Genomic DNA, 57,671 nt, shown 5'->3' with positions numbered 1-57,671 from the left:
GAGGGCCAGCCGAGGGCCGCAAGCTTTTCGATTCGTCTTGCTTCTTCGGCGGAGAATGACAATTGCAATTCTCCACATTCACTTCGCATGACGCCGTCAACCGGTAGTTTTTCGTCAAGCAAGGCGAGCGCATGTCCGTAGGATGCCAGCACAAAGCGGTGCAGGGCATTCATTCCTGCGCTCAGGCGGGCATGCAGTATACCAATCGGGTTGCCTGATGCGCCCGCGCCCAGGGTCTGTGATTCCAGAAGTTCAACTGCAAGCCCACGGCTGGCCAGCGCTGAAGCAGCGGCACATCCCGCTATTCCCCCTCCGATAACGATCGCGGTAGAGGGAGCAGGTCGAACGGGAGGTGGGCCAGGAAGGTCACCTTGCAGCATTTCACGCTTACGGCCAAAGCCGGATATTTTTTTGACCTGAAACCCTGCTTGTTCCAAACCGCGACGAACAACGCCGGCACTGGTATAGGTCGCAAAGGTTGCGCCTGCTCGCGACGCGCGCGCAATCCAGTGGAAAATCTGCTGTGTCCACATTTCTGGATTTCGCGCGGGTGAAAAGCCATCAAGAAACCATGCATCGATACCATGCGTTTCGGGCAGCGCCTCGGCCACGTCCTCTATTGCCAGCGTGAGACGTACTCTTCCCCCGGCAAAACTCCACCGATTCCATCCGGGTACACGCCGCTGCCAGCGCAGCGTAAGTTCATCGGCGTATGGGCGCAGTTCGGGCCAAAGCGCGAGCGCTGTGCTCAGTTCTTTTTCATCGAGCGGATATTTTTCAACACTAAAGAAATCAAGGCCGGTCCGAAGGGATGCAACCTGGTCGAATAGCCGCCAAGTGCATAAAAAGCTCAATCCCGTACCGAATCCCGTTTCTCCAATGGAAAACGCGCTATCAGGCTGCAAAGAGCCAAAACGGTCCGCCAGCCGGTTGCCTTGCAGGAAGACGTACTGTTTTTCTTCCAGTCCCGAGTCTTTTGAGAAATAGACGTCGCCGAAGCGAGCGGAATACAGGTGTCCGTTTTGCCAGTCAAGCATGCGAGAAGATTCACCGGTATGCTGGCGGAAAGCCAGATCCATCAATCAATCGACGTTGTCTATGTGCCGATGCAACCTGACCGGTTCCACTGCTTTCTTGCGTAATCGAAGGTTGAGAAATTCCACAGTGACCGAGAATGCCATGGCGAAGTAGATGTAGCCTTTCGGAACGTGAACGTCGAAGCCTTCGACGATGAGGGTAACGCCGACCAGTATCAGGAAGGAAAGGGCAAGGATTTTGATTGTCGGATGCTTCTCTACAAAATCTCCTATTGGTTTAGCCGCCAGTAGCATGACCAGAACTGCGAGAATGATGGCAATAGCCATCAACGTAATGTGCTCGACCAGACCGACAGCCGTTATGACGGAATCCAGCGAGAACACAATATCGAGGATTGCTATCTGTAGCAGAACCATGCCCATGCTCGTGACTGCGATGTTCCTACTGCTGTTATCCGTCCCTTCCAGACTGTTATGTATTTCATGGGTTGCCTTGAACAGGAGAAAGAGTCCTCCCCCGATCAATACGATGTCGCGCCCCGAAATGGAATTGCCGAAAATTGCAAACCAGGGTTTGGTCAAGCTCATTACCCAGGAGATCGAAAACAACAGCGCAAGCCGGGTCAGCATCGCGAGACCAAGACCCATCCTTCTGGCAAAATTTCGCTGGGCTTCGGGAAGGCGTCCTACCAGTATTGAGATGAAGATAATATTGTCGATACCTAAAACGATTTCCAACGTCGTCAGCGTCAGCAGTGCAACCCATGCTTCCGGGCTTGTCAGCCACTCAAACATCCTTACTCCTCATTCTCAATTCCCGTCGCAGACTTTTTATTTGAACGAACTATCCGTGATTTTGCTATTTATATTTAGCAAGTATTGATACTGATACAGCGAATGGCCGAATGCCGATGTGTCGTAGGTGCCGGAAATCGTACAATCGGATCAGAAACCTGAGCAGTTCTTCATGTTATCACGCCAAGGCTGACCGCAAACCAGGAATCAGGATCTGTCCAGGTATGCTCGACCTGGAAGCCTCCGGATCGGAGTAGGTTTTCGAGATGCTCAACAGTGTATTTGTAACTGTTTTCCGTATGAATCCGTTCACCCTGATCAAAGTGGAATGTCATATCAAGTGTATCTATCCTGATCGCTTGCCGGTAAGCGCTTTCGAGATGCAGTTCAATGCGCGATTCTGCCTCATTCCAGAATGAGATATGGCAAAACGATTCGGGATCGAAGTGCCCGCTCAGTTCCCGGTTGATCCTGACAAGAAGATTTTTATTGAACAAAGCAGTCACGCCCGCGTCGTCGTTATACGCAGCATGCATGACGTTGATATCTTTCACGAGATCTGCTCCGAGCAGCAGTTTATCTCCGGTTGACAGGTTCCGCGCAATGTTCTGCAGCAAGGTGATCGCAGCGTCGTTTTCCAGATTTCCGATACTGGAACCGATATAAAGAACGAGGCGCGGCGGAGTCTGATGTTCAAGAAATGTCAGGTTGTCGAAATCGCCCACCTGAGGGTGAACTTTCACCTTGCTCAATTCACTTTCCACTTCATCCTTGGCCAACTGCAAGGCAGTATCGGAAACATCAAGCGGAAAGTAGTTCACGCCGAATTGCCGCTGCACAAGAGAACGCAGCAGAATGCGGGTCTTGGTTGCAGTTCCCGCGCCGAGTTCGCTGACCGAGACATTGCGGCGCAGATGGCTGCATATCTCCTCCGCATGGACCGTCAGTATGCCCGCCTCCGTCCGAGTGGGATAATATTCCGGCAGACAGGTGATCTGTTCAAACAAGGCGGAGCCGGCAGCATCATAAAGCAATTTCGGTGGTAGGCTTTTGGGAGTGCGAGACAAGCCTTCCAGCACATCTTGGGCGATGGAAGGAAGCGGAGTAGGGGTGGGTTTCCGGTTGATGTGTTTCGATCCAATCATCATGCAACTCCGTCATGAGCCAAACGTATTCCGGAGAATTGCCAACGCTTCTGCGGCAGAAAGAAATTGCGGTATGACTCTCGTATATGAGAGCGCGGTGTAACGCAGGATCCGCCGCGCAGGACCATCTGGTTACACATGAATTTCCCGTTATATTCCCCTTCCGCTCCTGCTGGCGGACGGTAACCAGGATAGGCGGAATAAGGGCTTGAGGTCCATTCCCACACATCGCCCAGCATCTGTTGCATGCTCGGTTGTTGCGATTTGGAATGAACAGCCGGCGCGGGATGATAAATTTCGTTTTCAAACAGGTTTGCAGAAATGGTCGAGCATCCACTGGATCTCGCAGCAACTTCCCATTCAGATTCCGTTGGCAGCCGGGCCCCCGCCCAACGCGCAAACGCGTCCGCTTCGTAAAAGCTTACGTGGCATACCGGTTCGCTCGGATCGAGCGGCACGGTGCCGCGGCAGGTATATTGGCTCCAGCTATCGTCCATCTGTTCCCAGTAGAGCGGCGCTGTCCATTGATTCTCGCATACATGGTCCCAGGCATCCGACAGCCATAATTCCGGTCGCGTATAACCATCATCGGCCATGAATTCCAGGTACTCCTCGTTCGTTACAAGGCGGGAGGCAATGCGGAAGGGACTGAGATAAGTGGGATGCCGCGGTAATTCGTTGTCAAATGCAAAATGGGACGTATCGTCGTCCCCTATCTGGTAGATGCCTTCGTCAAAACAATACCATTTTAACGGTGGAGCAGCCGTTGCGGATGCTGCAACAACGCGTACTCGTTCCGGCTGATAACTGGGCCGCAGGGGATTGGTCCAGAACGCATGTTTGATATCCGTAACGATCAATTCCTGATGTTGCTGCTCGTGATTCAATCCCAGTTCGACCAATCGTAAAATTTCGGCTGAAGCTTCACGCACGAGCAACTCCTCCATGGCATCGTCTACGTAGACACGATAAAGACGAACCTGATCGAGAGTGGGGCGGGAAAACGTACCCCGAATAGAGCGATGCGGATGCTTTCCCAGCCGTTTGTAGTACGAGTTGAAGAGAAAGCTGAATCGCTCATCGAAACGGGCATAACCGTGAAAATGCTGCGCGAGGATGAATTCCTCGAAGAACCATGTGGTATGGGCGAGATGCCATTTGGACGGGCTCGCGTCGGGCATAGACTGGACCATCTGATCATCGGGCCCAAGCGTTTCAACGAGTTTCAACGTCTGCCTGCGAATTTCACGATATCGTTGAAGCCATGTCGGCAATGGTGATAATTCGACAGGCCGGTTGAGTGTTTTCCGCATAATTATTTATCTATGTGACATTTATCTATCGTGACGATACTCATTTCGGTTGGAAGGGTTATCTTTCCTTTCGTGTAAACAGGCCGATTCCTGCCTTCTTCATTTCTTATCCCTTAGCAACGAGAAGTTCTTGTTGCAATTTTCCTCAAAGAGAAAGGATGTACTCTGTACGCTTTCAGACATATAAGTTTTGATATCGTGAATTGCGTGCGATATGCGGGAAAAGTCAATTTTTGTTCGATACCGCACTGACCCTCTTTCCCGGTTGAAGCATTCTGTATGTATCTAAGGCGCTTCGAGGAAGAGAAGGACCGGCACATTGGCAGGAAGCAGCAGAAGCCGGATCGAAGCGGTGAGGGTGAAATGCAGAAAAGTTCTTACAGGAAGTCCAAGCAGTAACCTTTAAGAATTTACTAATTTCATACTTTCATAGGAGATAATCATGGCTTATACAGATCGCGATACCTACGGTATGTACAAGAAGTATGGCAAGGAGGAAGGGAAGGGACCCGGGCCCCGTCTGATGGGTGCGGACACTCTTATTGGCGAGGATGTATACAACACTAAGGACGAAGATCTTGGCGACATCAAGGAAATCATGCTCGATATGAACAACGGCAAAATCGCTTATGCCGTGCTGTCTTTCGGCGGATTTCTGGGAATGGGGGATAAGCTCTTCGCCGTGCCCTGGAGCGCGCTGACACTCGATACAGAGAATAAGCGCTTCATCCTCAACGTGGATAAGGAACGCCTCGACTCCGCACCGGGATTCGATAAGGATGACTGGCCGGATATGGCGGATCCATCCTGGCAGAACACCATCAATTCCTACTATGGAACGAAGTCTTACATGGATACAAGCTACGAAACCACATCCAAGAAAGACTATACGACCTCTGCCCATCGAAACAATGAAAGGATCATTCCGGTTGCACCGGTCGGCGCTGATCACGTGCAAGACAAAACCGACGATACCTTTCACACGCACAAGTAAAGACTATTAGGTAGTGTCAGGTGAACAAGGGGTGCAGGATAATCCTGCACCCCTTGTTTTATGGGTTGCAAAACTGCTCGACCTTCCACCACGCGGGCAACAGGCGCAGAACATCGTGCTTTAAACCGCATACGCGTTACAGGCTGGTTAAATGATCTGTCAAATAGCCTGTAAACTCGCATAAATGCAATCCATCCCCTATTGGCGTCTTTCCGGCTTCTATTTCTTCCATTTTGCCTTTATTGGCGCCTTTGCTCCTTACTGGACTCTTTACCTCAAATCCCTTTCCTTCGCTTCCTTTCAGATCGGCGTGCTCATGTCTCTGCTGCATGTCACCCGCATCTTTGCCCCGGCTGCCTGGGGCTGGCTTGCAGATCACATCGGCAAGCGCATGTTCATTGTACGATCGGCTGCAATTGCAGGCTTGGTCAGCTACTGCGGCGTTTTTCTCGGCGAGTCCTATGGCTGGCTGTTTGCGGTCATGGCGCTGATGAGTTTTTTCTGGAGCGCTTCGCTGCCGTTGATCGAGGCAACGACGCTTTCATATCTTGGAGAAAGCATCACAAAATACGGACTCATCCGGGTCTGGGGGTCGGTAGGATTCATTTTGGCGGTAACCGGCGTTGGTTATCTGCTGGATGCAACCAGCATCAGCTCGCTGCTATGGGCCATCCTTGGCTTCAAGCTCGGTATTGTCTTTTTTTCACGCCTCATTCCTGAAGTCGGGACAGTAACGCATCCCGCCACCGGGCATTCCATTCCACAAATATTCCGACGGCCAGAAGTACTGGCCTTTTTTGCAGCGTGCCTGTTGATGGTGTTTGCGCATGGCCCCTACTACACCTTTTACTCGATTTATCTTGTCGAGTACGGATACAGCAAAAGTCTCATAGGCTGGCTGTGGGCCACAGGGGTTATCTGCGAGATCGGCATATTTTTCCTGATGCCGCAGTTGATGCGCCGATTCCGCATGAAACAGATCATGGTGTTCAGTTTCGGCTGTGCCGTAGCACGCTTCCTGATGATAGGCTGGGGCGTGGAATGGCCGTTTGTCATATTGTCCGCACAGGTGCTGCATGCCGCAACCTACGGGGCGCATCACGCCACGGCCATGATGGTTGTGCACCGGCTCTTCGGTGGGCGCCACCAGGCGAAGGGGCAAGCCCTCTACACCAGCCTTACATTCGGGCTCGGTGGCACCATTGGCGGCATATTCAGCGGTTACTCGTGGGATTGGCTGGGGGCAGGGCTTACCTTTACGATCAGTGCGATGGCCGTGTTGCTCGGCCTGGGGCTGGTAGTCTGGAAGATGGACATCGACCGGTCCGGGTGACAATTGCCTCACTCTTATTGTTCCTTGATATTTCATTATGGGATAATGAAATATTGAGATTTGAAGCCGTTATTCCCATTTTCCATGAAAATGCAAACGTTATACGACAAACTCTGGCAAAGCCATGTGGTGCATGAAGAATCCGATGATCCGGAAGGCATGGCGCTGCTCTATATCGATCGCCACCTCGTACACGAGGTGACCAGCCCCCAGGCGTTCGAAGGGTTGAAGCTGGCCGGACGCAAGCCGTGGCGCCTCAATTCCATTCTGGCGGTAGCAGACCACAACGTGCCAACCACCGGGCGAGATCATGGCATTAGCGACCCGGTATCTCGCCTGCAAGTGGAAACGCTCGATCAGAATTGTGAGGAATTGGGTATCACCGAATTCAGGATGAACGATCGGCGCCAGGGCATCGTGCATGTCATCGGACCGGAGCAGGGTGCCACCCTACCAGGGATGACAGTGGTTTGCGGCGACTCGCATACCAGCACGCATGGCGCTTTTGCCTGCCTTGCTTTTGGCATAGGTACTTCGGAGGTGGAGCATGTGCTGGCGACACAGTGCTTGGTGGCAAAGAAATCAAAAACAATGCAGATCGTGGTAGAGGGCAATCTGGGTCATGGCATTACCGCCAAGGACGTGGCGCTTGCCGTTGTCGGCAGGATCGGTACTGCCGGAGGTACAGGCTATGCGATCGAGTTTGCCGGCAGCGCGATTCGTGGGCTATCGATGGAAGGGCGCATGACATTATGCAATATGGCGATCGAAGCGGGTGCGCGTGCGGGAATGGTGGCAGTGGATGATGTCACCATTGAATATCTCCGGGGCCGTCCCTTTGCACCTAAAGGCGATCCATGGGAAAAAGCGGTTACCTACTGGCGTACCCTGAAGAGTGACGAGGGTGCGAGCTTTGGCAAGGTGGTTCAACTGGACGCAGTCTCGATCAAGCCGCAGGTAACCTGGGGAACTTCTCCGGAAATGGTTACGACAGTGGATGGAAAGGTGCCTGATCCGACAGAAATCGCAGACGCGGTGAAGCGTCATGACATGGAGCGGGCGCTCAAATACATGGCGCTGGCTCCCAACACCCCGATCAGTGAAATTCGCCCCGACAAGATATTCATCGGCTCCTGCACGAATGCGCGCATAGAGGATTTGCGCGCTGCCGCCGAGGTGGTGAGGGGCCGCCGTATTGCGAAGAGCATCAAGCTTGCGATGGTCGTGCCGGGATCCGGCCTGGTCAAGCATCAGGCAGAGCAGGAGGGGCTAGACAGGATATTTCGCGAGGCGGGGTTTGAATGGCGCGAACCGGGTTGCTCGATGTGCCTTGCAATGAATGACGACAGGCTGGAGCCCGGCGAACGATGCGCTTCCACTTCCAATCGTAACTTTGAGGGCAGGCAGGGTCCCGCGGGACGTACTCACTTGGTGAGTCCTGCAATGGCCGCTGCCGCTGCGGTTGCCGGACATTTTGTGGATGTAAGGGAAATATATTAGAATTCCGGTACAACCATACCGGTTTTTTTACACTACAGGGAGTTGTGATGAGAATGCTGACAGTAATGGTTGCCTTGATCACTGCCTTTGGTCTGTCTGCCTGCCACACCATTCAGGGCGTGGGCAAAGACGTTCAAAGCGGCGGAGAAGCGCTGGAAAAATCTGCAAAATAATTGCAAAACGGTAATCAGCAGTGAAAAAGTTTCATTCATGTGAGGGATTGGTGGCGCCGCTGGATCGTGCCAACGTCGACACCGACGCCATCATTCCCAAACAGTTCCTGAAATCCATCAAGAGGTCCGGTTTCGGGCAAAATCTCTTCGATGAATGGCGATACCTGGATCATGGCGAGCCAGGCATCGACCCTGCCACTCGTAAACTCAACCCTGAATTTGTGCTTAACCTGCCGCGTTACCGCGATGCCCGGATACTCCTTGCCCGCGCCAATTTCGGTTGCGGATCCAGCCGGGAACATGCTCCCTGGGCATTGCAGGATTACGGCTTTGAGGTAATTATTGCCCCCAGTTTTGCCGATATTTTTTTCAACAACTGCTTCAAAATAGGTTTGCTTCCCATCGTGCTCGACACCTCACAGGTGGATCAACTGTTCCGCGAGGTCGAGGCTACCGAAGGGTACCGATTGCTCGTCAATCTGGAGCAGCAATCGGCGACCACCCCTGCCGGAGAATCTTTCCCTTTCGAGATCGATCCTTTCCGCAAGCATAGTCTGCTGAATGGTTTGGACGAAATCGGCCTCACGTTGCAGCATGCGGACAAAATCCGGGCGTTCGAAGAAAAACGCCGCGTAGAACAGCCGTGGCTGTTCGGCTGACAGACTTTCCCCTTTAAAAGGACTTTATGAAAATAGCAATTCTGGCCGGAGATGGTATCGGTCCGGAAATTGTCGCACAGGCAGTGCGCGTGCTGGAAACGCTGAGAAGCGAGGGATTGAAGCTGGAACTGGAACAGGGGTTGCTGGGCGGATGTGCGGTAGATGTAGCGGGCGAGCCTTTTCCCGAGGCAACGCGCACGCTGGTGGCTGAGGCGGATGCCGTAATCCTGGGGGCAGTGGGCGGACCCCGCTATGACGCGCTGCCCCGCCAGCTCAGGCCGGAGCAAGGCCTTCTAGGCATACGGAAGGCCCTGAACCTGTTTGCCAATCTCCGGCCTGCAGTACTTTATCCTGAACTTGCCGACGCTTCCACGCTGAAGCCCGAGGTGGTATCCGGACTCGATATCCTGATCGTGCGCGAGTTGACCGGGGATATTTACTTTGGCGAGCCGCGTGGTATTGAATTACGGAATGGCCAGCGCATCGGCTACAATACCATGATTTACAGCGAAGCCGAGATCCGGAGAATAGCGCGGGTGGCTTTCCAGGCGGCGCGCAAGCGCAGTTGCAGGCTCTGTTCTGTCGACAAGATGAACGTACTGGAATCAACCCAGCTGTGGCGCGACGTGGTGACCGAAACGGCAGGTGAATATCCGGACGTAGAGCTTTCGCACATGCTGGTGGACAATGCGGCCATGCAGCTTGTACGCAATCCCCGGCAGTTCGATGTGGTTGTGACAGGCAACATGTTCGGGGACATCCTGTCGGATGAGGCATCCATGCTGACCGGTTCGATCGGCATGCTGCCTTCGGCATCGCTCGATGAGCGGAACAAGGGACTTTACGAACCCATACACGGTTCTGCTCCCGATATCGCCGGCAAGGACGTGGCGAATCCTCTGGCCACCGTGCTCTCGGTTGCGATGATGCTGCGCTATACCTTCGATCTAGAGGAGGAGGCATCCCGAATCGAACGGGCAGTGAAAAAGGCGCTGGCTGATGGATACCGGACGGCGGATATTTACGAGCCAGGAAAGATGAAAATCGGAACCGCAGCAATGGGTGATGCGGTTCTGGCAAGTTTGTAGCTGCGGCACTTCATATCCTGTGGTTGAATCAAACCACGATTTCTTCCAAAAGAGAGATATCAATGAAACGAGTCGGTTTTATCGGTTGGCGTGGCATGGTAGGGTCGGTTCTCATGCAACGCATGCGGGAAGAAAATGATTTTGCATTGGTTGAGCCAACTTTCTTTTCCACTTCGCAGAAGGGCGGCAAAGCACCGGACATCGGCCAGGAGGCCCCGCCGCTGAAGGACGCGAATGATATAGACGAGCTCAAGTCCATGGATATCCTGATTTCCTGCCAGGGAGGGGATTATACCGGCACGATTTTTCCCCGGCTGCGGGAAGCAGGCTGGCAGGGTTACTGGATCGATGCAGCCTCCACGCTGCGGATGAAAGATGATGCTGTCATCATACTGGACCCGGTCAACATGCCCGTTATCGAACAGGCTCTGCACGATGGGATAAAAAATTATATCGGAGGCAATTGCACTGTCAGCCTGATGCTGATGGCCATGAACGGGCTCTTCAAAGAAGAACTGGTGGAATGGATGAGCGCCATGACTTATCAGGCAGCTTCCGGCGCCGGGGCCCAGAACATGCGGGAATTGCTTCTGCAAATGGGCGAAGCGCATCGCGTGGCAAAAAATCTGCTGGATGACCCTGCGGCCGGGATACTCGATATCGACCGTGAAGTGGCGGGAACACTTCGTGATGAAAATTTTCCAACCGAGAATTTCGGTGTGCCGCTTGCAGGCAGTCTCATCCCCTGGATAGACAGGGATCTGGGCAACGGGCAGACACGGGAAGAATGGAAGGGGCAATCCGAGACAAACAAGATACTGGGGCGTGGTGAACGAACGGTTCCCGTGGATGGTATCTGTGTTCGTGTAGGGGCCATGCGTTGCCACAGCCAGGCGCTGACTGTGAAGTTGAAGAAGGATGTTCCGCTGGATGAGGTAGAAGACGTGCTTGCCGCTTCGAACAGTTGGGTAAGGGTCGTTCCCAATGAGCGGGAGCATACCTTGAAAGAGTTGACTCCTGCTGCGGTTACCGGCAAGCTGACAATACCGGTTGGCCGGTTGCGCAAGCTTGCCATGGGCGGCGAGTATCTTTCTGCATTCACTGTGGGAGACCAGTTGCTCTGGGGCGCCGCAGAGCCGCTGCGCAGAATGCTCAGAATTCTGGTGGCGGCCTGAGAACCGATAGAAGCGGAAAAGGCGCACGGTGGATCAAGACATCGTGCCGCCTGATTTCCATCTTCTGGAGCTTCCCCTGCCCCTTTTCGAGAATCCTTTTTCCCCAATCGTCCGATTGAAGATTGCCTATCCTTCGATGGTAACTCGCTTTCTTCGCGAACGGGACCCGGGTGCACGTCTTGCATGCATGCAGCCCATGTCTGATCGGGCTCCCGATCTTCGTCAAGGGATAGGACGTTATTCCTCCCTGGGAGTATACTGCCGTGCAGAAGTCGAGGTTTAAGTGCGGTCTGTTTTTTTCATTTCTGGTCGCCATAATGCCGGTGGAAGCCAGTCACGCAGCAGGCCTGGGAAGGCTCACTGTCAATTCCGTGCAAGGGCAGCCGTTCAAGGCAGAAATCGATCTGGTGGCGGTAACAACAGAAGAGAAATCTTCCCTGAATGCCCACCTTGCATCATATGATGTTTTCCGCAAGGTAAATGTCGATTATTCTCCGCTTTTATCCACGTTTAAAGCCACTATTGAAATCCGTCCGGAGGGTCAGCCTTATATCCGGATTGTATCTCCGCAACCCGTTGATGAACCGTTCCTGAATATCCTGATTGAGTTGAACTGGACGTCGGGACATTTGTTGCGTGAATATACTGCCTTGCTACCCCTTGCCGAAACGGGTGCATCGTTCCGGGAAAATGAGTCAGCTCAGCCGGCATCGCATTGCTATCCCCGGATTGACTCTGCAGAGGGTAAAACAGATCCGGCTATAGCGCACGATGGCTTCTCATCAGGACAAACCGGGCTCCTTTCAGGAGCATCCGCGTCAAACTCGTCCTATCGGATCTATGGTCCCGTAAAATCAGGCGATACCCTGTCAGGAATCGCAAAAAATATCGCGCTTCCTCCTGAAGCAAGCTTCAATCAGGTACTGGTGGCACTGTTTCGCGCAAACCGCGAGGCATTTTCTGACAACAACATGCATCAGCTCAAGACGGGACTCATCCTGAGAATACCGGACAGCAGTGAAATCAATATGATAACAATAGGGGAAGCCGATCAGGAAGTGAAGATGCATACGGCCGAGTGGCACAAAAAACGGTCTTCTGGAACAGATGAACGGGAAAAAGAAGAGGAACCGCTGCCGTGGGCACTCGTTCTGTAGCGGGAAAGCGTAAGATTCGTACAGATGCCTGTGCGAAGGCGGTGGGCGATGACGGACTAGTCAATCAGCACCCACTGTTGGGCTGGAGAGCGTCTGTTTATACGTCATTACTTCCGTTTCCCGAAACGTGTTCAAAAATTCCCTGGGCAGATCCGGTACAAGTATCACCAAGATCACGATGGTAGCTTTACCGTGAGAATCGCAATGGCGCTGGAGTATGACGGCAGCAACTTCCGCGGCTGGCAAAGCCAGCCAGGGGGAAATACCGTGCAGGATGCCGTGGAAGCGGCCTTGTCTGAAATTGCAGGCGAGGCTATTCGAGTAGTGACGGCAGGGAGAACCGATGCAGGAGTCCATGCTATCTACCAGGTGCTGCATTTTGATACTCGGGTGGAGCGACCAATGAATGCATGGGTGCGGGGTGCAAACGCGCTGCTGCCCGGCGGCATCGCCATGCTATGGGCATCCCCTACTGCAGACGATTTTCATGCCCGCTACTGTGCGATCGAGCGCTGTTACCTCTATCTGTTACTGAGCCATCCAGTGCGGCCGGGCCTTCATCAGCACAGAGTCGGCTGGTTTCACCAGCCGCTCCGTCTCGAATCCATGCAGGTGGCGGCACAGATGCTGGTGGGCGAACACGATTTCAGCGCCTTTCGGGCGGCTGAATGCCAAGCCAAATCCCCTGTGCGCACCGTGACAAAACTGGAAGTTACGCGAGTGGGAAACATTGTTGCGTTTGAGCTGCGCGCCAATGCATTTTTGCACCACATGGTACGTAATATCGTCGGTTGTCTGATTTATGTAGGTAAAGGTAAATTTCGTCCTGACTGGATAGGGAAACTGCTTGAAAACGGGAAGCGCAGCGAAGCTGCACCGACTTTTTCCGCTTCCGGGTTATACTTGGCAGGGGTTGTCTATGATGCGAGGTGGAAGCTGCCACTTTTTGTCGAGCCCCCTCTTGCCGCAATAGTACCGGGCACGAACAGGCCGCCTATCCTCACATCATGGGCGACAAGTGGCGGAAACCCGGTTTCGGGCGCAAAACCGGAAGTCAGGGATATATGTCGATTCGAGTAAAAGTTTGCGGTATAACCCGAGTGGAAGATGCGCTTGCGGCAGTGCATCTCGGAGCGAATGCCGTGGGCTTTGTCTTCTGGGAGCAGAGCGCCCGTTATATTTCACCGGCTGGAGCCCGCGGAATCGTGTCCGCATTGCCGCCATTCGTTACTTCAGTGGGTGTCTATGTAGACCCTGAGGCAGGGTGGGTGGATGAAAGCATTTCGGTTGCCGGCCTGAACCTGCTGCAATTTCACGGCAGCGAAAGCCCCGAGTTCTGCCAGCAATTTTCACTTCCCTATATAAAGGCGGTAAGAGTCAGGCCGGGGCTGGATTTGCTACAATACGCATCCCTTTATACGGGAGCCATCGGTTTGCTGCTGGATACGTATGTGGAAGGCGAACCGGGGGGAACCGGAGAAGCGTTCGACTGGAACCTGATTCCGCGCAATCTGCCGCTGCCGCTGATTCTTTCGGGGGGATTACACGCAGGCAACATTACGAGCGCGATCCAGCAGGCGCATCCTTGGGCAGTAGATGTGTCCAGCGGCGTGGAAGCCGCGAAGGGCATTAAAGATTCGGGAAAAATTGCAGCATTCATGCGAGGAGTTGGAATCAGTGAAAGTCTATGATCTTCCGGACAGTCATGGGCACTTTGGTCCGTATGGCGGCATCTTTGTCGCCGAAACGCTGATCTCGGCCCTGGAGGATTTGCGCATACAGTACGAGCGCTATCGCAGCGATGCTGACTTTCAAGCGGAATTCGCCCATGAACTCAAGCATTATGTGGGACGCCCGACTCCCATCTATCATGCAAAACGATGGTCGGCGCAGCTGGGGGGTGCCCAGATCCTGCTCAAGCGCGAGGACCTGAATCATACGGGCGCACACAAAATCAATAATGCGATGGGACAGGCGTTATTGGCCAGGCGAATGGGCAAATCGCGGGTAATAGCCGAAACCGGCGCCGGCCAGCATGGTGTTGCCACGGCTACGGTCGCAGCGCGGTATGGGATGGAGTGTGTCATCTACATGGGATCGGTCGATGTGGAGCGGCAGGCCGCCAATGTTTACCGGATGAAGCTTCTGGGTGCGGAGGTCATACCGGTCGAATCCGGTTCACGCACGCTGAAGGATGCTTTGAACGAGGCCATGCGCGACTGGGTGACCAATGTTGCGGATACTTTTTACATCATCGGTACTGTGGCCGGACCTCATCCCTATCCCATGATGGTACGGGATTTCCAGGCGATCATCGGGCGCGAGGCAATAACCCAGATGCAGGAGGATTATGGACGGCAGCCCGATGCCCTGATCGCCTGCGTGGGGGGTGGTTCAAATGCCATCGGGCTTTTTTATCCCTACCTCGACAGCAGCATCCGGATGATCGGAGTGGAAGCGGCCGGACACGGGGTGGAGACGGATCAGCATGCCGCCACCCTGACGAAGGGACGCCCCGGCGTGTTGCACGGCAATCGCACTTACCTCATCCAGGATGAGAATGGACAGATCGTTGAAACACATTCCATTTCGGCAGGCCTGGACTACCCCGGGGTAGGGCCGGAACATGCTTGGCTCAAGGACAGCGGACGGGCCGAATATTTCGGAATAACCGACGAGCAGGCTCTGGAAGCCTTCCACGCACTGTGCCATTACGAAGGGATCATTCCGGCGCTCGAATCAAGTCATGCGCTGGCTTATGCAGCCCGGCTCGCACCTGCGCTTACTTCCGACAAGTTGCTGCTGGTGAACCTGTCGGGGCGTGGCGACAAGGATATGCCCACCGTTGCGCGCGCTTCGCATATCACCTTCTAACCTGCAAAGTCCATTCATGTCCCGTATTTCCACTCTGTTTGGCAAACTGCTCCAGAATCGGAGAAAGGCGCTCATTCCTTTTATTACCGCTGGCGATCCCGAACCCGGAATGATGGTCCCACTGATGCATGAACTGGTGCAGGCTGGCGCCGACGTCATCGAGCTGGGTGTTCCATTTTCCGATCCGATGGCGGATGGGCCAACGATTCAGCGTTCTTCCGAGCGTGCGCTGAAGCATCGCGTTTCGTTGCAGGATGTGCTGGCAATGGTGGAAGAATTCAGGGAAAGTGATTCCAGCACGCCGGTTGTGCTGATGGGCTACGCCAATCCGGTCGAAGCAATGGGCTACGATGCGTTCACGGCAAGAGCAAAAGCGTGCGGCGTGGATGGCGTGCTGATTGTGGATTATCCTCCGGAGGAATCGGTGGAGTGGGTGGAATACCTGAAACGTCAGAATATCGCTCCCATTTTCCTGCTTTCTCCGACTACGCCACAGCGGCGCGTCGAGCGGGTGGCGTCCCTGGCGGAAGGATATGTGTACTACGTTTCGCTGAAAGGCGTTACCGGTTCGCTTCACCTCGATTTGCATGACGTGGCTGAGAAACTCGACGGACTACGTTCCCGTATTTCCATTCCCATTGGGGTGGGCTTTGGCATACGTGACGGCGCAACCGCCCGGGCAGTGGCGGAGCTTGCCGATGCGGTGGTGGTGGGAAGCCGCATCATCGAAGAAATTGAAAGGTCACCCAAGGCGGAGGTGTTAACAAATGTCCATCGTCTGGTAAAAAGCCTGCGAATTGCAATAGATGCAGCAAGTCCTGCACCATCAGCCGCCGTTAAACTTACACACTTATGAGCTGGTTTCAGAAACTTCTTCCGCCCAAAATCAAGCGCAAGGAAAGCGGTGAAAAGAAAGCGGTGCCTGAGGGATTGTGGAGCAAATGCGCCTCCTGCGAGGCAGTGCTTTACTATTCCGATCTGGGGAACAATCTCAATGTCTGCCCCAAATGCGGTCATCACAACCGGATTTCCGCGCGCGTGCGGCTCGACCTGTTTCTGGATCCCGAGAATCGGCGCGAAATCGGGGCGGAAATTCATCCACTCGATCCCCTTAAATTCAAGGATAGCAAGCGTTACTCCGACAGGCTGGCGGAGGCGAAAAAGGAGACTAACGAAGATGACTCCGTGGTGGTAATGCAGGGCAGCGTCAAGACAGTTCCCGTCGTTGTCGCAGCATTCGAATTCGGTTTCATGGGGGGGTCGATGGGGTCCGTCGTCGGCGAACGCTTCATACGGGGTGTGCAAACGTGTGTCGACCGGCGTCTGGCCTTTGTATGCTTCGCAGCGAGTGGCGGTGCGCGCATGCAGGAAGGCCTGCTGTCGCTCATGCAGATGGCCAAAACCACTGCTGTACTGACCCGGCTGAGCCGCGAAGGACTCCCGTTTATTTCGGTCCTGACGGACCCTACCATGGGCGGTGTGTCTGCAAGTTTTGCTTTCATCGGCGATGTAGTGATTGCTGAACCAGGGGCCCTGATCGGTTTTGCGGGACCGAGGGTGATCGAGCAGACTGTGCGGCAGACCCTGCCGGAAGGATTTCAGCGCTCCGAGTTCCTGCTGGAGCATGGAGCGATAGATATGATCGTCGATCGCCGCCGCATGCGCGACAAGGTCGCCAATTTGTGTACGTTGCTGATGCACGTTTCCCCTCCCGCACCCTGAGCATTTTCACTCGACGCGTAACCACACTTACCGTGCCATCGCGGGCATGAGCACTTTCTCCTTTGCTTCCGCAACGCTGCCAGAGTGGCTGGACTACCTGGAACGCATGCATCCCACAGCTATCGAGATGGGCCTGGAGCGGATACGGCGCGTCCAGGAGGAACTGGGGCTTGAGCCTTCATTTCCCATCATTTCCGTTGCAGGCACCAACGGGAAGGGATCGACATGCATGATGCTGGAAGCCATTCTGAGCCATGCCGGATATCGTGTCGGATGCTATACCTCGCCCCATTTGCTGCGATATAACGAACGTGTGCGAATCGACCGGAAGGAAGCAAGCGATGATGAACTGTGCGAGGTTTTCCGCGCTGTTGAAGCGGCACGGATGAATAGCGCCGTATCCCTGACCTATTTCGAGTTTGGCACACTGGCCGCCATGTACTTGTTCAGTCAGGCCGAAGTGGAAGTTGCAATTCTGGAGGTGGGATTGGGCGGGCGGCTGGATGCGGTCAATGTGTTCGAGGCCGATTGCGCGGTCCTTACCAGCGTGGATTTCGATCATATGGATTATCTGGGCAACACGCGTGAACAGATCGGATTCGAAAAGGCCGGAATTTTCAGGTCGGGGAAGGCGGCAATCTGTTCCGAACCGGACCTGCCCATAAGCGTGCGCCGTCATGCGCAATCGATCGGCGCCGACCTCATGCATATCGGGGAGCACTTCGGTTATTCAACCGCTCCACAGTCCTGGAGCTATTGGCGGAACGGCGAGAGCAGGCACGCACTCCCTTATCCGGGCTTGCGCGGCGCCTATCAGTTGAAAAATGCCAGTGCGTGCCTCGCCGCGCTGGATTCCCTGAAAGATATATTGCCGGTCACCTTGAGCGACATTCGCCATGGTTTGCTGGAAGTGGTTTGGCCAGCCCGGTTTCAGGTGTTGCCTGGACAGCCGGTCACGGTGCTCGATGTTGCCCATAATCCAGGCGCAGCGCGCGCATTGGCCGCCAGCCTCGATAGCATGGAGCGTTATCCCAGAACATACGCGGTATTTGCCATGCTCGGGGATAAGGATATCGCCGGGGTGGTACGGGAGTTAAGGTCCAGCGTGGATGTCTGGCTGGTATCGGGTATTGACGCTCCAAGAGGCGCTACGGCGGACGAAGTCGCGGCGCACGTTGCCCAGGAGCTGCAAATCGCCGAGCCGCTTGCGGGGAATGCAGGTGAAGTCGCCGCGCATACCATCCGCAAGTTCCGCAATCCATCCGAGGCATATGCCTACGCCTGTGAGCAGGCAGCGAGAAATGATAGAATTTGTGTTTTCGGCTCATTCCATACCGTGGCTGAAGTGTTAAAGAACAGAATTGAGCGCAGGTAGATTTCCCGATATCTAATGGCAAAAACCATCACCGAAGAAGAGATTCAGCTAAGAAAGCGCGCCAGACGACGTCTGGTCGGCGCAATCGTCCTGGCAACCGCGGCAGTGGTGGTATTGCCGATGATCCTTGACAGCAAGCCCGATCGGCGCGGTCATGAAATCGATATACACATTCCATCTGAGGATTCAGTGGAAGAGCTTGCCGCCGAATCTGCTTTCCCCGTAAATACGCCTCCCGCAGCCGCTTCATCCATGCCTCAGGCTGAGGGTGGGGCGGAGCAGGCAGATGGGATATCCGGCAAGAATATAATGACTGTACCCCCTCGGGAGACGCCTGCCTCCATTAACGAAAAGGCCAGTGCAAGCCCTGCGCCTGCTGCTCCGCGGAGCGGAGCGACGGCTACAAACACCGCTCCCGCCGCTTCCCGAGCGGAAATGACCAGTAAAAACGCTCCCCCGGTTGCTTCGCGGGAAGCATCATTCGTGGTGCAGTTAGGCGCTTTTTCTACGTCAGCAAAAGCGGCACGGCAATCGGAAAAGATCGCTTCACAGAATTTCTCCGCCTATACTGAAATCGTGAAATCCGGCAAGGAGGAAGTAACCCGCGTGCGTGTCGGTCCTTTCGCCACGCGCGAAGAGGCTGAGAAAACACGGGAAAAACTGAAGAACCTGGGATTCGAAGGTGTGGTTACAGAAAAGTAGGTGAGGATCATGAGGCCCTTTACATACGACACATCGTGTTTCTGCCATGTTTACCGGTGATCTGACCGGCTTCGATTACGCTGTACTGGCCATACTGATTATGTCCATCCTGCTCAGCGTATCGCGTGGTGTCGTGCGCGAAATATTATCCCTGGTCAGCTGGATAGTCGCATTCATGGTAGCGAATTCCTTTGCCGCAGGATTCGCGCCCATGGTGCCTTCAACGATCGGCGGAGAATCGCTGCGTATCCTGCTGGCTTTCATTGCATTATTCCTGATAACCCTGGTGGCGATGGGTCTCGTGACCATGCTGACTTCGGCTTTGGTCCAGACGGTAGGATTGGGTTTCACCGATAGATTTTTCGGCTCCCTGTTCGGTTTTATCCGAGGGTTGGTAGTGGTGCTGGTAATCGTGCTGGCAGCAGGTCTTACCGCGGTGCCGCAAGAGCCCTTCTGGCGAAAAGCAGTACTGAGCAAGCACCTGGAGGCTGCAGCAATGGTAGTGCTGCCATGGTTGCCGCAGGATTTGTCCAAGCGTATCCACTATGCGGAACTGAAGCGCAAGCAATAGGGCAGTAAACCGAATGCGCCGGATTCCACTCAATGAACTCGTGCAACTTTTCGTATAGCGTTGATCTAAGTCATTTTTGCGGAGTGCATTCATGTGTGGAATTCTGGGTTTAGTTTCGCATGCTCCCGTCAACCAGTTACTCTACGATGGGTTGCTGGTGCTTCAGCATCGTGGGCAGGATGCGGCCGGAATTGTTACCGCCCAGGGGAATACCTTCCACATGCACAAGAACAGCGGCCTGGTGCGCGACGTGTTCCGCACGCGGAATATGCGCGCCTTGCTTGGGAACATGGGGATCGGTCAGGTGCGTTATCCCACCGCCGGTTCCGCCGAGTCTCCTGCAGAAGCGCAGCCGTTTTATGTCAACTCGCCCTTCGGAATCGTGCTCGGGCATAACGGCAATCTGACCAATTCCGCACAGCTCAACGACGAGTTGTTCCGCGAGGATTTACGGCACGTCAATACCAATTCGGATTCGGAAGTGCTTCTTAATGTGCTGGCGCACGAGTTGCAGAGGAGCACGAAAAACCACCAGCTCGATCCCGCCGCTATTTTTGCCGCCGTATCCGGCGTGCACGAGCGTTGCAAAGGCGCCTACGCCGTCATAGCAATGATTGCAGGCTACGGATTGCTCGCATTTCGCGATCCTTATGGTATTCGTCCCCTCGTGTTCGGATGCGCGGAAACGGAGCATGGGACGGAATATCTGGTAGCGTCCGAGAGTGTGGCGCTCGATACCCTGGGATTCAAGCTGGTGAGGGATGTTGCACCGGGCGAGGCAATTTTTATTGATGACAGCGGCAATTTTTACAGTAAGCAGTGCGCGTCCAACTCCTCGCACAATCCCTGCATCTTCGAGTATGTCTATCTCGCCCGCCCGGATTCAGTCATAGACGGGATTTCAGTCTATGAAACTCGGCTCAACATGGGAGAGAGTCTGGCCGATAAAGTCAAAACCACGATGGGTCATCTCGATATCGATGTGGTCATTCCGATTCCCGATTCCAGCCGTCCCAGTGCCTTGCAGCTTGCCAATCGCCTGGGCATAAGTTTTCGTGAAGGCTTCGTAAAAAACCGCTACATCGGGCGAACCTTTATCATGCCGGGCCAGCAGTTGCGTCGTAAATCGGTCCGCCAGAAGCTCAATGCCATGGGTGTGGAGTTTCGCGGAAAAAATGTGCTGCTGGTCGATGATTCGATCGTACGCGGCACTACCAGCCGCGAAATCGTCCAGATGGCGAAGGAAGCCGGCGCGAACAAGGTATTCTTTGCTTCTGCTGCACCCCCCGTGCGGTTTCCCAACGTTTATGGCATTGATATGCCTACGCGCCACGAACTCATTGCCACGGGGCGGGACGACGAGGAAATATGCCGGGAAATTGGCGCCGATTATCTGGTGTATCAGGAACTCGATTCTCTCATTAGAGATGTACGCCGCGTCAATCCGTCGATCTCGCAGTATGAGACCTCATGTTTCGACGGACGCTACATTACCGGGGATGTAACGCCGGAATACTTGGCTGTCCTGGAGGCGCAACGCAGTGGTGGCGCTCCTCTCGCGGAGAGACGTTCCAGCACGCAACTCGACCTGAACCTCGTGACAGCGAATTAATGAAGATTTGACAAAAGTAGGTACCGAGCGTACCTTCAGGGTGGGCGCCGATTTGATCTTCAGCTTGCGGGCGCAGTATAAATTCAGCTAAAGCGGGAAAACCCGTTTTTTAGCGAAAGCTGAACGGGTTTTTTATTGGGGGAATTTGAGGGAGATGTCGGGCATGTCTGACGATTTTGAGCTGGAAACACTGGCGCTGCATACGGGCATACATCGCAGCCAATTCAATGAACACTCGGAGGCCTTATTCCTTACTTCGAGTTTCGTCTTCGACAGTGCCGCCCAGGCGGCAGCACGCTTTTCCGATGCGGAACCGGGTAATATCTATTCGCGTTTTACCAACCCCACGGTTACCGCTTTTCAGGAAAGACTGGCCGCCCTGGAGGGCGCGGAAGCCTGTGTTGCCACCTCCTCAGGCATGTCAGCCATTCTTGCCTGCACTATGGGACTCCTGCGCGCAGGAGACCATATCGTGGCTTCGCGCAGCCTGTTCGGTGCGACCGTCAGCCTGTTCAACAATATCCTCAAGCGCTTCAACATCGAAACGACATTTGTTTCCGCTACGGATGTTTCTGCCTGGGAAGCAGCGGTAAGACCTGCTACCCGGTTGTTGTTCATGGAAACGCCCTCCAATCCGCTGACCGAGATTTCCGACATTGCCGCGCTTGCAGCCGTAGCCAGGAAGGCGGGCGCGTGGCTCGCCGTGGACAATTGCTTCTGCTCCCCCGCGCTGCAACGTCCATTGGAATTGGGTGCAGACCTCGTGATTCACTCGGCGACCAAATATCTTGAGGGTCAGGGCCGGGTATTGGGCGGCGCGGTGCTGGGCAAGCGCGATCTGGTGATGGACGGGGGAATATTCGGTTTTCTGCGCACTGCCGGGCCGAGCCTGAGTCCGTTCAATGCTTGGGTGATCCTGAAAGGCATGGAAACCCTGAACCTTCGGATGGAAAGGCATTCCGAAAATGCGCTGGAAATTGCGCGCTGGCTGGAAGCGCAGCCCGGTGTAGCCAAAGTCCATTATCCCGGTTTGCCATCGCATCCGCAGTACGAGCTTGCCAGCCGTCAGCAGAAAACCGGAGGTGGAATCGTTTCATTCGAATTGAAGAATGGAAGAGAAGCGGCATGGAGGGTGGTAGATTCCGTTCGCATGATTTCCATCACCGCCAACCTGGGGGATGCCAAGAGCACCCTTACCCATCCTGCCACTACCACGCATGGGCGGATCAGCCAGGAAAACCGGGATGCAGCTGGCATTACCGAGGGCTTGCTGCGCATTGCAGTGGGACTTGAAGCGGTAAAAGACATAAAGGTCGATCTGGCAAGGGGCTTGATTCGGTAGGATAGAGCTTCGTGGAGGGAATGCTGCTGAGGTTGGGAGAAAATTTGGCTCAGATTCTGGTTTCTGCTTGTCACGGTCACGCCAGCCCCTAGGATAGCGGTCCATCAATGGGCTCACTTTCTCTCCAATTCTGTCAGTTCCTGAAAGCAGAAGTTGTCTTTCATTCCTTAGCATGAGCTTGCAGTTGTAATTATTCTGACCTATAAAGAACTTCTGGGTATCTTCCGAGGATTTTTATTACCGGAAACGGCGCGAACCTATCGCCAAAAGGTACCAGAATGGCTGGTGAGCCAATATGGCCACGACAAGACTTTACAATCATTGCAAGACCCGGCCGAAAGATAGTTCGACATTTAAGGTGAGTTATTAGAGAGACAACAAGATCAACCTGAGCAACATGCGAGTGTTCGAATCATGACCCTTGTCCGGCTAAGGCGTCAGCAATCACAAGGGGAAGAAATTGCGAACAGCATTAGCCATGGCATTGGTCTCGTCGCAGCACTCGTCGGAACTCCCTTTCTCATCACCCAAGCTGCACGGCATGGAAACGCCGGGTTTGTCATTGGTGCCAGCCTTTTCTCCGCGACGACCATATTTCTTTACCTTGCTTCTACCCTCTACCATGCGTTGCCCATAGGCAAGACCAAGCGCGTATTTCGCGTCCTTGAGCATTCCGCAATCTTTCTTCTTATCGCTGGTACATATACGCCGTTCACGCTAGGAATACTTCATGGCGTATGGGGCTGGATTCTTCTCTCAATTATATGGAGTCTTGCTGCAGCAGGAGTAGTGGTGAAGGTTTTCTATGGAACCTCCTTCCCCATTTTATCCACCAGCCTTTATCTGTTCATGGGGTGGATGATTGTGATTACCGCAGATCTATTGATTGCCAACATGCCAACACCTGGCTTGCTCTGGTTGATTGCGGGAGGATTGTCTTACACTGTCGGAGTAGTTTTTTTTGCTATCGATTCCCGCTTGCAGTACGCTCACCTAATTTGGCACCTCTTTGTTCTGACAGGCACCACATGCCATTACTTCGCCGTGCTTTGGTATGCTGCCTGATCTTCACCTCTACCCCCGCCTGTAGCTCGATCTATTAATCAATGTCTTGCTACTAAAAAATACAGCGATTGTTGTGAAATATAGTTTGAGCTCATTGCACGAACCCGCGGTCACTTTCGACTTGACAACCGGCCCTAAGGGTCAAGAGGTGTCGAATATCAAGGCTTACTAAAAGCAGTAAAACCGAAATTCCTCATCGGAAGCTTGGTTTGAGAACTGATACAGTTCCAACCCGGGGAGCCTGCGTGAAGATTCTTTATCTTTATCATAAAGTGGCGGATACAAAAATTAACCGATGTTAATGCACCAGTTGATTGATTTCCATGATGGGGAGCAGTATGGCAAGAACGATCATCAGCACCACGCCTCCCATTACCAGGATCATTATCGGTTCCAGCAGCGTTAAAAAGACGCCCAGCCGCCGCTCCAGTGCCTGGGCTTCGAGCTGGGCGGCGCGTTCCAGCATTTCTTTCAGCTTGCCGCTCATTTCCCCGCTTGCCACCAGATGCACGAGCAGTGGCGGAAACACGCGGGTTTCCCGCAGCGCTCTGGAGAGACTCGCGCCTTCGCGGACCTGTTCAATGGTATTTTCGATCGCTTTACGCATGACCATGTTGCTCATCACGCGCGCACCGGAACTGAGCGCTTTAAGAAGCGGCACCCCCCCTCCGACTAGAATGGAAAGCGTGCTGGCGAAACGGGATGTGTTGCTGCTGCGAATCAACGATCCCAGCCATGCCGTGCGCAGCATCAAAGCATGCCATCGGTATCTGGTGTCATCACGCCGTAGCGCGACGCGTGCGGAAAGTGCCCCGCCGACAATGGCGATAATCAGATAGGGCCATGACATGAGAAGGAAATCGCTCAACCCGATCAGTGCGCGAGTCAGGAGAGGCAGGCTCTGGCGAGAATGCTGGAATACCTGCACTACCTGGGGAACCACATACATGAGCAGACCGGCAACAATGATAATGGCAATGATGGTCACCAGTGCCGGGTAAAGGAGCGCAAGACTGGTTTTCTGTTTTAGTGTCTGGCGTGCGTCGAGATACTCGGCAAGATGACGCAGTACCAGCGGCAATGTGCCCGATTCTTCCCCGCCATGTACCAGCGCCCGATAGAAATCAGGAAAACTCCTGCTGTAGCTGCCCAGCGCGGCAGAGAGGGAAAGCCCGGCGATCACCTCTGTTTTGACACCGCCGAGCACTTCGCGTGTCATCGGTTCCTCGGCGGATTCGATCAGCGCAGCAAGCGACTGCTCGACTGTCAGACCGGCGGTCAGCAAGGTAGCCATCTGCCGTGTCAGTAGACTCAGCTGCTCCGGGCGTAGCCCTCGGACCCAGGGTGCCTGGTCACGCTCGCGACCGCGGACCTGATCGACGGCCGAAGGCAGCAAGCCCTGTGCGCGCAACTGCGCCCGCGCTTGGCGGGCGGTATCAGCCTGCAGCACCCCCGTTACCCTGCGGCCTTCGGAATCAAGCGCTTCGTAGCGATACGCTTCCATATGGAACTGCTATTCGCGTGTCACACGCACGACTTCCTCCAAGCTGGTGATGCCCTGGGTAGCGAGGCGCATGCCGTCATCACGTAACGAGCGCATTCCAGCGGAAATCACATACTCTCGCAGGTCTTGTTCAGACACGCGATCATGAATTCGCCGGCGCAGATCGTTGTCAACCGCGAGCAATTCATAAATCCCGGTGCGTCCCTGATAGCCGGAGTGATTGCATGCAGCACAGCCCTGTGCCTTGTATAAAATTCCGGAAGCCGAAAAAGAGCCCGGGGAAGGAGATTCTCCCATGGCCTCGTCCCAGGGCTGGCGGCATTCCAGACAGAGCCGCCGCACCAGACGCTGCGCCCCTACGCCAATCAGGCTCGATGCCAGTAGAAACGGCTCGACTCCCATGTCCACAAGCCGGGTCACGGCGCTTATCGCATCATTGGTATGCAGAGTCGCAAATACCAGATGGCCCGTAAGGCTGGCCTGTACCGCGATCTGTGCGGTTTCGAGGTCGCGAATCTCTCCAATCATAATGACATCCGGGTCTTGCCGCAGGATTGTCCGCAAGGCTCGTGCAAACGTCATTTCGATTCGTGGATTGACTTGAGTCTGACTGATGCCGTCAAGATCGTACTCGATGGGGTCCTCAACCGTCATGATGTTGAGCGACGCGGAATCCAGCCTTGACAGGGCGGCGTAAAGCGTGGTTGTTTTACCCGATCCGGTGGGGCCGGTTACGAGAATAATGCCATGGGGCTCGCGAATAAGCCTGTCCATGCAAGTCAAGGTGATTTCATCCATGCCAAGCCGAGGGAGGTCCAGGCGGCCAGCCTGCTTGTCCAGCAAACGCAATACGGCGCGTTCGCCGTGTGCGGTGGGGATGGTGGATACGCGCACGTCGACTGGCCTGCCTGCCATCCTCAATGTAATCCGGCCGTCCTGCGGAAGGCGTTTTTCCGCAATGTCGAGTTGCGCCATGATCTTGATGCGTGAGATGAGGGCGGCATGTAATGCGCGCGCCGGTTCGATCAGGTCGCGTAACGTGCCGTCCACTCGCAACCGTACAACCGAACGTGTTTCATATGGCTCAATGTGGATATCGGAAGCTGCGGTGCGTAACGCCTGTGTAAAGAGCGCGTTGATCAGCCGGATGACCGGAGCATCATCCTGGCTTTCGAGCAGGTCCTCGACCTTCGGCAGCTCCTGCAGTAATCTCGAGAGGTCTATATCCTGTGCGAGATCATCTGCGAGCGCGGCCGCGCCTTCGTTTGCGCCGTTATACAGCGCCGCAACGATCTCATTGAACTCGTCGGTAGCGAGGCGTCGTGCCCGCAGAGGCACGCCCAGAACGCGACGCACCTCCGCCAGTGCTCCGGCCTGGACTTCGCCGCGCACCACCACCTCTGCGTGATCGCTCGTGACACTCATCACGGCAACTCCATTTGTCTTGACAAAGACATAAGGAATCCTGTCAGACGCCATTATCTCGACCCGGTTTCAGGGTGTATTATCCATCACTCCCCCGGTATCCCAGTTGCCTTGAACATTGGAGATCTCGGGATTATCGGGAGTGACGCTGTCATCAAGAATGACAGGCGGCGGTTGACGCGGCGGCAAAGTAGGCGATTCCATATCCGGAAGCACAAGATTAAACCTGGGTCTCACTTTTTTCTGTTCGCCCAGCACCCGATCGTACTGTGCATCAGAAAGCGGATCGGCAGCGTCGCTCGCTCGCATCAGTGTCGGCCGCAGGAATACCATCAGATTGGTTTTGTTGCGTGAGCGCTTGTTGTAACTGAACAATTGTCCGAACAGCGGAATCGCTCCGACCAGTGGAATTCTTTCAACCGAGTCATTTACCGAATCCTGCATCAGACCGCCGAGTACGAGAATCTGCCCGTCGTCCACCAGCACTGTCGATTCTATCGAGCGTTTGTTGGTAATCAACCCGTTGGTGGCGTTGACCGTGCCAGGAACGACGCTCGAGACTTCCTGAAAAATCTGCACACGGACAGTGTTGCCTTCCGAGATAAGGGGCTTGATCTTCAATGATAGTCCCACATCCTGGCGTGAAACGGTTTGAAACGGGGAGGTAACGGCGCCGCCCACTGGCGGAATGAATTGGCCGGTGGGAATCGGAACGTTCTGCCCGATGATGATTCTGGCTTCTTCGTTATTCAGTGTCAGCAGGGTGGGAGTGGAAAGAATGTTGGCATTGGCATCCGTTTCCAGCGCGCGGATGAGCGTATGAATGTTGAGAACAGGGCCGATGCCGGGAATAGCCGTGACAAGGCCATTCATGATGCCGATAGTCAGACCGGAGGCTGCATTCGCTATCGGATTCTGGGCGGTGGAGATGATACTGCCGCCCCCGGCAGTGCCCGCATTGAAGTTGGTGCCTCCGAAAACCTGGGTGCCGCCTTGGGCAGCATTGCTCAGATTCTGCCACTGAATGCCGAATTCCGCGGCTCTGTCGGCAGTGATTTCGGCAATCAGCGCTTCAATATAAACCTGCACGCGGCGCACGTCGAGCTTCTCTACCACCGCCCGCAAATTATTATAAATAGCATCCGGAGCAGTAATAATGATCGAGTTGGTGGCTGCATCCGCCTGAATGATGCCGGGCGTGGCGGAAGTTGCGCCAGTTTGCATCGGAGCCGGGGTGACGGTGGAAGCAGCGGGAACAGTCCCCGCACCAAGGCTGGAACCGGGCATGGAAGTGCCCATCGAGCCGCCCATTGAGGTACCCGAGGCGGCACCCATCCCCCCGCTGGTGGATGTACCCAGGGAAGACGTTCCAAAAGCCGTGCCGGTTGCCTGACTCAGTCCTGAAGATGAGGAAACCGGGGACGCCATGTTGTGATAGATCGCCCTGAGGGTTTCGGCAAGCCTGACTGCATCGGCATTCTTGAGAAAAACGACGTGCATGTTGCCGGCAGCGCTGGTGGGAGAATCGAGCACTGTTACCAGTTGGCGTAGACGCGCAAGCGCTGCCCGGTTTCCGGAGCGTGCAAGGAGGGTATTCGAGCGGGCGTCGGCGACGACCGTGAAACGCTGCTGGGTGGGGTCCGCGGCGCCCTCGGCCTGGGACTGCGTCGATTCCGAAAACAGCCGGTTCACGGTTTGCGCGACATCGATCGCCGAGGCGTGCTGAAGAGGTATCGAGACAGGATCGGTTCCACTTGGCTGATCCATCGAATCAATTATTTTCGCCAGGCGTTGGAGATTGCTCGCGTAGTCTGTAATAACCAGGGTGTTACTGTTGGGATTTGCAGTGATACTGTTGTTTGGAGCGATCAATGGACGCAGGATCGGCACCATCTGCACCGCGGATTCGTACTGCAGCGTAAATACCTGTGTCTGGATACGGTCGCCCGCGAGCTGCCGCTTGTTCGTGGGACCAAGTATCGGGCCCTGGTATAGCTTGGCATCACTTTCCGGAACGATCCTGATGATGCCGTAATCCTCAACAACTGCATATCCATGCAATCGCAATGCCGACAGGAATACTTCGTAGACTGACGACCTCAGCACTGGCTTGGCTGAAACGATGTTGATCGTACCCTTGACGCGGGGGTCGAGCATGAAATTTTTCCGGGTAATTTCGCTGACTGCTTTCACTACCCCTTCAATATCGGCATTGACGAAGTTGAGTGTAACGAGATCCTGACCGGCAGAAGACCTGGGTTTACTGGCGCGCAGGGAATCCGCTTCCGGCAGGACGCTCGGCGGGACGCCAATTTCCTCGACGGGCAGGGTGGCAGAGGGATTTACGGCCCAAGCCTCGGTAACCCAGCCTGCCACTGCCATCCATAAAAAAACTGCACATAGCGAGCGATGCCGCACGATTTTACCTCTGTAGCCCATGAGATGACGACATCACTCAGTTATGACCGGCGCGTGAAGTTCGACAGGCAAGTCTGTCTCTACCGGACGAGTAGGGTCTGCAGGCGGATTCTGACGCTGCAATGCAAATGTTTCCCGCATTCCGTCACGTTCCAGGACAATATATTCGGTGTGAACCTCAGCCAGCTGGAGGCCGGGAGCGATGTTTTCACCTTCGCGCACCGCAAGCGTCTCTCTTCCATCCACTTGCAGGATCGCATAGCCCTGCCCGTGCCCGGAAGCGGCGACAACCCCGAACAGCCTGACCTCAGGTCCGACAGGAACAGCAATGGATGGCTGTTCTGGTTGTGCAATACCGAACAGGTTATTCACCATCGATACATCTTCGACTGTTTCCACGTCCGCACGCGTGCCTGACTCGAGGTTGGGTTGAGGGTGGGGGATGAACCAAAGGCGTGTCCAGTACAACAGCACCCCTCCAAGCAGCGCGAGTGCAGCGAGGATGATTAAATATACAAGGGCTGTTTGCGCACGATTCGACCGGTCGATCGAGATTTCCGGCATGCTTTAATGCTTAACTTTTCAATACGGCTGAAGTAAAAATCGGAGAGTTTCGATCAGGAATGGATTCTTATAACCCGTTCCTGAAAAAAACGATAGTTCATGGTGGAGATTGATGCATGTTCAGTGAGATTGGTGTCGTCACTTTTTATCGGTCAGATTTTGCTGAATTGCTCATGAGTGCAATTGTACCTTGTTCAAGCGTATTGAGGCCTGGCGAAGTTGTGCGAGTGTATTCCACGTTGCCTGTGGCCGCGTATGAGCTGAATAGCTGCTAACATAAACATGTTTATACTCCTTTATGAACTCTGTCCGGAACGGAATTAAACCCTGTTTTCATCTTCTTTTCGCTTGAAAGCATTTGGCGCCAATGGCATTACTCGAACAAAACAAGTGATCGGTCCTGTTTAGCCCGATCCTTCTCTTTAAAGGGAGATAATGGATATCAGAGATTGTGCTAATAAATCCTTCCCGCGGCTTTTTGCACACCTTACCCTGGCCTCTGCGGCGGTCTTCACGGCCTTTGGGGTTTTGGCAGAGCCCAAGCCTAAAGGCTACGAATATTACCTTACGGGCAACGCGGTCGATGCTGTCCTGCCGCAAAGGCCACCATCGCCATCAACTCTCCTGATGGGCGGAGGTCCCGACGTGGACGCTGCATTCAAGTGGATGATCCAGAAGGCGGGAGGCGGCGACTTTGTGGTGATCCGTGTACGGGGGGCCGACGGCTACAACCAGTATGTCTACGACATGGGCGGTATAGATTCCATCGAGACACTGGTCATAAAGACGCGTGAGGCGGCCAGCGATCCGTTCGTGCTCGATCGGATCAAAAAAGCGGAAATTTTGTTTATCGCGGGCGGCGACCAGAGTGATTACATTAATCTCTGGAAAGGAACTGCGCTCGAAACGGCGATTAATGAACTGATTGGCCGCAATGCACCTATCGGGGGCACCAGCGCGGGACTTGCAGTTCTCGGTCAGTTTGACTTCGTAGCGTTGAATGGCACGGTGTACTCTGACGATGCGCTGGCCGATCCTTATAACCGTCGCATGACTCTCGATCGAGAATTTCTGACTGCGCCGGGCTTGAATGGGGTAATTGCCGATGCGCATCTCGACACGCGTGACCGGATGGGACGCCTTCTCACCTTTCTCGCGCGCACCATCCAGGACCAATGGGTAAGCGTTGAATCCGCCCGAGGCATTGGTCTGGATGTCGAAACCGCGTTGGCGATTGACAACGGCATTGCAATCCGCCTGGGTGTCGGCTCGGCATATTTTCTAAGGCCCACAATTGCCCCAACCGTCTGTCAAAGCGGTCAGCCTCTGACTTTCCGCAATGTCATGGTAGACCGACTTTCGGGATCGGGATCATTCCATCTCGGCCGGTGGACGAGTCCGGGAAATGGCACAACCAGGTATGACCTTTCAGCTGAAACCGGTGTGTTGGTCTCGTCTCAGCCGGGGGGTGGAATCTATTGAATAATGCGCCTGCGGTTGCCCCAGAGATAACAGGATGTCGCCTGTGCGCGGCGAATGGGTGATGTGACGATGGCCGCTGCGGTCACATCCAGGCGGTACTGTCGAGGTGCTGCGGCCAATCTTGCCTAGGGCAACCCAGTTTTTAATCGGTGAGACAGTCGAGCCATCTCACCGCTTTCCATCGCCTGGAGTTTTCTACCCCAGGTAATAATCTTACAACCGCTACTGGGCCGGGTTCTGTTGAGCAGCCGTCAACTGGCTTTTCCATGTGGCGGGTAAATTCTGAACCCAGCCATTGTAGATGACGGGGACCGGGAGGACACCTTGACCTCCCATCCCCGGATTCCCGGTAATGGTAGCATCACGCTGAGTTCCCGCAGACGCGAAGAGTCCTACTTTTCCCGCAATTACAGCATCCGATGGATTGCCATCTCCATTTGGATCGGGATCGACGACGAGTAATCTATTCGAAAATTTGCTCGCAACATAGGCATAGTATCCCCCTCCCTGCTTGGCGCCATACTGCACGCCATGGCAGCCGGGATCACATGGAAGCATGGCAACAACCGTGTCTGAAGTTGGTACGCCGGGACGAGTATCGATCACTGTGATGGTCCCGGTGAGCATATTGGCGGTCACCATGTTTTTCCCATTCGGAGAGACAGGAGTTTGAATCGGCAGAGCGCCTACAGGACCGGTAATTGCGCCGGTGACCGGGTTATAGTTGGCAATCAGATCGATGGTCTTGATAACGGCATGAGTGTTCATGTTGATCACCGTCATCGTGTTGTCCAACATGTTAGCCACATAATACTTGCTGGCATCCGGCATCATTCCCGTGGCCAGCGGGTGACCAAAGGGAGTGCTCGCGGGCAGAATGGACTCGACACTGTTTGAGCCGAAGCTATACTGTGTGGTATCTCCCGTGAGGACATTCGGGGTAACCATTTTTTTTCCATCATGGCTCATCCAGTGCGCATGAGCATTTCCCCGTCCGATATCTATACGCCGCTCCACTCCGGTCGCAAGTGGCGCAAGTTCCATGACCGAGTCTGTCCGCGTATCTCCATTATTGGTGACATGAAGCTCATCGGTGTCCGTCCGCGTCATCACATGAGCCGGTGCTTCTCCTACCGACACATTGCGAATCAGCGCTCCTGTCTGTCGATCATAGACAGTCAATTTACTGTCGAACCATTGCGTCGCGTAAATGACATTCTGATTTCTATCGGTCCACATGTTGTGCGCATTATTCATGTTGATCGACGGCAATGCGACCTTTCGGGTTACCTGCCACGTTGCGCCACTTACGGCGGTGACCGTGCCTGGCTTGGATTTGCCGGAAGCGGTTTCGAACTGCGTTGCCACCCATACTTCGCCCACTGCCGGCATGACCGGATTCTGGAGAGGTTCCAGGACGCGATCATTCCCATAACGGGCATTGAGCACAGCAGGTAGATTGACTACGCCTATATCCACCCGGACATCCACATTCGGATAGGTGATGTGCCAGGGCGTATTGGAGGCATAATTCTGCCAGTTTGCCGGATTGGTCGCGACAAAGAAGGTGTGCAGCAAACGGGTGGCGAGATCACTGCTGCTTGGAACTGTGATGCCGTTGATCAAGCTGATAGAGTTCCCCAAATCCAGCCCGCTCGTATTCGGGTCATCGACAATGACGGCGCCTAGCATGTAGGGATGGATACTGCAGGTAAAGACATACAAACCAGGGGTTTTCAAGGTAACGCTGTCTCCGCCTTTTCTTGGCGAGGTGTTAAACGGCATACCCGCTGCGCCTGTTGGATAAATTACGCTGGTTCGGGTGTGAACCGTGTTTGAATTCCCTGAAAAATTTACCCGCACACCCGGTTTTGCCACCGCAAGGGAACGAGTGCCGGCAATTGTTGCGCCGGTATCAAACCAGCGGGCAGGGTTATCCGTGAGCGAGAAGTTGACTTCGTTTCCACCAGCGAGACTGACTCCCGGATGGAGCAGGGCGGTCATGGCGGCGATAGAAACATATCTGTAGATGCAGATATCCTTTAATGATGATATTGGCATGATAAGTGTATTCCCCTTTGGAAGTTTGATAATGAAAATTGCTGCGTATGAAAAATTCCATGCTTGATGCAACTGCAGACGTTTTTCCCGTCTGTCATTTGTTTTCCGGCTTTCCTGATTCTAAACATGCAAAATAAGCGTTAATTTATTCCTTTTTGGCAAATAAGGGATATGTTTTTTTTGAGATTATTGTTGACGTCAATTCCCAGTGCAGCTGAAAATTTTTATCGGTGAGGCCAATGTTGCGCTGTATCGAGACGTGATTATGAGGACAGATCGGGAGGCGCGTGCCATGGTGCAAAACCGGAATCGACAATGAACAGTTTCTTGAGTAATCTTCGTGCCATTTTGTTCGTTTTTTGATAGGTATTTACATAAAAATGATGGAGAAATCAGTTCCCAATCTGCTCTCTGAAAGACCACGCGCTCCAGGCCATTTGACCGCCCTGGAGCATGAACCGTGCGGAAGGCAGCGCGGCTTTACTTTGCTCGAGGTCATGGTGGTCGTCGTGATTCTAGGAATTCTCGCTGTAATGGTGGTGCCGAAAATCATCAGTCGTCCCGACGAAGCACGTATCATCGCAGCAAAACAGGATGTCGCAAGCTTGATGCAGATGCTCAAGCTGTACCGTCTCGACAACCATCGCTACCCCAAGACTGAACAGGGATTGCAGGCGCTGGTAACGAAGCCGACCGATCCACCGATTCCACCCAATTGGAAAGCCGGAGGATATATCGAGCGCCTTCCGAAGGATCCCTGGGGCAACCCTTATCAATACCTGAACCCTGGGGTTCACGGCGAAATCGACGTTTTCAGTTTCGGGGCAGATGGTGCCCGCGGGGGAGACGGTAACGATGCGGATATCGGCTCCTGGAATCTGTAAGGCCAACAGGATTCGTGACTGAGATAAAAGCCGGAGGCGGATTCACGCTCATTGAAGTGCTTGTCGCACTGGTGATCATCGGGCTTTTTGCCGGACTGATCAGCAGTACAATGCAACCGGACGAACGGGCTCTTCTTCGTGTCGAAGCGGAACGGCTGGCGCAACTCCTTGACCTGGCGAGGGCCGAGGCGGGTATGTCAGGAAGATCTCTCGCCTGGACGACAGACGGCGCACGTTATCGGTTCTGGGAGAATCAACGGGGTGCCGGTTGGTCGGAAATTCGTAACAGTGATCTCTTCCGTGAGCGGAAGTTTCCGCAGGGGATGAAGATCGTGGGGATGTTGATCGAGATGTCGCCAGCAGATTTCATGCGGCTGGAGTTCAATCCTCACGGTTTCATGCCGGCTTATGCCATAAAGATATCTTTTGGGACGGAGCGCTATACAGTCGCAGGATCTCCGGTCGGCGATGTGCAGGCATTGCCGGGAGAGGGAAGACTGAATGATGAAATCATATCACGGCAGCTGCGGTAGAGACCGTGGATTCACGCTGGTTGAGGTTCTGGTCGCATTGGCAATCATTGCAGTTGCTCTCATGGCCGCATTGCGGGTCGCAGGGCAGGGCACGCTCAATGTCGGCGAATTGCGCTCGCGACTGCTGGCGGGATGGGTTGCGGAAAATCTTCTGACAGAGCAGCGTATCCGCGGCGCCTGGCCATCGCCCGGCACATATCGTGGAACAGCAAAACAAGGAAATATGGACTTCACGTGGCGGGCGGATATTACGGAAACCGCAAATCCCTCATTTCGGCGAGCCAATATTTCGGTATTTGCGCCTGTTGGGGAATCGCACCTGCTTGCGCATCTGACAGGGTATCTGGCGCAACCGGCAGTCCCGGGAAATCCGTGAGCAAGCTGTCGGAACAGGGCAATGGCCGCTTATATGGAATGGAAGATTGCCGCTCAACGCTCCTATGACTTCTTGCCTTCATGTCCCCGACGAGGAAGATGTTCATAATCCATTTCCATGAAATCCATGCGTGAAATCGGATTCGGGGGATTTACCCTGATTGAGCTGCTGGTTGCGCTGACTGTTCTGTCTTTGCTGGCAGTGATGTCTTATCGTGGACTTGGAGCGATACTCGACGCGCAAGAGTATGTCAAGCGGGAAACTGAAAAATGGCGCCGCATAAATTTATTCCTGACAAGGTTTGAGCATGATGTGCAACTTGCGATACCGCGTCCGGTTCGAACCGGCTCAGGCGTCTTGCCGGCCTGGCGTGGAGTGATTAAAGCGGCGCCCGATGGAGGCTTATTGCCTTACATGGAATTCAGTCGTCTGGGTTCCATCGAAGAAACGGATGTCGCACGGCGGATCGCCTACCAGTTGAATGATAAACGGGAAATCGAGCTTTGGTTGTGGCCTGGTCTCGACATCGGTCCCCGGACAGTGGCCATGCGTTATCCGGTATTGGCTGGGGTGGCGAAAATGGAGTTGCACTATCTTACCGCAAATCGTGCATGGGTGAATGCGTGGCCAAGCGGAGCACCTGACGCGCCGGTGTCTACGATTTCTTCCATTCCCCAAGCCGTGCGCCTGCGCATTGCCCTTGCCTCGGGGGAGGAAATAGAACGTATTTTCCAATGAAACCATGAGAACAGGACAACGTGGGGTAGCAGTCGTGCTTGCCATGGGTGTCGTGGCGCTCGCGTCGATAACCGCAACAGCGATCATTACCACCCAAGGTATCTGGTCACGGCAAAGCCAGCTTGCGCAGGATTACGTTCAGGCGCAGGCGATGGTCAAGGCGGGGGTGGACTGGGTCCGGGCTGTGCTGAGCGATGATAGCCGAATGGGTAGTGTCGATCACCTGGGCGAACCATGGGCATTGCAGATTCCGGCGATGCCCGTTGAAAACGGTGAACTCACGGGCCACATCCACGATCAGCAGGGCTTGTTCAATCTGAATAACCTGGCTCCCGATGGAAAAATCAGTACGACACAGCTTGCTTACTTCAAGCGCTTGCTGGCCTTGCTCGATTTGCCGGGTGCGCTTGCCGATGCATTGGCTGACTGGATAGACGTTGACAGCGAACCTCGTCCCCAGCACGGCGCCGAGGATGAATATTACGGTGTGCTGAACCCTTCTTACCTTACTGCCAACAGGCCCTTGACCGATGTAGCGGAACTGGCCCGCATCCGCGGTTTCAACAGGGATATCCGCGCGCGTTTGCGACCCTTCGTGACGGCCCTGCCGAACTTTACCACTGTCAATGTCAACACGGCGCCCCCCGAAGTGCTTGCTGCCATTGTTGAGGGTCTGGGAATTGGAAATGCCCGCATATTGACTCTCCAGCGCGCGCGCGCCCATTTTCGTGATCATGCCGATTTTCTCAACCGTCTTCCTCAGGGCGCTGGGGTAGAGGAAAACGATATTGGCACCAGCAGCAATTATTTTCTCACGACACTCAGCGTAGTTATCGGAGAAGTCCATGCCGGGGGAGTGGTCCTCCTTAACCGTGAGGAGGGCGGCTGGCCCGCTATTGTCTGGCGTAAATATTCATGAGTCTGCTAAGAATCCGGTGTCCTCTTCCGGAGGAATCATTGAGTTCATTGAGTTGCCAGTGGATATGGATTGGCGATGATGGACTGCCCTTGACAGGAGAAGGGCAGATAGCTGATCTGCCGAAAAAAGCGAGTTCTGTCCAGTTGATCATTCCAGCTGCCCAGGTTTTGCTCACACGGGCTCGCTTACCTGACGCTGCGAGGCGGCAGACTGGATCAGTACTGGCTTTTGCGGTTGAAGAAGAGATGCTGCGTGAGCCTGACGCTAATCAGGTGAGCTGGATCGGTTCCGCTGGAGACGAGGGCATACTCGCGGCAGTGGATAAAAAAGGTTTGACATACTGTCTCGATGCGCTTCAGGCGGCTGCTATCCAAGTGGATGAAATTTACTGTGAAACACTGTTATTGCCATGGACGCCGGGAGAATGGAGTTTCGCCTGGGATGGCCAGGAAGGTTTTGTGCGCACCGGCGAGTTTGAAGGGGGAGCAACAGATTGCGGAGACGACGCATCTCCTCCGCTGTCATTGCATCTCATGCTCGAAGATGCGGAAAGGCATGGAGCGAGACCGGCATCCATCGCGCTCTATACAATTGAGCCTGAAGGCGCAATGACATTTGAGGAGAGTGCCGATGGGATCATGAAGAATCCTGCGCCAGCGCCAGATATCGAAGCGTGGCAACGGGTGCTCGGCATTCCTGTATACATTGGGGGGACCTGGGATTGGAGCAGGGCACCGCAATCCAGTATCAGCTTGCTGCAGCAACGCAAACGCTGGTCTCTTTTCAGTGGATTTCTTTCACGTCTGCGGCCAGCAGTCTGGATCGGCGCGGCAGCATTGGTGATCCACTCCCTGGCCGTTGCCGCTGACTGGGCATTGCTTGCCAATGAAGAGCGTGCCTTGCACCAGCAAATGGAAACCCGGTTTCGCGCCCTATTTCCGGCTGCGGTCGCGGTAGTGGACCCTGCGCTACAGATGCGCCGAAAGCTCGTCGAAGCGCGGCATGCGGCAGGGGTTCCCGATACCGCCGATTTCTTGCCCATGATCAAAACAGTGGGACCAGCATTGAGCGAACTGGCCTCTGGCAGTCTACATGCGATTTCCTATGATAGCGGGAGAATAACGCTTGAGCTGGCCGCCGAGGAAGGACTCGCGAACCGTATTGCCACCCGGTTGCGGGAAAACGATCTGAGTGTGGATATCAATCCGGCACCGGCAGATGCGGGAGCCGGAATCGTGGTGCTCGTAGTGAGGATTCCGTGAGGAAACGGCTGCGGAAAGCATGGGAATCACGCTCTCCCCGGGAGCGGCGGGTCATCACAATATTGGGGATGGTTTTGAGCGCGGTACTTTATCTGAGTCTGGTCAGCTTGGCAGACAGAGCGCGTACCCGGTTGCGCTCGAACCTTCCGCAACTGCGCGTCCAGGCGGAAGAGTTCGAGCAACAGGCGGCTGGGTACGAGCGTATAAAGGTTACCCCATCTCCGCCCCTGTCATCCGGCGATTTGCATGCACTCGCGCAAACCCAGGCAGACATCCTCGGCCTTTCGCATGCTTTGAATGGCATTGATGCGCTGGGGGATAATCAGGTTCAGGTCACGTTTAAGGCTGTGCCCTTCGCGGACTGGCTGAAGTGGACTGCAGCAATGCAATTACAGCGCGTGCGTTTCGAAAAGGGGCGGATTGAAGCCTTGCCCGAACCGGGAATAGTGACCGTGACGGGAACATTCGTTCGTGCCACTACAGAGTAGCGCCCGATAATAGCCGGATCCGTTATGGAGTTTTTTGTTGAGCTGTGACCGATAAGCGGTAGCAGTTACGCCTAGATAATCCTTATCCCAGGAGATGTTCCTTACCTTCGAACCTCATTCGTCATAGTCTCGTCGTTCTTCAACGACATTCACATCCCCTTATTCTCAAGAATTTATCCTCTACCGATCATTTCTGCGTCGCTGGAAGGCGACGGTCAGGTGGAACCCGCTTTTCCTCAAGTATCTGTTTTGGCTAAAAGAGCAGGGCTGGCATAGAAAATGCTTCAACGGGCTGAAGCTGATCATTTATTGGAAAAGGTAGGGGCTGGAAACAACAAAAGAAATATTTGAGAGAGCGCCGTTCTGCAGGAACCCATTCAGTTTGTTAATTTGTTTTGCGGCAACTCGATTTGCCCATGATGTCACAGAGAATTTCTTCAGCTAATTCCCTGGACCGTTCCATTGCAGGCTACGGCACGAGCCGCTAGCTCGACCGATATTCCGGCAGGCGTCTCAGAACTGCAGCTTCAGGCCAAGGCGCTGCATCTCAATCAGTAACCCCGGATTGGATAAGTATTGGCTTTGCTCATTTCCAGATTTCTATGGAAAGGCACAGGGACGCGTTATGAACGTAACGACCTACAGATTTACTGCTGCTTTTTTTGAAACTTGATTTTTCACAATCAGAAAGGAGTCGAACGTGAACGCCAACAAGAGGGAAGAGCAGGCCGGTTTCCCGGTCCGGCCTGCCGAGAGGCCCATATCAACCATACGCGCGGGTGCTGCCTCAAGCCGCCGCCGCTTTGCGGTGGCGATACTGGGAACTTTCCTGGGATTGGCTCCGGTCATTTCCAGTGCAGAGCCTCCGGAGGGCAGGGGACCTGGAGTGAACAAGCCGCTTGGCTGGGCGAAGGGCCGCATCCTGGTCATGCCGCGCGCCGGGCTGCCGGAAAAGGAACTGGCAAAGATTCTGGGCGAACATGGCGGCAAGGGCAGGAAGATCGGGCAGAGCGATCTGTACATCGTGGACTTGCCGGGCAATGCTTCCGAGAAGGCGGTGGCGGCAAGGCTGGCGCATCATCCGGCCTTCAAGTTTGCTGAGATCGACCAGGAAGTCGAACCTGCGCTCATTCCCAACGATCCCTACTATGGCAGCGCCTGGCATTTGCCCAAGATTGGTGCTCCGTCCGCTTGGGACAGTTCTCTGGGCAGCGGTGTGATCATCGCCATTCTGGATTCAGGAGTCGATAGCACCCACCCTGATCTGGCTACGGAACTGGTGCCGGGCTGGAATTTCTACGAGAACAACTCCAACACATCGGATGTTTATGGGCATGGAACCAAGGTTGCGGGTGCGGCGGCAGCGGCTGGCAATAATGCGCTGGGAGTGGCCTCGGTGGCGGCACGGGCGAAGATCATGCCGATCCGGGTAAGTGGCTCTAATGGGTATGCCACCTGGAGTGCGATTTCTCAAGGGCTTATCTATGCGGCAGACCGCGGGGTTCGCGTCGCCAATGCCAGCTTCCTCGGATTGACTGATAGTTCGAGCACCCGCAGCGCGGCGCAATACATGAAGGATAAAGGTGGTCTGGTTATCGTGAGTGGCGGAAATACGGGGGTGCTCCAGAATTATGCAGTAACGACATCGATGGTAGCTGTAGCCGCTACAGATGGGAACGACTTCAGAGCCAGTTGGTCGAGCTACGGAAACTACATCTCCCTTGCCGCGCCGGGAGCTGGGATATGGACGACGACTATGGGAGGCGGTTATGGCGCGGCTTCCGGCACGTCGTTCTCAAGCCCGGTAACGGCTGGCGTGGTGGCGCTCATGATGGCGGCAAAGCCGACATTACCCAACACCCAGATCGAAAGTCTGCTGTTTTCAACTGCCGTGGATCTGGGTACAGCTGGGCGCGATCCCTATTATGGCTATGGACGGGTTGATGCTGCACGCGCGGTGCAGGCGGCGGCCTCAGCGGTGGTCGCCGGAGACACGCAAGCGCCGGCGGTTTCCATCACTTCCCCTGCCGGCGGAGCAAGCGTGACGGGCTTGGTTGGCGTGAATGTGACAGCTACCGACAATATCGGGGTGACGCGGGTGGAACTGAGAGTTAACAGCACCACGGTTGCAGTCGACACCACGGCGCCGTTCGCCTTCACCTGGGATTCGAGGGGTGTGGCCAATGGCATGGCGAGCCTGGTTGCTTATGCATTCGATGCAGCCGGCAACTCCAAAGCTTCGACCGCCGTCTCGGTGAATGTGGCAAACGCAACGACTACGGTAATCAGGGATACTACCGCACCGCAGGTGAAGATAATCAATCCGGTGGGAGGCAATGTTTCGGGCAAGAACGTGCCAATCAGCGTGAATGCAAGTGATGATAGCGGCGCTTCCGAAATTACCCATATGCTCTACATCGACGGCGTGCTCAAGGCTACCGGAAAGGGAAGTACGCTGGGTTACAACTGGAATATACGTAACGTTGCGGCGGGCGCACATACTGTCCAGGTAGTCGCCAAGGATGCGGCAGGAAATAGCGCATCCTCATCCGTCACCGTGACGGTAGTCAAGTAACGGGAGCGGGTAGGTCGTTTTTTCCGGGTTGGCAAAGCTGGGCCAAAAGGAAGGAGGCTCGGCTTTGTTTTGTTTCACCGATGATGCTGGTGGGTTTACTGACGCAAGTAGCTTATATTGAGGACGGCTAACCTAACTTTAGCCGTCACCGGCGGGCTGCTTCATAAAGCGGCATGACGACGGGCAGCAGCGACTCGATCTGCTGCACGCGAGTGGAATCAGCAGGGTGACTGCTCAGAAACTCGGGCAGTTGTCCTCCCGCATTGGCATTGATCATTTTTTGCCACAGTGTGACCCCGGCGCGGGGATTGTAACCGGCACGAGCCGACAATTCGAGCCCGATGCGATCCGCCTCGGCCTCATCCGTGCGACTGAAGTGGGTGGCGATGAACGCCTGATATCCGATGCCGGCGATCTGGGCGGTAGTCTGGCTGAGACCGAACACTGCGGTTCCCACTCCCAGTGCCGTTTGCGCCGCAATAGCCTGCGACACCTGCTCGCGCGAGTGCTCGCGCAAGGCGTGGGCAATTTCATGCCCCATCACCACTGCAATTTCTTCATCTGTCAATTTGAGCCGATTGATCAGCCCGGAATAAAACATGATTTTTCCGCCAGGCATGCAAAAAGCATTAAGCTCATCGCTGTTGATCACATTGACTTCCCAGTTCCACCCGGGAGCGTCCTTTCGAAATATGCCTGTTTGCGGCTCGATGCGGCGAGCGATAGCGCGCACTCGTTGCAGCAGTTTTTCATTCGTGTTCAGGGCGCCTTTTTGGGTTGCTTCTGTTTTCAGCTGGCTATAGCCTTGTGCCGCCGTTTGCTCCAGCTGTTCCGAGGATATGAGCAAAAGCTGGGAACGGTTTGCGCCGACCGCACCGCCTGCCGTGGTGGTAGCGCAACCGGAAAGCATTGCCAGCCAGGCACTGATCGATAGCGCGATGAGGAGCCTGAAGGTGGACAGGATGGACATGATTTCTCCCGATAAAGTTTTTATAGACTCGATTATCTTATTCAAATCCGCACTTGCTCAGCGAGTTTTGTGGTGACTTGAATAACCATGGCCTTTATACACTTGCATTAAATGATTCAGTTTCAATGGGGTGCAGCTTCGTAGAGTGGCATGACGACTGGCAGAAGTTTTTCCACCTGTTGAATTCGGTTTGCGTCTGCTGGATGGCTGCTCAGGAACTCAGGAAGTTGTCCGCTGCTTCTGACGCTGATCATTTTTTGCCATAACGTGATTCCCGCCCGCGGGTCATACCCCGCGCGAGCGCTCAATTCGAGGCCAATTTTATCTGCATCAGCTTCGTCCGTACGGCTAAAACGAGTTTCAATAAATGCTTGGTATCCAATTCCCGCAAGATTACCCGCAGTCTCACCACCAATAAATGGAGTAATAGCATTAAGTAGGGTTTGTGTCGCAATTGCACGGGATACGTGCTCACGCGTATCTTCCCGCAAGGCATGGGCAACTTCATGTCCCATCACCACTGCAATTTCCTCATCCGTGAGTTCGAGTCGATTGATCAGACTAGAATAAAACATGATCTTCCCGCCTGGCATGCAGAAGGCATTGAGCTCATTGCTGTCGATTACATTGACTTCCCAGTTCCAGCTAGGCGCGTCCTTTCGGAATATGGACGTTTGCGGTTCGATGCGGCGAGCGATAGCGCGGACTCGCTGCAACAACTTTTCCTCCGTGTTCAGAGTGCCTTTCTGCGCCGCCTCTGTTTTTAGCTGCTCGTAACCTTGCGCAGCCTTTTGCTCCAGTTCTTTCGAAGATATAAGCACTATGTCCCGACTATTTACCCCCACCGCTCCACCCGCTGTCGTAGTAGCACATCCGGCAAGTGCCGCTAACCAGGCACTAATCGATAGCGCGATGAGGAGCCTGAAGGTGGACAGGGTGGACATGATTTTCCCCGATAAAAGATAAGCAAGATAAGACAATCTGCCGCAATCGTTCTCAGAGCGGTTCGAGTGCAATTCAATCTTTACGCCGGCGAACAAAAGCCAGACCGACGGCAGCAAGGCCGAACAATGCAAGTGTTCCGGGCTCGGGAACCGTGGTGGAACGATAGTGGAGCGCCTCCACGGCATCCAGTGTATAGGCTTCTGGAAAGCCTTGGGCGCTGTCACCCGCGGCAGTGATTCGGAGGTAGCTGAATGCATCCAGCTGGAGACCTGCAATGTCTACATCGGCGGTGCAAGGCTTCTCAGGAGAACATTTAAAATACAACAAATCTCCGGCGGAGAAAAAGGCGTTCATGAAGTGTGTCCCATCCGCGCTTATTTCCAGATTGAATCCATCCTGGAAGCTGAACGTGTCATATAGTCGCAGATCCGCGCCGGACCCATCCACCACCTCACCGTCGCTGAAGTGCAAAGTTATGTACCCGGGTGTTCCGACCGCGCCACCCAGTGCGAGCACCGCTCCATCCAGTGCCGTTACTGCACGGGCATCAAAAACGCCTTCTCCCGACAGACCCGTATAAATGCCACCGCTATCGTCCTCCACTCCGTAGCCGCTGTCATGGGAACCGTTGTCTCCCGGGGTAAAGCTGACTACCGTGTCTGTAAAAGGGAGAGCATGCAAAACCGGAGCCGACAGCCAAAGTGCGATCCCAAATCCAAGCGAGAAAAAAGCTTTAGGTGCGGACATGTTCACGATGTTAACAAACGTTATTGAATTACCTCTGCCTTTTCCAGTATCGCATTTTCTACAGGTACATCCTGATGACCACTGCGTGTACCCGTTTTAACTTTTTTGATCTTGTCCACTACATCCATGCCTTCTACCACCTTGCCGAACACACAGTAGCCATAGCCTTGCGCTGTGGGGGATGTGTAATTCAGAAAATCGTTATCCTTGACATTGATGAAAAATTGACCGGTGGCTGAATGAGGATCAGAGGTGCGCGCCATGGCAATAGTATATTTGTCGTTCTTGAGACCGTTGCCTGCTTCATTTGCAATCGGGGCGCGAGTTTTTTTCTGGATCATGCCCGGTTCGAAACCGCCTCCCTGAATCATGAACCCGTCAATCACGCGGTGAAATATCGTGTTGTCGTAATGTCCGCTATTTACATAGTCTATAAAATTCTGGACAGTTACCGGCGCTTTTTCGTGATCGAGTTCGAGCATGATGTCGCCGTAATTCGTGTGCAGTCTGATCATATCAATCCCTGTTTTGTGGGTGGGTGGGAGAGGCGAGAGACGGGTTTGCAATAAGTCTCATTTCCTCGATTACTATGGTTTCCTTCGGCACATCGCTTTGAAATGGTCCGCCGGAATCGGTGGGAACAGCGGCGATTCTGTTGACCACGTCCATTCCCTCGATGACCTTGCCGAATACGGTATAGCCATAGCCGGGCGGAGTAGACGAGGGGTGATTGAGAAATGTGTTATTGGCCACATTGATAAAAAACTGTGCGGTGGCTGAGTGAGGGTCCGTGGTACGCGCCATTGCAACCGTTCCAATCTCATTCTTGAGGCCGTTTCCGGCCTCATTCTCGACAGGTGGCCTGGTAGATTTCTGCTTGAAAGTCTTGTCGAATCCGCCACCCTGGATCATGAATCCCGGAATAACACGGTGGAATATGGTGCCGATGTAGTGCCCATCCTTCACATAGCGCAAAAAATTGTCGACGGTTTTTGGGGCCTTATCGGGATAGAGTTCCAGTACCACTTTACCGAGACTGGTTTTTATTTCAACTTGCGGGTGGCTTGTCGGGGAATTCGCGGCAAGAGCGGTGAGGCTGAAAGAGAGCGCAAAGGCTGAGAAAACTTTGAAAATATGCATTAGCTTGGCCGTAATAATAAGAGTGGAAGAATTATCCGTTCATGTACCTGGCGGATCCTGCCCGACCTATCCTCGAACAGCATGGGGTGAAGAAAGGACAGGCAGCGATGATTTCCCGATTATGCCGCACTTTCGTAAATGATCTTCCAAGATCCGCTTTTATCTTCTTTCATCCAGTACTGGCGTTTTTTCATTTTATTGGAAAGATCATTGCTGGAATATTCTTCATCGAAGTTGATTACCGCCAGATCGTCCCTTCCAGGATAAAGAAAAATTCCTACATTGCTGATACCGACTTTGGCCGGGTTTTTTTCCGCACCCGCCTGCCGTTTGTCTCGCATCCATTCCGTCAGCTTCTGCTCTCCACTGGAAAAATCGTTCCCGTAAATGGCGACATAATCATCCATATTCCCACTTTCCCAGCTTCGCCGCCATCTCTCCAGGTGCTGGGCCAGTTTTCTACGCAGGGCGGCAGCATCGTGGGGTTTGACCCACTCCATCTGATCGCTGATGATGACGGATGTGATGCCGACCTGAAGTGTCGACGCCAATGCATTCAGGTCGTCATTTGCAAGTACTACGCAGCCATCGCTCGCTCGGGGCGGACGGCTGTAGGTATCCGGAGGTGTGCCGTGCAGCCAGATGCCATAACCGCTGCGCCCGTGCCTTTTGTCCCATTCGTTCGGGTAGTTGATGGGGAACGCCATGCCCCCATAAAAATCCGAAAGCCTTTGACGCGGCAGGTTATCAGTGACGAAGTAGACGCCTATGGGTGTTTTTTTATCCCCCTCCTTCAGCTTTTGAGAACCGTTCTTGCCTGTACTGATGTAATAGTCCGCTAGATAACGCGGGCTTCCATCGACATTCTTATAGAGATATAACCGCGATCTGCCTGTGTCGGCAATGATTGCGTATTTCTGCTCCGGCGGCATTTGCAGCAGATACTTGGGGGTCATATCGAGCGGTATCGGCGCCAGGTGGCGCTGAAGCCGTGCTCTTGCCTCCTCGCGTAAATCGTCGATAGGCTGCTGTATTGCCGTGCCAGTTTCACCAATGGTGTGGATGGGACGGGCGCGTGCCAGCAGCAGGTCACCCTTGATCAGATGAGCAAGCCGGAAATTCGGATTAGTCTTGAGTAGTTGCTCGATTCCGTTTAATGCGGAATCCATGCGACTCTCGGAGATTTCCTGGAGACTCTTGACGAGCATCGATTCGGGTCCGGTCGTGGAGGCAGTGGATAGGACCAAGGCTTCCTCGGCCAGCGCGGTGGTAATCCAGAGCGAAAGCGTTGCCCCGGTTATCCCGGCAAGCATGCTTATCAACCACCGGGTGCATCCGGCAGATTGGGTTTGCACATTCATTTCCCGGAGCGCTCCTGCCGGATCTGCCACTTCCCATCCGTTTTAACCATCTCAAGTGTTTTGGACGAATCGTGTTTGAATGCGTCGGAGTGATAGAGTTGCCTGAAGCTTACCCTCGCGCGTGCTGGATTGATTAAAGTTACCTTGGGGTGAGTGATTTCCACTTGGATGGATTTTGGCTTGATGATGCGGTCACGCCGCGTTCTTTCCCACGTTGTACGCTTGACGCCACGAGGGGTTTGAAAGTCGCCCGCGTAGAATGCGAAGTATGCCGTCACGTTCTTGTCGGACCATGCCTTAGCCCACGCATTGACAGTTTTGATGATTTCGTTGGATTCATCCGGAACATCGGTTTTCTTTTCGGGTGAATGTGTTTCAATCGCCGCTATCTTTCCCGGTGCTGATTTTTCCGCCTTTTCAGTTTTTTTTTCCGCTAATTTTTGCGGTGCTTTGCCGGGTGCGGCGTGGACGGAAGCAAGCGGGATTGCGGGAGCAGCAGACGGGGCAGCAGATGGCGCCATGGGAGCAACGGATCGGGTGGGAGATGGCGTAGTGGCGGCAGCGGAGCGGGTCGCGGCTGAAGCAGGCGGTGCCGGCGCAGGGGTAGCGGCGGATGCAGTTCTTATCGCGCCAGATTTGCCGATGAATAAATCCTTGATCATCGCAAGCTTGGTCTGGGCCGCAGCGTTGCTCTGGTCCAGTTGCAAGGCCTTGCCGTAAGCCTCGCTAGCCAGTTTTGCATAGATATCGCCCAGGTTCTCGTGCGCAATGGAGTAGCTGGGGTGAGTGCGTATGGCTGCCTCCAGCGCCCCCCTCGCCTTTTCATACAGGCCCTGGCTGGCATAGAGTACCGCCAGATTATTATACGGCTCGGGCAGGTTAGGGTAATCTTCCGACAGTGAAGAAAAGACCTTGATTGCATCAGGGATTTTCTGCTGCTCGGTCAGTATCAACCCCTTGTGAAACCGCATCTGCGGATCCTTTGGCTTGAGGGCGAGGTACGCATTTGCCTGTTCCAGTGCCTTGTCCAGATTGCCCTGCTGGTAGAGTTTGGCAACCTCGTCGTTTTCATCAGCAAACGCAACCGGACAAACAGCGAACAGCACGACCAAGGCAATGCGCGCACTCGCCCGGCGAAAATCCAGCGTTTTCATTGTGCTATACTTCTCCGTCCTGTAAGTAGTGCCCTCAGCGTCCGCAAGATTCTACCAAGAAGCCTGTTCAATTCAAAATCTTCCCCAGATGCTTAAAATTCATAATTCTCTTACCAGAGAAAAACAGGAGTTTATCCCGCTAACGCCGGGCAAGGTCAAAATATATGTGTGCGGAATGACCGTCTACGATTACTGCCATCTCGGCCATGCACGCGTGATGGTGGTATTCGATATGGTGCAGCGCTGGTTTCGCGCCAATCGTTTTGATGTAACTTATGTACGTAATATTACCGATATTGATGACAAAATTATCAGGCGTGCGCAGGAGAATAACGAATCCATTGAAGCGCTGACCGCGCGTTTTATCCAGGCAATGGAGGAGGATGCCACAGCGCTTGGGGTGGAGCCGCCTTCATGGGAGCCGCGTGCTACCCGTCATGTGGAAGACATGATTGCCATGATCGGGATTCTGGTGGATAAAAAACTGGCGTATCCCGCCTCCAATGGGGACGTATATTATGCGGTTCACCGGTTTCCCGGTTATGGAAAGCTTTCCGGGAAATCCCTTGATGAGCTGCGGGCGGGGGAGCGGGTAATTGTCGATCCGCATAAAAAAGACCCGCTGGATTTCGTGCTGTGGAAAGCAGCAAAGCCCGGTGAGCCCCGGTGGGATTCACCGTGGGGACCGGGGCGGCCCGGCTGGCATATCGAATGCTCGGCCATGGGTGAGCATTATCTGGGGGAGCACTTCGACATCCATGGTGGCGGCCAGGACTTACAGTTTCCCCACCATGAAAATGAAATTGCACAAAGCGAGGGGGCGCACGGGCATCCTTTTGTCAACTACTGGATGCACAATGGTTTCGTGAGAGTCAATGACGAGAAGATGTCCAAGTCGCTCGGCAACTTTTTTACCGTACGCGAAATCCTGGCCCACTTTCAGCCGGAGGTGGTACGTTTTTTTATCCTGCGCGCGCATTACCGCAGTCCGCTTAACTATGCGGATATGCAACTGGAAGACGCCGGGCGAGCTCTTGATCGACTGTATACCGCGCTCAAGGGAATCGGAGTCCACGACGAAGTCGAGATAGACTGGGATAACCCGTATGCATCGCGTTTCCGGGAAGCGATGAACGATGACTTCAACACCCCGGATGCTCTTGCCGTGCTTTTCGACCTCGCTACCGAAGTCAATAAAACCCGACTACCCAGGGATATCGCCTTGATGAAAGCGCTGGGCGGAGTGCTGGGATTGCTCCAGCAGGATCCCCGGCAATATTTCCAGCAGGCGGGCTCCACGGAAGATTCGGCATTTGCACCCGAAAAGGTGGAGCAGTTGATTCAACAGCGGCTGGTGGCGCGCGCCAACAAGGATTACCGCGAGGCGGATCGCATTCGCAAGGAATTGATGGAGGCTTCCATCTTGCTGGAAGATGGTCCGCAAGGGACCACTTGGAGGAGGGGTTAAAACTTCTTTACATTTCGATTTAGGTTATTTTTTGAAAATCCAATAAGGCCCCTTTTTTGTATCGATTTTCAAAAGACCAAATCGACCATTCGCTCGACGGCCTTCCGTAATCATATAAAACATGTCAGCAAGAATGGATAGTCGTTCCGCATAGTATGAGTGACCTATAAAGCTGGTATCGGTATTTGTTGCGTCGATTGTTTCAATTCCTTTTGTAATGACAAGGTTTGGGCCAGCGTCCCCTGCTCGCGGAGAGCCATGAACTTTTCTAGACATCCTTAATGCAAAATCATTAGAAGATGCGTAAAGTGTAATCGGCCGATCTGATGCACTCAATGCGGGAGCAATATCTCTTTGAAACACTTCTGCATCGATATCAGGCGCGGTAAGGATTATCTCCTTGAGACGTTCTCTAACTGACGGTTTGTCAGCTACTAATGCTGAAACAGCTCGTGTCAGGGCGCGGTTTCCCATGCTGTGGGCAATCAGGTAAACGTTTTGGGCATCCGATTGGTCGAAAAAATCCTCGAGAAAGAGCTTTAGATTCGATTGTGACCACTCGATATTCTGCTCATCAGTAGTATAGGCAAAAACTGCAGGTATTCCGTGGGATGGCCAACTGTAGAAGACAGCAGCTCCGTCAAAGCCCAAGTCGTATGAAATTTGTGCCGTCCTTCTCGCAGCATCTGCAAATTTCACGTTGTAGCCATGAACAAATATGAACGCTTTCTTGCCGGCAGACACTCTTATTCGAGCCTGCAGGTCAGCGTAGAATTCGCGCTTTGTTTTTTTTTCAACCCGTTGCAATATGATGTGTCTGGCAGGATCACTCCGGAACTCCAGCTTAAGCGCTGAAGGAGTCTCCAACATCCCCATGCGATGATCACGAGGAATGCTCACTTGGCAGATACCGTATGTAATTCCCGCTGAGTTCCGCTGCGCGCCAAACATCTCGTTCGGGTCGTTGCTATTGATAATATTTCTATCTGTCCCGAAAAATACCCTTATAGTTGCGAAGGGGGCAGCACTTGGAGTTTTGGCCGCCTCGGGAGTTTTGGTAGGGGCTGCTTTTGAACCTTCGTCTTCCTTATTTTTGACCAAAGGTTCTTCATATCCTGGTTTTTCCTCTATCGTTTCACATCCGGAAACCAAGGCAGTCAGGCTAAGAAGAGCAAGCAAGCGTGCAAACTTCATGGGTCGAAATGTTAAAAAAGATTTAGAAGTGGCGTTCTTTCCTAAAGCATAGCTTTATCCTTCTTCTGTTGCTTATAAATTACTTAAATGTAGGCTTATAGCTTATGGAGAGCCAGTAGCTTGTAACCGGCCCTTGTGACGTCGCATTGAGCATGATCCCGGCCAGGCTCTTACCCAGTTTTCCTTCCACTCCGACGCCACCTCGGACCCAATCTTGCGTATAGGCTTGACCTAACCCCTGAATTCCGCCCATAACCCCCTCATTCAGACCTTGATCGTTATTGCTATTTCCTTCAAAACGATGAGCACCTTCGATACGTGTTAAGAGATTTATCTTAGGGTGAAGGCGATATACAGCATCAATACCGTACCGCACCAGATTGACATGGTCAGAATCCTTGTCCCAAAGTACCGTTTTTTCGAGGAATCTTCCTACCTTCGTATGGACATAGGTATAACTGCCATAGGGAGTGAATGAGGCTTTACCTATTTTAAAGGCATTCAACCAGTCTGCGCGCACACGCCCCCCTAGGGTGGTAACATTCGGATTGATTTCTCCCGGAAAATATAGTCCAGTAAGGGTGACGTGAAGCGGTGTGCCAGGAACTCTAGCGATGATTTCAGGCGTAACATAGGCGCCGTGAAGAGTTGTAGCAGTTTTGTATGTATTCGGAAAGGTAAGTGTTCCTCCTATGTCAGGATTAGGGTTAGTTACTCTAATACTGCTTGTTCTTAGAGCGGTATTGTCGCTCCAGATTCCGCCTGCAGCCAGGTTAAACTGCGCAAACCCCAGGTTGTAAGCGAAGCGTACTTGGCCATTACCGAAATTGCCTTTCAGGCCTTGATGGTCATTACGGCCTAAATTTCCCGTTACCTCGAAACTAGTTGCGCCAGGTTCAAGCAGCGTGCGCATAGGGTAACCATTGCTGCTTTCCAAAACGTGGTCGGCGTTAATAAGGGCGAGAATGGCATTGGGTGATGTGGTGGTAACGAGTCCTTCCACTGGTATATCACTTGGTAGCTGGGATCCACTTGGAATGAATTCAAACGCGTTGAAAGGGGGGGCAGGTTGTGCATAGAGAGGGGGCAGCATGAAGACGTTTAGCAGAAAAAATAGCGAGCATAAAAATCGGGTATTGTTCACCGCTTAATCTCCACAATTAAATATTCCAGTATGTCGATTTATAGTAATAACAAAAGCCATGCTTATTGCATCTGCGAGATCTTCCTCGAGGACGGGTTCGACAATACAAGGCGATCTGCTCGTCCATCCGTAAACCAACCTTTAATGTGAACAAGAAGCTCGATATCACTCAGGTTTTTCGGCAAACTTCCCCAGTTTATCGGACAAGGGGCGGCGCCTTGCGGAATACGATAAGGATTACTCCTGCAACCCTTTGCGAAAAAGGCATGAGGCTTCATGAGGCTTGTCCAAAAAGCAGAAATCCTTCTGCTTGCTTAGGGAAGCGGTCGGGAATTACCTACCGTTCTTTCCGGATCGGTATGGAAACGGCATAGCCTTCATCCTGGTTACCGTGCATCCGCAGCTCCCATGGAAGCGGTTGAAAAATTCCGCTCCGGTTTTAATGCGCCCCTACTTGTAAATCGAGAATGGCGGTTTGATAAGGCAACTTCTGTACGATGCCGAACATTAACAAAGAGGTAAGAAAAAAAATAACGCATGCTCTTTCAGTGAGCGGATTTGGAGCAAAGCCGACGGTTTGATGACATAAGTCCCATAGCGCAACGCGCCGGGGTGGAAGGCGCTGAGATTCATTGGGGCGATGAAACTGCTCTGGTCAATACTGACGTGCGCTGCCGCAGTTATGCGCCTGCCAGGAAGACGCCGGTGGCTTATGCGGGACACCTGCCAGAAGCTATCGATGATCACCATTGTTATCAACCAGGGCAAGGCGCGCTGGATGATCATTGAAGAGACGTTCAACTCGGACAAGCTGATTGAATTTCTTAAGGCGCAGATCAGGGATGCCAGCAGAAAAGCCTTCCTGATTCTGGACAACCTGCGAGTGCATCAGCAAACCGGTCAAAGCTTGGCATGGACAGCTCGCGTGATCATTTCTTTTCCAGTATCGGTTTTTCCTTCTTGTTCCAAGAAATTCGAATACTACAGCTATCAAACATCCTATTGATTATAGTTTGTAATTTGCGGACTCTCGTTCGTTTGATAAATTTACTACTATGTTAATTGTGAATGAGCAAAACGCATATTAAGCAGAGGAGGGCATCAGTACCACAGGGATCAATCAAAACACCTGAACACTCACCGCTGTACCTGCGTCCTTTCCGCTGATGTCGGAGGTTGTTAATGGATTCTTTCTATATTCTGGTCATGGATAAAAATAACGCAGCTACCCAATCCACCTGGTTTATTACGGAATGGGACGCAGGGTATGAGCGATTAAAGGCGCTTGCAAGCCACAATGATCAAATATGCCGTGAGCTTCCAAAAGCTTATTACCCAGGAACAGAATTTTGCAAAGTGTTACTTACAAACGCGCATAACGGTAAAGAGGAATCAGGGCGCATTTATGCGGTACAAAAAACTGGCTAAAGCACTGCTTGCTTCGGTCTTTATCGCGCTGATATCCGGCTGTGGATCAACCTCAGTGGTTGGCCGGTATAAAGAATGCCGAGATCAACGAGGAAATGCCTGCAAAAAAAAGATACCTGAGGTGGACGTCAGCGTTGTGTTTTCTCCAGCGCAAAAGCCTGCCACAAAAACAGGAGCAGACCTGACGGAACGGGCACAGGCAGCTTATATAAGTGCATTATCGCAAAAAAGCAAAACGGTTGATGATTTGCGGAAGAATTTTGATTCCAGGATTGGAAATGGAGTTGAGTCGGCGCTGCGCAACGTAGCCTCGTTTGAAGGTGCTTTAATAATTACTGTCTCGGAAGTGGGTCCATTCAATCCTGCCGACAGGCTCGAGCGCACCGAAGTCGAGATAAAACTAGATCAGGTGAGGATCCGTTCATGGAGCGCTGTGCAGACCGCATATAGCACGGTCAATGCCGGAACAATTCAGTCATCTCTCCAGAGGGGAGCCGAAGTAGGTCTAAGTGCTCCACCAAACCTGCCTGTGGGAATTACGGGTAAGACAACTATCCAAGCCGGCAGGAGTGAACAATTGGTGGCTTCCGTGCGCATCGATGATGTCACCCCGCTGTTCGATCCGATCAATGGAAGTATCAAGATTGTCAGACACGGTGGTTTCGGCCTGAACCTCACAGGGAACACCATCTTACATGCCACCTTTGAGCCAAAACCTGAGTATACAGCCTACCCGGAGTTATTCTCGGTGACCACTACCGACGAAAACGGATGGTTAGCGCCGGACAGGCTAAAGTTAAATATTCAGACCAGCAAGCTTCCAAGAGGTATGAGTGATATTACTGGTACGATTACTCTCACTTACATCATTCGGCACGTGGTTAAGGGAGATAAAACCTACCAGGAAGGGGACGATATTGTGAAAATGATCACCGATAAGAAAGTGCAGGAGGATATCATTCTCATCCCCGCGGAAAAAATCCAGCAACAAACTTTCGGGTTAAAATCAGCCGCCGGTGACTTCGTAGGACAACCGGTCTATATCAAGCGGTCGCAGCGAGTTGACGACGCGCCTCTTTGCTTTGACGATTATAGGAGTGCCCAGGACTTTCTCGATTATTTGAACCGGCCGGATGCAGTGAGCCTCGAAACAGTCGGGACTGCCAGAATTGGTTTTGTGAACTTCAAAGGCCCACATCTTCCTCTCATTCCACTTAACTTGAAGCTGGTCAAGACGCTTAGCGTTCAACCCATGTGCCAACCAGGGTGACTATCATGCCACTCTCCTCTCCAAAACCGGTTTAGAAAATACCACAGGAAGCTATGAGATAATTCCATGGATTGAGGGGATGGCAATCATGGCTCGCTCGCCTTATTTGCCGGATCAAATTTACCGGATCAAATCCTCCACATCGACTATCCTTTCCAATATAAGTATGAATATGAAGGAGAAGCGAAATGGATCTGCGTGTAAAAAGACTGGAATTTTCCGATGACAGTACGATAGGTGAATTGTCAGTCGATGGGGAGTTCGAGTGCTACACGCTGGAAGACAAGGTGAGGTCTGTGAAGATCAAGGGCAAGACCGCGATTCTCCCGGGGCAATACGAGGTTGTCATCAATTTTTCCCAAAGATTTCAAAAGCCCCTTCCGCTTCTTTTGAACGTGCCAAATTTTGAAGGGGTCAGGATACATCCCGGCAATATCTCGGCGAATACAGAAGGGTGCATATTGGTGGGCGATACTAAAGGTGTCAATTTCATCGGACAAAGCAGGGCTGCTTTCGATCGCCTGTTCGAGAAAATGAAAACCGCAGCCGAGACCCAGAAAATATTCATTGAAATCGAGTAAGTAGGGGAGGAGTGTGGCAGGCGGCAGTAATGCTCTACGCATCAATCCGACGATGTTGGGCCCCTTGAAACGCGGTGTCTTGCGCTTTACCCTCTTCTCCGTTGCGTTAATCGGTCTATCCTTTTTCACATCCGACATGGTTCTCGCGCAAAAGGAAGCGCCGCCCTTTCAGCACGAAAAAAACCATGCGCTTCCCTCCGGCAAAAAGGTAGGAGTGATTTTCCGTGAGCGCAAGTGTAAAAGCGGTGAGTGCCGTGAAACCGATGGTGGCATGTGGGGAATGGATAGCGGTGCGCCGCGGTTCGTGACTGAAACTTTTCTTGTTTTCATCGACGGGCAGCGATTCCATATCCCCGAGAAATTCTATAGAGATCTCACCAACACCCGTTCGCTGCGTGTCTCTGAGCAGAATGGCCGCGTGGTTATCGAACTGAAGGGAGGCGATGCCGCAGGTGCTTATACAGCGCATTTCCGGCTGGGGGGCATGTGCGGATTCGAGCGAAAAATCTGCGGCGAGATATGTAGTGAAATCTGGGAACATAGCACGTGGTACAACGCGTTTGCGTATGACTGGGATCCTCGATGTGAGGGCGGCATCGAATAGCTGAGTAGTAGAAAGTTTTTAATCCCCTTTCATTCCGCCGCTTCTGCTGTATTGTTCCGTCTATCATTGCTGCATGCGTCATTCCAGCCATAGCTGAACTTTTCAACTATAAATCAAGTAGAGTGCGTGCTCGGCGGGATGGGGCAAGCGTGTAATCATTCGGGGCTTGCCATGAGCTTTTTGTGATTTTTGGCCTGAGTTGAAAAGTGCGGGAGAAGTTGTGTCACAGCCAATTCGGCAGTTTGCATAATGCCAGCTCACTCGTTCATGGCCGAGTTTCGGGACTTGGAAGGGGGGATTGTGGAGTCGATATTTCGGGCGTTATCGCGGGCATTTCGCGATTTGTTTCAGTTTCAGGTGCTGTGGATCATCGTCTGGCCTATTCTTGCAGCAAGTCTGCTGTGGGTAGTGCTGGGCGTGGCCTTCTGGGGGACTTTCTCCGGCTGGATAGCCGAGGTGTTGACGGCGATCGGTATCCAGACCTGGCTTGAAGGCGTTGAACCGAGGTGGATCGCCTATGGAATCCAGGGGATCGCACATCTGATTCTGTTTGTGCCGCTGGTTTTTTTGACCGCACTCGTGATTACCGCCTTGTTCGCGATGCCTGCCTTGATCGGTTTGGTTGCGCGTCGCGACTATCCGCTACTCAAACGCGAAAAAGGCGGGACGCTCGCTGGCAGTGTGCTCAATGCGCTGGCTGCTCTTGCCATTTTCATTGCAATCTGGCTGATTACCCTCCCATTATGGCTGGCGGGGGCAGGCGTGGTTATCCCGTTTGTTGCTGCCGCCTATCTGAACCAGCGCCTGTTTCGCTACGATGCGCTGGCGGAACATGCCACACCGAAAGAAATGCGAGCTATATTTTCCAGGGACCGGCCTCTGTTGTGGGGCTTGGGGCTGCTTGCGGGTCTGGTGCAATTCGTGCCGATTTTAAACCTGTTTGCCGCTGTGCTGACAGGGCTGGCCTTCATTCATTTTTGCCTGGCTCGCTTGGCGGAACTGCGCCACGAGTTGCCGCTATGAGTCATGTTGCAAATCCTTATGTCCGCGGAAGATCGGTGGTCGGCAGCAAAATTTGACGGTGAATGTCGTGGATATTCGTTTGTAACGCTTTTTGAGTTTGGGGTTGTTTGTTGTCTCGTTATTGCTGCATATCAAAATACCAATATACGGTTTCCAGGGTTCGATCAGACGTAGTCGAATCTGTGATAACCAGTTGACAAGGAGAGATCAATGCGAGCCTACGTTCTTCATTTCATTGCCCTGGTAATAATGTCCTTAGTCGGGACAACCTCCGGCGCTTTTGCCCAGAATGGGCAAAGCAGCGAGGTCAGAGGGCCTACCGAAGACCGCGCAACTCATCGTCATCAAGAGCGACCAGGTGAGCGAATGCCCGCCGATTATGGAGCTCCCCGGTTGCTGAATCTCGGCTCGCATACGTTTCCCGTCAGCACCAGCAACCAGTTGGCGCAGCAGTATATGAATCAGGGCTTGAATCTCTCCTATGCTTTCAATCATGCGGAGGCGGGGCGTGCATTCAGGGAGGCGGCGCGGCTGGACCCCGCTCTCGCGATGGCTTACTGGGGACAGGCGCTCGTGCTTGGCCCCAATATCAACGCGCCGATGGAGGCAAAAAACGAAGTATCAGCGCTGGAACTGGTCAGAAAGGCTGCTTCTCTCGCGGGAGGCGTGTCTGACAGGGAGCGCGCGCTGATCGGGGCTCTGGAAAAGCGGTACACTGGCAATTCCGAAGATCGGAAGGCCAACGACAAGGCATATGCAAATGCTATGCGAGAGGTACATCGGCGTTTTCCCGGTGATCAGGATATCGCGATGCTTTTTGTCGAATCCGTAATGGATACCAGTCCGTGGGGTTACTGGATGCGCGATGACTATCCGATGGAACGAACAAGGGAAATCGTCGCAGTTACCGAGGGCGTGTTGCAAGGCAATCCCCGGCATCCGGGCGCGACGCACATGTATATCCATCTCATGGAACCGACCAACATGCCGGAGCGGGCTGAGCAGGCAGCAAATACGCTGCTTACACTGATGCCCGATGCCGGGCACCTGATACATATGCCATCGCACATCTACCTGCGGGTGGGCCGCTATGAAGATGCAATAACTGCCAATCAGCGTGCAATCGCCGCCGATGTGAGGTACCTCGTCCGGCAGCATGAACATGGCTTTTATGCGATGGCCTATTTTCCTCACAACATTCACTTCCTCTGGGCCGCTGCAAGCGCCGATGGCCAAAGCGAATTGGCGATCGACTCAGCAAGAAAGGTTGCGAGCACCATCGACGACGCGGTTTTGAAAGAAATGCCCATGACCGGAATATTCCGCGTGGTACCTTATTGGGCACTTACAAGGTTTGGAAAATGGGACGAAATGCTTCAGGAACCGGAGCCTCCCTCAAGCAATGCGTTTCTGAAAGGTGGATGGCACTATGCCCGGGGCCTTGCCTTTATCGCCAAGCGGCAGTTGCCCCAGGCTGAGCAGGAGCTGGCCGCTTTACGGGAGATCATGAAGGATGACTCGCTCGATGGTCCGCTTCTTTCCGTCAACACCGCGCGCTCGGTTTTACGCATCGGTCCTGCGGTCCTCGCCGGTGAGATTGCTGCTGCGCGCGGACAGTTCAATTCCGCCATCGCACATCTTGAGCAGGCAGTTCGTCTCGAGGATTCGCTGGCTTACACCGAACCGCCCGAATGGCAGGCGCCCCCGCGGTTGACGCTCGGCGCCATATTGCTTGAAGCGGGTCATCCCGCCGAAGCGGAGACAGTCTACTGGGAAGACCT

At 53.6% G+C, this 57,671-nt stretch carries 53 protein-coding genes and 1 pseudogene (2 of these 54 only partly in view); 36 read left to right on the top strand and 18 right to left on the bottom strand.

The features are described from left to right. The 4 genes from mnmC to egtB all read right to left on the bottom strand — a co-directional run. Positions 1-1,079, bottom strand: the 5' portion of a protein-coding gene (gene mnmC, locus BMY01_RS07660; protein WP_254772655.1) for a bifunctional tRNA (5-methylaminomethyl-2-thiouridine)(34)-methyltransferase MnmC2/FAD-dependent 5-carboxymethylaminomethyl-2-thiouridine(34) oxidoreductase MnmC1. It extends 817 nt beyond the left edge of the window; only the first 1,079 of its 1,896 coding nucleotides appear in the window; it begins with the start codon at positions 1,077-1,079; its stop codon lies off the left edge, out of view. A gap of 3 nt (positions 1,080-1,082) precedes the next feature. Next, positions 1,083-1,832, bottom strand: coding sequence for a TerC family protein (locus BMY01_RS07655; RefSeq protein ID WP_074745858.1), 750 nt, complete (start codon positions 1,830-1,832; stop codon positions 1,083-1,085). 170 nt (positions 1,833-2,002) lie between these two features. Then, the gene (gene egtD / locus BMY01_RS07650; protein ID WP_074745856.1) at positions 2,003-2,980 is read right to left on the bottom strand and encodes an L-histidine N(alpha)-methyltransferase; all 978 of its coding nucleotides are present in this window, start codon (positions 2,978-2,980) and stop codon (positions 2,003-2,005) included. Then, complete coding sequence (gene egtB / locus BMY01_RS07645) at positions 2,977-4,290, bottom strand: ergothioneine biosynthesis protein EgtB (protein ID WP_074745854.1); 1,314 nt, start codon at positions 4,288-4,290, stop codon at positions 2,977-2,979. The genes egtD and egtB overlap by 4 nt, the downstream gene beginning before the upstream one ends. 442 nt (positions 4,291-4,732) lie before the next feature. Here egtB and BMY01_RS07640 point away from each other — a divergent pair, with 442 nt between their 5' ends. The 19 genes from BMY01_RS07640 (at position 4,733) to trhA (ending at position 23,632) form a co-directional block, all read left to right on the top strand. Further along, on the top strand, positions 4,733-5,284 hold the full coding sequence (locus tag BMY01_RS07640; protein ID WP_074745852.1) for a PRC-barrel domain-containing protein: 552 nt from the start codon (positions 4,733-4,735) through the stop codon (positions 5,282-5,284). Between the two features lie 184 nt (positions 5,285-5,468). Further along, entirely contained in the window at positions 5,469-6,617 is a 1,149-nt protein-coding gene (locus BMY01_RS07635) for an MFS transporter (protein ID WP_074745850.1), read from the top strand. A gap of 90 nt (positions 6,618-6,707) precedes the next feature. Then, a complete protein-coding gene (gene leuC / locus BMY01_RS07630) occupies positions 6,708-8,117 on the top strand; it encodes a 3-isopropylmalate dehydratase large subunit (RefSeq protein ID WP_074746013.1) in 1,410 nt (469 codons plus the stop codon). A 47-nt stretch (positions 8,118-8,164) separates the two neighbouring features. Further along, entirely contained in the window at positions 8,165-8,290 is a 126-nt protein-coding gene (locus BMY01_RS07625) for an entericidin A/B family lipoprotein (RefSeq protein WP_074745848.1), read from the top strand. 20 nt (positions 8,291-8,310) lie between these two features. After that, complete coding sequence (gene leuD, locus BMY01_RS07620) at positions 8,311-8,949, top strand: 3-isopropylmalate dehydratase small subunit (protein ID WP_074745846.1); 639 nt, start codon at positions 8,311-8,313, stop codon at positions 8,947-8,949. Positions 8,950-8,975: 26 nt separating this feature from the next. Next, on the top strand, positions 8,976-10,037 hold the full coding sequence (gene leuB / locus BMY01_RS07615; protein WP_074745844.1) for a 3-isopropylmalate dehydrogenase: 1,062 nt from the start codon (positions 8,976-8,978) through the stop codon (positions 10,035-10,037). Between the two features lie 62 nt (positions 10,038-10,099). Continuing rightward, the gene (gene asd / locus BMY01_RS07610; protein ID WP_074745842.1) at positions 10,100-11,212 is read left to right on the top strand and encodes an aspartate-semialdehyde dehydrogenase; all 1,113 of its coding nucleotides are present in this window, start codon (positions 10,100-10,102) and stop codon (positions 11,210-11,212) included. 263 nt (positions 11,213-11,475) lie between these two features. Then, positions 11,476-12,369: a type IV pilus assembly protein FimV gene (locus BMY01_RS07600; RefSeq protein ID WP_074745838.1), complete on the top strand. Its 894-nt coding sequence runs from the start codon at positions 11,476-11,478 to the stop codon at positions 12,367-12,369. 192 nt (positions 12,370-12,561) lie between these two features. Beyond that, complete coding sequence (truA, locus tag BMY01_RS07595; protein WP_081353827.1) at positions 12,562-13,449, top strand: tRNA pseudouridine(38-40) synthase TruA; 888 nt, start codon at positions 12,562-12,564, stop codon at positions 13,447-13,449. After that, on the top strand, positions 13,434-14,060 hold the full coding sequence (locus tag BMY01_RS07590) for a phosphoribosylanthranilate isomerase (RefSeq protein ID WP_074745836.1): 627 nt from the start codon (positions 13,434-13,436) through the stop codon (positions 14,058-14,060). Before truA ends, BMY01_RS07590 begins: the two co-directional genes overlap by 16 nt. Further along, complete coding sequence (trpB, locus tag BMY01_RS07585; protein WP_011381227.1) at positions 14,047-15,243, top strand: tryptophan synthase subunit beta; 1,197 nt, start codon at positions 14,047-14,049, stop codon at positions 15,241-15,243. Before BMY01_RS07590 ends, trpB begins: the two co-directional genes overlap by 14 nt. A 16-nt stretch (positions 15,244-15,259) precedes the next feature. Continuing rightward, a complete protein-coding gene (gene trpA, locus BMY01_RS07580) occupies positions 15,260-16,099 on the top strand; it encodes a tryptophan synthase subunit alpha (protein ID WP_074745834.1) in 840 nt (279 codons plus the stop codon). Continuing rightward, on the top strand, positions 16,096-16,965 hold the full coding sequence (gene accD / locus BMY01_RS07575; protein ID WP_074745832.1) for an acetyl-CoA carboxylase, carboxyltransferase subunit beta: 870 nt from the start codon (positions 16,096-16,098) through the stop codon (positions 16,963-16,965). The genes trpA and accD overlap by 4 nt, the downstream gene beginning before the upstream one ends. 46 nt (positions 16,966-17,011) lie before the next feature. Further along, on the top strand, positions 17,012-18,340 hold the full coding sequence (gene folC / locus BMY01_RS07570) for a bifunctional tetrahydrofolate synthase/dihydrofolate synthase (protein WP_074745830.1): 1,329 nt from the start codon (positions 17,012-17,014) through the stop codon (positions 18,338-18,340). A 15-nt stretch (positions 18,341-18,355) separates the two neighbouring features. Beyond that, positions 18,356-19,042: an SPOR domain-containing protein gene (locus tag BMY01_RS07565; RefSeq protein WP_074745828.1), complete on the top strand. Its 687-nt coding sequence runs from the start codon at positions 18,356-18,358 to the stop codon at positions 19,040-19,042. 46 nt (positions 19,043-19,088) lie between these two features. After that, positions 19,089-19,613, top strand: a complete 525-nt coding sequence (locus tag BMY01_RS07560) for a CvpA family protein (RefSeq protein WP_081353825.1) — start codon at positions 19,089-19,091, stop codon at positions 19,611-19,613. 91 nt (positions 19,614-19,704) lie between these two features. Further along, entirely contained in the window at positions 19,705-21,225 is a 1,521-nt protein-coding gene (purF, locus tag BMY01_RS07555) for an amidophosphoribosyltransferase (RefSeq protein WP_074745825.1), read from the top strand. 163 nt (positions 21,226-21,388) lie between these two features. Further along, positions 21,389-22,567, top strand: coding sequence for an O-succinylhomoserine sulfhydrylase (locus BMY01_RS07550; RefSeq protein WP_074745823.1), 1,179 nt, complete (start codon positions 21,389-21,391; stop codon positions 22,565-22,567). 414 nt (positions 22,568-22,981) lie between these two features. Then, on the top strand, positions 22,982-23,632 hold the full coding sequence (gene trhA / locus BMY01_RS07545) for a PAQR family membrane homeostasis protein TrhA (RefSeq protein WP_074745821.1): 651 nt from the start codon (positions 22,982-22,984) through the stop codon (positions 23,630-23,632). A 298-nt stretch (positions 23,633-23,930) separates the two neighbouring features. Here the strand turns inward: trhA and gspF are convergent, their stop codons facing one another. The 4 genes from gspF to BMY01_RS07525 form a co-directional block, all read right to left on the bottom strand. Beyond that, entirely contained in the window at positions 23,931-25,136 is a 1,206-nt protein-coding gene (gspF, locus tag BMY01_RS07540) for a type II secretion system inner membrane protein GspF (RefSeq protein ID WP_074745818.1), read from the bottom strand. Between the two features lie 9 nt (positions 25,137-25,145). Then, a complete protein-coding gene (gene gspE / locus BMY01_RS07535) occupies positions 25,146-26,615 on the bottom strand; it encodes a type II secretion system ATPase GspE (RefSeq protein ID WP_074745816.1) in 1,470 nt (489 codons plus the stop codon). A 15-nt stretch (positions 26,616-26,630) separates the two neighbouring features. Next, complete coding sequence (gspD, locus tag BMY01_RS07530) at positions 26,631-28,943, bottom strand: type II secretion system secretin GspD (protein WP_254772654.1); 2,313 nt, start codon at positions 28,941-28,943, stop codon at positions 26,631-26,633. A 69-nt stretch (positions 28,944-29,012) separates the two neighbouring features. Beyond that, the gene (locus BMY01_RS07525; RefSeq protein ID WP_074745811.1) at positions 29,013-29,543 is read right to left on the bottom strand and encodes a type II secretion system protein N; all 531 of its coding nucleotides are present in this window, start codon (positions 29,541-29,543) and stop codon (positions 29,013-29,015) included. Between the two features lie 435 nt (positions 29,544-29,978). On the opposite strand from BMY01_RS07525, the gene BMY01_RS07520 reads away from it, so the two are divergent. After that, positions 29,979-31,025 (top strand): cyanophycinase, encoded by a 1,047-nt coding sequence (locus BMY01_RS07520; RefSeq protein ID WP_074745809.1) that lies wholly within the window; start codon positions 29,979-29,981, stop codon positions 31,023-31,025. Between the two features lie 222 nt (positions 31,026-31,247). Here BMY01_RS07520 and BMY01_RS07515 read toward each other — a convergent pair whose 3' ends face one another. Next, positions 31,248-33,086 (bottom strand): copper oxidase, encoded by a 1,839-nt coding sequence (locus BMY01_RS07515; protein WP_074746008.1) that lies wholly within the window; start codon positions 33,084-33,086, stop codon positions 31,248-31,250. A 380-nt stretch (positions 33,087-33,466) separates the two neighbouring features. On the opposite strand from BMY01_RS07515, the gene gspG reads away from it, so the two are divergent. The 8 genes from gspG (at position 33,467) to BMY01_RS07475 (ending at position 40,861) form a co-directional block, all read left to right on the top strand. Next, entirely contained in the window at positions 33,467-33,970 is a 504-nt protein-coding gene (gene gspG, locus BMY01_RS07510) for a type II secretion system major pseudopilin GspG (protein WP_302848422.1), read from the top strand. A 14-nt stretch (positions 33,971-33,984) separates the two neighbouring features. Next, on the top strand, positions 33,985-34,503 hold the full coding sequence (locus tag BMY01_RS07505; protein WP_074745806.1) for a GspH/FimT family pseudopilin: 519 nt from the start codon (positions 33,985-33,987) through the stop codon (positions 34,501-34,503). Next, positions 34,472-34,879, top strand: a complete 408-nt coding sequence (gene gspI, locus BMY01_RS07500; protein ID WP_081353823.1) for a type II secretion system minor pseudopilin GspI — start codon at positions 34,472-34,474, stop codon at positions 34,877-34,879. The genes BMY01_RS07505 and gspI overlap by 32 nt, the downstream gene beginning before the upstream one ends. 126 nt (positions 34,880-35,005) lie before the next feature. After that, the gene (gspJ, locus tag BMY01_RS07495; RefSeq protein ID WP_254772653.1) at positions 35,006-35,617 is read left to right on the top strand and encodes a type II secretion system minor pseudopilin GspJ; all 612 of its coding nucleotides are present in this window, start codon (positions 35,006-35,008) and stop codon (positions 35,615-35,617) included. 4 nt (positions 35,618-35,621) lie between these two features. Beyond that, on the top strand, positions 35,622-36,536 hold the full coding sequence (gspK, locus tag BMY01_RS07490) for a type II secretion system minor pseudopilin GspK (RefSeq protein WP_074745802.1): 915 nt from the start codon (positions 35,622-35,624) through the stop codon (positions 36,534-36,536). Between the two features lie 38 nt (positions 36,537-36,574). Further along, complete coding sequence (gene gspL, locus BMY01_RS07485; RefSeq protein ID WP_254772652.1) at positions 36,575-37,798, top strand: type II secretion system protein GspL; 1,224 nt, start codon at positions 36,575-36,577, stop codon at positions 37,796-37,798. Further along, positions 37,795-38,286 (top strand): type II secretion system protein M, encoded by a 492-nt coding sequence (locus BMY01_RS07480; RefSeq protein WP_074745800.1) that lies wholly within the window; start codon positions 37,795-37,797, stop codon positions 38,284-38,286. Before gspL ends, BMY01_RS07480 begins: the two co-directional genes overlap by 4 nt. A 700-nt stretch (positions 38,287-38,986) precedes the next feature. Then, the gene (locus BMY01_RS07475) at positions 38,987-40,861 is read left to right on the top strand and encodes a S8 family serine peptidase (protein WP_074745798.1); all 1,875 of its coding nucleotides are present in this window, start codon (positions 38,987-38,989) and stop codon (positions 40,859-40,861) included. A gap of 145 nt (positions 40,862-41,006) precedes the next feature. On the opposite strand, the gene BMY01_RS07470 is transcribed toward BMY01_RS07475, so the two are convergent. From BMY01_RS07470 to BMY01_RS07440, 7 genes are all read right to left on the bottom strand, one after another. Then, a complete protein-coding gene (locus BMY01_RS07470) occupies positions 41,007-41,831 on the bottom strand; it encodes a M48 family metallopeptidase (protein ID WP_074745796.1) in 825 nt (274 codons plus the stop codon). 122 nt (positions 41,832-41,953) lie between these two features. Next, positions 41,954-42,775: a M48 family metallopeptidase gene (locus tag BMY01_RS07465; RefSeq protein WP_074745794.1), complete on the bottom strand. Its 822-nt coding sequence runs from the start codon at positions 42,773-42,775 to the stop codon at positions 41,954-41,956. Between the two features lie 73 nt (positions 42,776-42,848). Continuing rightward, positions 42,849-43,523 (bottom strand): PEP-CTERM sorting domain-containing protein, encoded by a 675-nt coding sequence (locus BMY01_RS07460; RefSeq protein ID WP_074745792.1) that lies wholly within the window; start codon positions 43,521-43,523, stop codon positions 42,849-42,851. A gap of 20 nt (positions 43,524-43,543) precedes the next feature. Further along, positions 43,544-44,038, bottom strand: a complete 495-nt coding sequence (locus tag BMY01_RS07455) for a peptidylprolyl isomerase (protein ID WP_074745790.1) — start codon at positions 44,036-44,038, stop codon at positions 43,544-43,546. A 1-nt stretch (position 44,039) separates the two neighbouring features. After that, a complete protein-coding gene (locus BMY01_RS07450) occupies positions 44,040-44,663 on the bottom strand; it encodes a peptidylprolyl isomerase (protein WP_074745788.1) in 624 nt (207 codons plus the stop codon). A 119-nt stretch (positions 44,664-44,782) separates the two neighbouring features. Continuing rightward, complete coding sequence (locus BMY01_RS07445; RefSeq protein ID WP_074745786.1) at positions 44,783-46,024, bottom strand: L,D-transpeptidase family protein; 1,242 nt, start codon at positions 46,022-46,024, stop codon at positions 44,783-44,785. Beyond that, on the bottom strand, positions 46,021-47,178 hold the full coding sequence (locus BMY01_RS07440; protein ID WP_074745784.1) for a nuclear transport factor 2 family protein: 1,158 nt from the start codon (positions 47,176-47,178) through the stop codon (positions 46,021-46,023). The genes BMY01_RS07445 and BMY01_RS07440 overlap by 4 nt, the downstream gene beginning before the upstream one ends. Positions 47,179-47,266: 88 nt before the next feature. On the opposite strand from BMY01_RS07440, the gene cysS reads away from it, so the two are divergent. Beyond that, on the top strand, positions 47,267-48,646 hold the full coding sequence (cysS, locus tag BMY01_RS07435; protein WP_074745782.1) for a cysteine--tRNA ligase: 1,380 nt from the start codon (positions 47,267-47,269) through the stop codon (positions 48,644-48,646). A gap of 24 nt (positions 48,647-48,670) precedes the next feature. Here the strand turns inward: cysS and BMY01_RS07430 are convergent, their stop codons facing one another. Both BMY01_RS07430 and BMY01_RS07425 read right to left on the bottom strand, forming a co-directional pair. Next, positions 48,671-49,840 carry an alpha/beta hydrolase gene (locus BMY01_RS07430; protein WP_081353821.1) on the bottom strand — a complete coding sequence of 390 codons (1,170 nt, stop codon included), beginning with the start codon at positions 49,838-49,840 and terminating at the stop codon, positions 48,671-48,673. Positions 49,841-49,919: 79 nt separating this feature from the next. Then, positions 49,920-50,984, bottom strand: coding sequence for an autotransporter domain-containing protein (locus BMY01_RS07425; protein WP_074745780.1), 1,065 nt, complete (start codon positions 50,982-50,984; stop codon positions 49,920-49,922). A 594-nt stretch (positions 50,985-51,578) separates the two neighbouring features. On the opposite strand from BMY01_RS07425, the pseudogene BMY01_RS07420 reads away from it, so the two are divergent. From BMY01_RS07420 to BMY01_RS07395, 7 genes and pseudogenes are all read left to right on the top strand, one after another. Further along, positions 51,579-51,904 (top strand): annotated as a pseudogene (locus BMY01_RS07420) (transposase); the annotation flags it as partial. A 262-nt stretch (positions 51,905-52,166) separates the two neighbouring features. Next, on the top strand, positions 52,167-52,412 hold the full coding sequence (locus tag BMY01_RS17350; RefSeq protein ID WP_139176789.1) for a hypothetical protein: 246 nt from the start codon (positions 52,167-52,169) through the stop codon (positions 52,410-52,412). Continuing rightward, positions 52,390-53,682 carry a hypothetical protein gene (locus tag BMY01_RS07415; protein WP_139176786.1) on the top strand — a complete coding sequence of 431 codons (1,293 nt, stop codon included), beginning with the start codon at positions 52,390-52,392 and terminating at the stop codon, positions 53,680-53,682. The genes BMY01_RS17350 and BMY01_RS07415 overlap by 23 nt, the downstream gene beginning before the upstream one ends. 188 nt (positions 53,683-53,870) lie before the next feature. Next, positions 53,871-54,263, top strand: coding sequence for a DUF5675 family protein (locus tag BMY01_RS07410; RefSeq protein WP_074745775.1), 393 nt, complete (start codon positions 53,871-53,873; stop codon positions 54,261-54,263). 13 nt (positions 54,264-54,276) lie between these two features. After that, positions 54,277-54,867: a hypothetical protein gene (locus BMY01_RS07405; RefSeq protein ID WP_074745773.1), complete on the top strand. Its 591-nt coding sequence runs from the start codon at positions 54,277-54,279 to the stop codon at positions 54,865-54,867. 249 nt (positions 54,868-55,116) lie between these two features. Continuing rightward, on the top strand, positions 55,117-55,890 hold the full coding sequence (locus BMY01_RS07400) for an EI24 domain-containing protein (RefSeq protein WP_074745771.1): 774 nt from the start codon (positions 55,117-55,119) through the stop codon (positions 55,888-55,890). Between the two features lie 210 nt (positions 55,891-56,100). Continuing rightward, positions 56,101-57,671: the 5' portion of a tetratricopeptide repeat protein gene (locus BMY01_RS07395; protein ID WP_074745769.1), read on the top strand. Its footprint extends 193 nt past the window's final position; only the first 1,571 of its 1,764 coding nucleotides appear in the window; the start codon lies at positions 56,101-56,103; its stop codon lies beyond the right edge, outside the window.

The sequence above is a fragment of the Nitrosospira multiformis genome (assembly GCF_900110185.1).
Classification (GTDB): domain Bacteria; phylum Pseudomonadota; class Gammaproteobacteria; order Burkholderiales; family Nitrosomonadaceae; genus Nitrosospira; species Nitrosospira multiformis_A.
This window is presented reverse-complemented; position numbering and strand designations above follow the sequence as displayed.

What these genes read in the sequence shown, in the direction of transcription:
- trhA (WP_074745821.1), top strand. Translation starts at nt 22,982, where the DNA reads ATGACCCTTGTCCGGCTAAGGCGTCAGCAATCACAAGGGGAAGAAATT.
- BMY01_RS07515 (WP_074746008.1), bottom strand. Translation starts at nt 33,086, where the DNA reads ATGCCAATATCATCATTAAAGGATATCTGCATCTACAGATATGTTTCT.
- BMY01_RS07400 (WP_074745771.1), top strand. Translation starts at nt 55,117, where the DNA reads ATGCCAGCTCACTCGTTCATGGCCGAGTTTCGGGACTTGGAAGGGGGG.
- gspI (WP_081353823.1), top strand. Translation starts at nt 34,472, where the DNA reads ATGATGAAATCATATCACGGCAGCTGCGGTAGAGACCGTGGATTCACG.
- purF (WP_074745825.1), top strand. Translation starts at nt 19,705, where the DNA reads ATGTGTGGAATTCTGGGTTTAGTTTCGCATGCTCCCGTCAACCAGTTA.
- leuC (WP_074746013.1), top strand. Translation starts at nt 6,708, where the DNA reads ATGCAAACGTTATACGACAAACTCTGGCAAAGCCATGTGGTGCATGAA.
- BMY01_RS07625 (WP_074745848.1), top strand. Translation starts at nt 8,165, where the DNA reads ATGAGAATGCTGACAGTAATGGTTGCCTTGATCACTGCCTTTGGTCTG.
- BMY01_RS07520 (WP_074745809.1), top strand. Translation starts at nt 29,979, where the DNA reads ATGGATATCAGAGATTGTGCTAATAAATCCTTCCCGCGGCTTTTTGCA.
- gspD (WP_254772654.1), bottom strand. Translation starts at nt 28,943, where the DNA reads ATGGCAGTGGCAGGCTGGGTTACCGAGGCTTGGGCCGTAAATCCCTCT.
- BMY01_RS07415 (WP_139176786.1), top strand. Translation starts at nt 52,390, where the DNA reads ATGCGGTACAAAAAACTGGCTAAAGCACTGCTTGCTTCGGTCTTTATC.
- BMY01_RS07460 (WP_074745792.1), bottom strand. Translation starts at nt 43,523, where the DNA reads ATGTCCGCACCTAAAGCTTTTTTCTCGCTTGGATTTGGGATCGCACTT.
- BMY01_RS07560 (WP_081353825.1), top strand. Translation starts at nt 19,089, where the DNA reads ATGTTTACCGGTGATCTGACCGGCTTCGATTACGCTGTACTGGCCATA.
- BMY01_RS07550 (WP_074745823.1), top strand. Translation starts at nt 21,389, where the DNA reads ATGTCTGACGATTTTGAGCTGGAAACACTGGCGCTGCATACGGGCATA.
- BMY01_RS07470 (WP_074745796.1), bottom strand. Translation starts at nt 41,831, where the DNA reads ATGTCCATCCTGTCCACCTTCAGGCTCCTCATCGCGCTATCGATCAGT.
- leuB (WP_074745844.1), top strand. Translation starts at nt 8,976, where the DNA reads ATGAAAATAGCAATTCTGGCCGGAGATGGTATCGGTCCGGAAATTGTC.
- BMY01_RS07590 (WP_074745836.1), top strand. Translation starts at nt 13,434, where the DNA reads ATGTCGATTCGAGTAAAAGTTTGCGGTATAACCCGAGTGGAAGATGCG.
- gspJ (WP_254772653.1), top strand. Translation starts at nt 35,006, where the DNA reads ATGCGTGAAATCGGATTCGGGGGATTTACCCTGATTGAGCTGCTGGTT.
- BMY01_RS07445 (WP_074745786.1), bottom strand. Translation starts at nt 46,024, where the DNA reads ATGAATGTGCAAACCCAATCTGCCGGATGCACCCGGTGGTTGATAAGC.
- gspK (WP_074745802.1), top strand. Translation starts at nt 35,622, where the DNA reads ATGAGAACAGGACAACGTGGGGTAGCAGTCGTGCTTGCCATGGGTGTC.
- BMY01_RS07455 (WP_074745790.1), bottom strand. Translation starts at nt 44,038, where the DNA reads ATGATCAGACTGCACACGAATTACGGCGACATCATGCTCGAACTCGAT.
- gspF (WP_074745818.1), bottom strand. Translation starts at nt 25,136, where the DNA reads ATGGAAGCGTATCGCTACGAAGCGCTTGATTCCGAAGGCCGCAGGGTA.
- BMY01_RS07450 (WP_074745788.1), bottom strand. Translation starts at nt 44,663, where the DNA reads ATGCATATTTTCAAAGTTTTCTCAGCCTTTGCGCTCTCTTTCAGCCTC.
- BMY01_RS07440 (WP_074745784.1), bottom strand. Translation starts at nt 47,178, where the DNA reads ATGAAAACGCTGGATTTTCGCCGGGCGAGTGCGCGCATTGCCTTGGTC.
- BMY01_RS07565 (WP_074745828.1), top strand. Translation starts at nt 18,356, where the DNA reads ATGGCAAAAACCATCACCGAAGAAGAGATTCAGCTAAGAAAGCGCGCC.
- accD (WP_074745832.1), top strand. Translation starts at nt 16,096, where the DNA reads ATGAGCTGGTTTCAGAAACTTCTTCCGCCCAAAATCAAGCGCAAGGAA.
- BMY01_RS07655 (WP_074745858.1), bottom strand. Translation starts at nt 1,832, where the DNA reads ATGTTTGAGTGGCTGACAAGCCCGGAAGCATGGGTTGCACTGCTGACG.
- egtD (WP_074745856.1), bottom strand. Translation starts at nt 2,980, where the DNA reads ATGATGATTGGATCGAAACACATCAACCGGAAACCCACCCCTACTCCG.
- gspG (WP_302848422.1), top strand. Translation starts at nt 33,467, where the DNA reads ATGATGGAGAAATCAGTTCCCAATCTGCTCTCTGAAAGACCACGCGCT.
- BMY01_RS07635 (WP_074745850.1), top strand. Translation starts at nt 5,469, where the DNA reads ATGCAATCCATCCCCTATTGGCGTCTTTCCGGCTTCTATTTCTTCCAT.
- BMY01_RS17350 (WP_139176789.1), top strand. Translation starts at nt 52,167, where the DNA reads ATGGATTCTTTCTATATTCTGGTCATGGATAAAAATAACGCAGCTACC.
- BMY01_RS07640 (WP_074745852.1), top strand. Translation starts at nt 4,733, where the DNA reads ATGGCTTATACAGATCGCGATACCTACGGTATGTACAAGAAGTATGGC.
- BMY01_RS07525 (WP_074745811.1), bottom strand. Translation starts at nt 29,543, where the DNA reads ATGCCGGAAATCTCGATCGACCGGTCGAATCGTGCGCAAACAGCCCTT.
- gspE (WP_074745816.1), bottom strand. Translation starts at nt 26,615, where the DNA reads ATGGCGTCTGACAGGATTCCTTATGTCTTTGTCAAGACAAATGGAGTT.
- BMY01_RS07465 (WP_074745794.1), bottom strand. Translation starts at nt 42,775, where the DNA reads ATGTCCACCCTGTCCACCTTCAGGCTCCTCATCGCGCTATCGATTAGT.
- asd (WP_074745842.1), top strand. Translation starts at nt 10,100, where the DNA reads ATGAAACGAGTCGGTTTTATCGGTTGGCGTGGCATGGTAGGGTCGGTT.
- folC (WP_074745830.1), top strand. Translation starts at nt 17,012, where the DNA reads ATGAGCACTTTCTCCTTTGCTTCCGCAACGCTGCCAGAGTGGCTGGAC.
- egtB (WP_074745854.1), bottom strand. Translation starts at nt 4,290, where the DNA reads ATGCGGAAAACACTCAACCGGCCTGTCGAATTATCACCATTGCCGACA.
- trpA (WP_074745834.1), top strand. Translation starts at nt 15,260, where the DNA reads ATGTCCCGTATTTCCACTCTGTTTGGCAAACTGCTCCAGAATCGGAGA.
- BMY01_RS07410 (WP_074745775.1), top strand. Translation starts at nt 53,871, where the DNA reads ATGGATCTGCGTGTAAAAAGACTGGAATTTTCCGATGACAGTACGATA.
- cysS (WP_074745782.1), top strand. Translation starts at nt 47,267, where the DNA reads ATGCTTAAAATTCATAATTCTCTTACCAGAGAAAAACAGGAGTTTATC.
- BMY01_RS07430 (WP_081353821.1), bottom strand. Translation starts at nt 49,840, where the DNA reads ATGAAGTTTGCACGCTTGCTTGCTCTTCTTAGCCTGACTGCCTTGGTT.